Here is a 55,996-nt window from a genome sequence, read left to right as displayed (position 1 = left end):
CGGCAGCTCCTGCATGAGCTCGCCGAGCACCTCCAGGTCCTGGACGAGCTCCCACACCGTCTCGTCGAAGACGGCCAGGTCCATCCGTGCGATGCGGTACTGCGGCTCGTCGCCCGCGGTCTCCTTGTCGCCCAGACCGGTGGGGAGGAAGGGGTGGTAGTCGAGGATCACGGGATTCGACGCGGCCTCGATGTGCAGCAGCACCTTCTCCCCGCCGGCCACCGGCGCACCGATGCGCACCCACTGGTTGCGCGGGTTGAGGCCCTTCACCGGTGTGCCGTCGGCCCGGTAGACCAGGCCCTCGCACTGGAACCCCGGCATGTTCTCGTCGAACCCGAGGTCCAGCAGCGCCTCCACCGCCCGCCCCGCCCACTCGGCCGGCACCGTGCCCGACACCGTCAGCCAGCTGGTGCCCCACGGCGCTCCCCACGCCGTGCCCGGCGCGATGGGGGTACGGGGAGCGGCCAGGCCCTCGGCGACCGGCACGGGTTCGCCGGGCGCGTGCCAGATGCCGACGTCGAGCGGAACGGACCGCGGATACAGGGCGGGGCGGATCCGCTCGTCGAGGACGCGCTTGAGACGGGACTCGACCAGGCTGCGGTCGTCGTGCATATCAGCTGCTCCAGGGGTACTGGGAGGTGGGGGTTCCGGGTTCCGGGTGCACAGTTCCGTGGGCCTTCAGCGGACGTCTCCCGGTGCGACGACCTCGGTGATGCCACGGGCTGCGAGGTGCTTGCGGTCGTCGGCCCGTGCCGCGAGCACCGTCGTGGGCCGCGCGCCCGCCTCCGCCAGCCGCATGAACGCGTCGAAGACCTTGCCGCCGGGACCGCACACCGAGCGGTGCGGCGCGGTGTCCTCGTCCCCGGCGTCGACGATCAGCGCGGTGGTCCTGGGCGCCGCATGGTGCGCGTGCTGGTCGTCCCGCCATGCCCCGACAATACGGGCGATGCTGCGCCCTGCCGGTTTGACTCGGCGGTCGTTGGTGAGCAGCCCGAGGCTGTATTCGAGCTCCGGGAAGTCGGCGAGGGCGCGGTCCACGTCGTGCGAGCACCACCAGGTGACGCCCCACAGATCGGGGCAGTCGAGGGCGGCGGCGACGGTCGAGTCGGTGAACCGGGCGGCATCCGCCGTGGCGATGTGCGGATGCGGCGCGCCGACCTCCTGCAACCAGACCGGGCGGTGCGGATCGTCGGCCCAGGCCTTCGACAGTTCGATCATGTATGCGGCGTGGTGGACGGTTGCGGCGGAGCGCGGGCCGTACTGCTGCGCGGTGCCGTTGAACACCCATGAGTGGACCGCGGTGGCGGCGCCGAGGCAGGCCGCGTGCGCCGGCGTGAAGGGGTGGTCGTCCTGGTACCAGGCCGCGTCGTACTCCGCATGCAGATGGAAGCCGCCCGGCGCGCCGCGTTCACAGGCGTCGAGCACGCGCCGCAGCCAGGCCGCCGCCTGCCCCGGGGTGATGCGGTCGGGGTCGGGATGCGGGCCGGAAGAGAACTGGTTGATCTCGTTGCCGATCGTCATGCCGAGGAAGTTGGGGCGGTCGGCGAGCGCGGCGGCGAGGGTGCGCAGGTACTCCTCCTGCGCCGCGACGACGTCGGGGTCGGTGAAGATGTTGCGGCGGTGCCAGGTGACGGTCCACGACGGCTGGAAGTCGAAGCTGGACAGGTGGCCCTGGAGCCCGTCCACGTTCACGTCGAGGCCGCGTTCGCCCGCCGCGTCCACCAGCTGGACCAGCTGTTCGACGGCGCCTGGCCGGATGAGCGTGCGGTTCGGCTGGAAGAGCGGCCACAGCGGGAAGACCCGGATGTGGTCCAGGCCGAGCGCGGCGATGGAGTCGAGGTCGGCGCGGACGGCGTCGAGGTCGAAGTCGAGCCAGTGGTGGAACCAGCCCGTGGTGGGCGTGTAGTTGACGCCGAACCGGGGAGTGGGTGTGGCTCGGGAAGTGCTGTCGTGAGCGGTCATGCTCGGGGTGAGTCCTTGGTGAGGTGAGCTGGGCGGGCTGGGCGGCGCGGGAGTACGGGCAAGGGGCGGGGGCGGTCAGCCCTTGACGGCTCCCTCGCCAACGCCCTTGAAGAAGTAGCGCTGCAGGCAGGCGAACATCACCATCAGCGGGGCCACGGCGATGATCGTGCCCGCCGCGACCATCCGCTGGTCGTCGGAGAACGTGCCGTGCAGATAGTTCAGCCCGATGGTGAGCGTGTAGTTGCCGGGATTGCTGAGCACGATCAACGGCCACAGGAAGTCGTCCCACGACCCCATGAAGGCGAAGATCGCCACCACGGCGAGGGTGCCCTTCACCGAGGGCAGCGCGATCCGGAAGAAGCGCTCCCACACGTTGGCGCCGTCGACGACGGCCGCCTCCTCGATCTCGTACGGCAACTTCGCGAAGGCGTTGCGCATCAGCAGGACGTTCATCGCGTTGATGCAGCCCGGCAGCACCACCGCGATCAGTGTGTTGTTCAGGTTCAGCTGGCGCATCGTCAGGAACTGAGCGATCAGCGTGCTCTCCTGCGGCACCAGCATCGCCACGATGAACAGCACCGTCGCCGTCCGCCGGCCGCGGAACCGCAGCCGGGCGAGGGCGAAACCGGCCATCGAGGCGCCGACGAGGTTGGTCACCACATTGGCCGAGGCCACCTTCAGGGAGTTCAACGCGTAGTCCCAGACCGGAATGATCCTCCCGACGCCGGAGAAGTTCTGCAGCGTGGGGGAGGACGGCAACAGCTTCGGCGGGTAGCTGTAGATGTCCTCGTGCGGGCCCTTGAGCGCGGTGGACAGCTCCCACAGGAACGGTCCGACCGAGATCGCGAGCACCGCCAGCAGCAGTACATAACGCAGCACCAACTGCCGGGCGGGAAGCCGCCGTCCTGCGAGGGCGTTGCGGCGTCGCCTGCGTAGCCGCGTCGATGTCTCCTCGGCTGCAGCGCTCTGCGGAGCGGTGGTGAGTGCGGCGCTCATGACTCCTCCCTGCGGTCGGTGCGGAGCACCAGCAGCATCAGGCCGAGGGTGACCACGAACAGCACGACGGAGATGGCGGAGGCGTAGCCGACCTGACCGGTCAGGCCCTGGCCGACCTGGGTGATCAGCATGACGAGCGTGGTGTCCTCGCCCGCCGGCCCGCCATTGGGTCCGGCCATCAGATAGACCTCGGAGAAGACCTTGAAGGCGAAGACGGCGGAGAGCGCGGCGACCAGCACCATCGTCGGGCGCACGGCGGGCACGGTGACGGAGAAGAACCGCCGGACCGCGCCGGCGCCGTCGACCTCTGCAGCCTCGTGCAGCTCGATCGGGATGTTGGCCAGGGCCGCCATGTAGATGATCATGTAGTAGCCGAGGCCCTTCCAGACCGTGACTGTCATGGCGCTGAAGAGGATCAGCCACGGGTCGCTGAGGAAGTTCACCTTGCCCGCGCCGAGCGCCTGCAGGATGCCGTTGATCAGGCCTCGGTCGTCGAGCATCCACACCCAGATCAGGCCGACCACGACGACGGAGGCCACCACCGGCGTGTAGAAGGCGGCGCGGAAGAAGCCGATGCCGGGTATCTGCCGTTGCACGAGCATCGCCAGCAGCAGCGGCAGGACGACGGTGAACGGCACGACGCACACCACGTACAGACTGCTGTTGCGCAGACCCGTCCAGAACTGCGGGTCGTGAAGGAGCTGGTCGTAGTTGGCCAGCCCCACGAACTGCCCGGTGACCAGCGTGTGGTCGTTGGTGAAGGACTGCGCCAGCGTGTTGACGAACGGGTAGAGGCTGAAGGCGGTGATCACCAGCAGCCCGGGCGCCAAGAACAGCCAGGGGCTGGTCGGCAGTTGTCTGCGCAGGCCGCGCACGGATGGCATCGTTGTCACCTCAGTCACCTCTGTCACGTCGGCCCTGCTCCATCAGCCGGTCGCACGGGGGACTCCTTCGCTCGGACGGGCGGTGGCGGACACGCCAGCACAACCTGCATTGCTGCTCGCGGGATTGTCAACACATTCATCGACAGGAATTCGACGGCAGTGTTAAACCCACAGGTCAGATGCGGTGGAAGGGGTGAGTTGCGGCCTATGGCTAATGCGCTTTATAGTCACCGCACTCAAGCGCATTAGTCCATGACGGCCCGTCAGGTTGGACGTCGCAGACGCGGAACGGGGAGAGGGGTACGTATGACATCACATCCCCAACAACCGGCCGAGGAGCCGTCCTCCGCCCCGGCGCGTCCGGCCCGCCGGACTCCCGCACGCCGCCCGACGATGAAGGACATCGCCCGGCGCGCCGGCGTCTCCGAGAGCGCAGTCTCCTTCGCCCTCAACGACCGGCCCGGCGTCTCCGAAGTGACCCGGGACCGGGTGCGGCGTGTCGCCGAACAGCTCGGCTGGCGGCCGAGTTCCGCGGCCCGGGCGCTGTCCGGTGAGGGCGCGGGCACCGTCGGCCTCGTCCTGGCGCGTCCCGCCCGCACCCTCGGCGTCGAGTCGTTCTTTCTGCAGCTGATCTCCGGGATCCAGCAGGTGCTCGCCCAGCGTCAACTCGGTCTGCTCTTCCAGGTGGTGGAGGACATCGACGCCGAGTGCGCGACATACCGGCGCTGGTGGGCCGAGCGGAGGGTCGACGGCGTCCTGGTGGTGGACCCGCGCTCGTTCGACCCGCGCCCCGGTCTGCTGGACTCGCTGGGACTGCCGACCGTCGTCATCGGCGGGATGGGCTCGGGGGAGCACGGCGGCCCGTCCGGGGAGCAGTACGCGTCGTTGTCCACCCTGTGGGCCGACGACGCGGGCGCCATGGCGCTCATCGCCGATCACCTGCACTCGCTCGGCCATCGCAGGATCGTGCACATCGCGGGTCTGCCCGGCCTCGCCCACACCGAGCGGCGCATCCGCTCGCTGCGTGACGAGGCCGGCCGCCTCGGGCTCACCGGCGTCCGGTCGGTGACCACCGACTACTCCGACACCGAGGGCGCCGCCGCCACCCGCCGGGTGCTCGACGACGAGACCCCGCCCACCGCGATCATCTACGACAACGACGTGATGGCGGCGGCCGGAGCCTCCGTCGCCGCCGCCCGCGGCCTGTCCATCCCGCGCGACCTGTCCGTCGTGGCCTGGGAGGACTCCGTGCTGTGCCGGATGACGCACCCCTGGCTCACCGCGCTCGCCCGGGACACGATCGCCTTCGGACAGGCCGCGGCCCAGCAGCTGACCGATCTGCTGGACGGCGTCCCCGCCCGCACGGTCCAGGTCCCGCTGCCCGAGCTCGTCGTGCGCGAGAGCACGGGCGCACCCCGTGGACGCAGTCCACGTAGTACGTGACGCCGGTGGAGGCCGCGGCGCTCGCGGAGTTGGAGGAACGCTTGAGAGCAGCCGAAGACGCCCGCGCAGCTCGTCGCGCTCTATGAGCAGCCCGTCGGCCGCAACGCCGTGCTCCTCGTCAACGTGCCCCCGGCCGTGAACGGCCGCATCGACGACACCGACGTGGCCTCGCTCACCGCCTTCCGTGCCGCCTTCCGTGCCGCGGTCGACGCCACGTACGGGCACGACAGGCTGATGCACGCTCCCGTCACCACCATCTGGTCACCGCCGGACGCGGCAACCACCGGCACCTTTGCCGCCGAGCTGCCCGGGACCGTCACCTTCGGCCGCATCCGGCTCGGCGAGGACGGCCACCACGGCCAGCGCGTCGAGCAGTTCGCCGTCGACATCCCGGACGGTTCCGGATGGCAGCAGGTGGCGGCCGCCACCGTCGTCGGACTGAGCCGCATCCTCACCCTGCCCGCGGCGGTGAGCGCCGGCCGGATACGGATACGGATACGGATACGCACATCGTCTCAGCGGTCAGGAGGAGAACGGGAGGCGCAGCCTGCGCAGGCGGGCCAGCATGCCGCGGTGCCTGACCGGTCTGTCGGCGTACTGCCCCTCCAGCCATCGTGCACGCTTCTCGACGTCGAGCTCGTCCAGCAGCCGGTCGATGTTGGCGAGCAGGGCACCGTGCAGCTCCCAGCTCTGCCACTGTTCCGTCTCGTAGCGCAGCAGGGCCGCGATCCGCTCCCGGTCCTCGCGGGCGGCCTCAAGCGCGCGTGCCAGCTCCGACTCCGCGCGCTCGGCGCCCTCGGTGACCTGGGCGGTGATCAGACGGCCGAAGCTCTGCACCGCGACGGCGAGGTGCGTGAACAGATCGTCCAGGCCTGCGGCGATCTCGGCCCCGTACACCGATTCGTGGTGGGTGCGGGCGAGGTCCGTCAGCACCCTGCACAGCGTGCGCAGCAGCACGGCGCACACTTCGAGGGTGTCGAGGCCGCTGCGCAGGATCAACCGTGCCATGGCGCCCTGCCGCACGCGAGGGTTGAGCTTGGTGCTCTCCTCCGCTCGGCGCAGCGACTCGTCGAACCTCGCGATCTCGTTGTCGAGCCTGCGCGCCTCGTGGAGCCAGGCGGCTGCCTGGTCGGCCGATGCGCCGTGCCGCAGTTCTTCGCCGATGCGCAGCAGCAGCCGTCCCATCGTGCCGGAGAGTTCCTGGACGGCCTCGCCCGCGGGCTGCACGAAGACCGGAGGTGCGATCACGGCGTTGACGAGTACCCCGACCACGGCCCCGATCACCGTTTCGATCACCCGGTCGAGTGCCTGGCTCGAGGGGGTGGAGACGCCGAGGATGAGCATGCTGCTGATCGCCACCTCCGCCACGAACTCATCGACGCGGATCATGTGGCCGACGAGCAGCGAGGCGAGAATGATCAGCCCGAGACTCCACCATCTCAGGCCCACGAGTTCACTGAACGCCACGGCGATCAGCACGCCCGCGACCACGCTCAGCACCCTGCGCACCCCCGTCGTGAGTGTGGTGTAGAGGGTGACCTGGACGACGAGCAGCGCCGTCAGCGGAGCGGTGAGCGGGATGGGGTTGGGGGAGAGCCGCAGCGCGGCTACGTACGAGAGGACCGCAGCCAGGGTCGAGCGCGCCATCTGCACCACGACGGGCTCGTTGCGCCGTTTGATGAGGCCGACCAGCGGGGCGGGGATGGCACGCACGGTGCCACTCTCCCCCGGTGGTGCGGCTGGGACGCGGCAGGGCGCCCCCGCCACCGGGGTGAAATCGGCATGCGCAGGGCTGCGACCTCCGCGGACATCGGATGACTTGACGTCATTGGCGCCCTTGCCTTCCAAGGTGCGGGATCGTAGAGTCCAGAGTCATCGGCAGACATCCGATGTCTGGCGCCCGTGAGTGAAAGGCGTCCCCTTGTCCGCGACCTCCTCCCGGATCACCGGAGTCCACACCTACGACATCCGCTTCCCCACCTCGCGGGAGCACGACGGTTCCGATGCGATGAACCCCGATCCCGATTACTCGGCGGCGTATCTGGTGCTGCGGACGGACGCGGGTGACGGCGTCGAAGGGCATGGGTTCACCTTCACCATCGGTCGCGGGAACGACGTGCAGGTCGCGGCGATCGACGCCCTGCGCCGGCATGTCGTGGGCCGCCGCGTCGAGGAGGTGTGCGGCGACCCCGGATCGCTCCACCGGGACCTCGTGGGCGACAGTCAGCTGCGGTGGCTGGGCCCCGAGAAGGGCGTGATGCACATGGCGATCGGCGCCGTGGTCAACGCCGTGTGGGACCTGGCCGCCAAGCGGGCGGGGAAGCCGTTGTGGAAGTTGCTCGCGGATGCCTCCCCCGAGTGGTTGGTCTCGCAGGTGGACTTCCGCTACATCGACGATGCGATCAGCCCGGACGACGCACTGGCGTTGCTGCGGGCGCGGGCGGACGGGCGTGTGGAGGGGGAGCGGGTGCTGCTGGAGCGGGGCTACCCGGCGTACACGACCTCGCCGGGGTGGCTGGGCTATGCAGACGACAAGCTCGTGCGGTTGGCGCGGGAGGCGGTGGGGCAGGGGTTCGGGCAGATCAAGTTGAAGGTGGGGGCGGATCTGGCCGACGACGTGCGGCGGTGCCGGCTGGCGCGGGAGGCGGTGGGGCCCGGAGTGCGGATCGCGATCGATGCCAATCAGCGCTGGGGAGTACGCGAAGCCGTCGAATGGGTGGGGGCGTTGGCGGAGTCGGACCCGTACTGGATCGAGGAGCCGACGAGCCCGGACGACATCCTGGGCCATGCGGCGATCCGCAGGGCGGTGGCTCCGGTGAAGGTGGCGACTGGTGAGCACGCGCACAACCGCATCGTGTTCAAGCAGCTGTTGCAGGCGGAGGCGATCGATGTGCTGCAGATCGACGCGGCCCGGGTCGGCGGGGTCAACGAGAACCTGGCAATTCTGCTGCTGGCGGCGAAGTTCGGGGTGCCGGTGTGCCCGCACGCGGGTGGAGTGGGGCTGTGCGAGCTGGTGCAGCATTTGTCGATGTTCGATTTCGTGGCCGTGTCGGGGACGACGCGGGACCGGGTGATCGAGTACGTGGATCATCTGCATGGGCATTTCGTGGATCCAGTGCGCATCCGGGACGGCCACTACACCGCACCGACCGCCCCCGGATTCTCCGCGGCCATGCGGCCGGAGGCCATCGCCACGTACACCTATCCCGGCGGCGCGTTCTGGGCCGCCGACCTTGCCACCCGGCAGGAGCAGCAGGGGATGACGGCATGACCGGCGGTGTCGAGCTGACAGGTGTCTCCTTCGGGGGCGCGGCGATCGGCAACCTGTTCACCCCCGTCGGCGACGAGGAGGCGGCCGGAGCCGTCGACGCCGCCTGGCGCGCCGGAGTCCGCTACTTCGACACCGCACCGCACTACGGCCTCGGCCTGTCCGAACGACGGCTCGGCGCCGCCCTGCGCAGCCGCCCCCGCGACGAGTACATCGTCTCCACGAAGGTCGGACGACTGCTCGAACCCGCCGACACGGCGGGCGGGGACGACATGGCGCACGGTTTCGCGGTGCCAGCCACCCACCGCAGGGTCTGGGACTTCACCGCCGACGGTATACGGCGCAGCGTCGAGGCGAGTCTGACCCGGCTCGGCCTCGACCGCGTCGACCTGCTGTACCTGCACGATCCCGACGACCACGTACGCCAGGCACTCGACGAGGCCTACCCCGCGCTCGAACGGATGCGGGACGAAGGCGTCGTCGGTGCCATCGGCATCGGCATGAACCAGGCCGCGGTGCCCGCGCGATTCCTGCGCGAGACCGACATCGACGTCGTCCTGCTCGCCGGCCGCTACACCCTGCTGGACCAGAGCGCACTCGCCGAGCTCCTCCCCGAGGCCGAACACCGCGGCAAGAAGGTCGTCATCGGCGGCGTCTTCAACTCCGGCCTGCTCGCCGACCCCAGGCCCGGCGCCACCTACGACTACACCGCCGCCCCCAACGCCCTGCTGGAGCGGGCCCTGCGCATCCGGGACATCGCACAACGCCATGGCGTGCCGCTGCGCGCCGCGGCCCTGCGCTTCCCGTTCGGCCATCCGGCGGTCGCCAGCGTCCTGGTCGGGATGCGCACGGCCGCCGAGGCGGACGACGCGGCATCGATGCTGAGCCGGCCGGTCCCCTCCGCGCTGTGGCGCGCACTGCGCGCCGCGGGCCTGCTGCCGGACGACGTGCCCACCCCGGAGGAGACATAGCCATGCGAATCGCCCTGCACACGAAGGTCCGTGCCGACCGGATCGAGGAGTACGAGGCTGCGCACCGCGAGGTGCCCGCGGAGCTCGTCGCGGCCATCCGCGCCGCGGGCGCCCGCTCGTGGACGATCTGGCGCAGCGGCACCGACCTCTTCCACCTCCTGGAGGTCGACGACTACGCCGGGTTGATAGCGCGGCTGCGGGAGCTGCCGGTGAATGTGGCCTGGCAGGCGCGCATGGGCGAACTGCTCGACGTCGCCCACGACTACTCGTCGGACGGCGCGCACGCGCCGCTTCCCGTGGTGTGGGAGTTGTGAGGGAGATGCCGCTCGTCGACGCGCACCATCACGTGTGGGACCTGTCCGTCCGTGACCAGGACTGGATCACCGGCGACGCCCTCGCCCCGCTGCGCCGCGACTTCTCACTCCGTGACCTCGAACCCGAGGCCCGTGCCGCGGGCGTCACCGCGACCGTCCTCGTGCAGACCGTCACCGTGGCCGAGGAGACCCCGGAGTTCCTGCGGATCGCGGACGAGAGCGAGCTCGTCGCCGGCGTCGTCGGCTGGACCGATCTGACCGCACCCGAGGTCGCCGGCGCCCTCGCCCGGCTGCGCCAACTGCCCGGCGGCGACCACCTGGTGGGGATCCGCCACCAGGTGCAGAGCGAACCCGACCCGCAGTGGCTGCTCCGCCCCGACGTGCGGCGCGGTCTGGCCGCGGTCGCCGACGCGGGACTCGTCTACGACCTCGTCGTCCAGCCGCACCAGCTCGCCGCCGCGTTCAGCGCCGCCGCCGGACTACCGGAACTCACCTTCGTACTCGACCATTTGGGCAAGCCGCCGATCGCCTCGGGGGAGCTGCACCCGTGGGCCCACCTCGTGCGGGCGCTTGCGGCGCTGCCCAACACGGTCTGCAAGCTGTCGGGAATGGTGACCGAGGCGGCCTGGGACAGCTGGACGGTGCAGGACCTGAGCCCGTACGCCGACATCGTGCTCGACGCCTTCGGTCCCCGGCGGCTGATGTTCGGCTCTGACTGGCCGGTCTGCCGGCTCGCCGCGTCCTACGCCGAGGTGCTCGCCGCCGCCCGGATGCTGACCGCCGGCCTGACCGCCTCCGAGCAGGCCGCGGTGTACGGGGAGACCGCCTGCCGCGTCTACGGGCTGCCTTCTGTCCTGATCAACCGCCATTGACCCGTATATGACGGATCTCTGCCCAGCCTGTGCGTCCGCTCTCAGGTTCGACGGATAACCTGTGCGCGCCTGGGGGGCTCGCCGGTGCGCAGCCGGCGCTTCGACGTGCGCGCATACCGGTCGGACGGCCCCGGGGCACAGACGAGCGCTATCGAGTCATGAGGAACAATGGCAGACGAACGGCCGTCCACCACCGGGCGGGTTGTCAGGATCGGTCGGGCTCCGGACAACGACCTGGTCGTAACCACCCTGTGGGTGTCGCGGTACCACGCGGAGCTGCGACCGGCTTCCGGCGGCGGATACGAGATAGTCGACCTCAACAGCTTCGGCGGCACATACGTCGATGGTCTGGCGGTCACCCGCCGCACGCTCGGCCCCGAGAACACGGTGGAGATCGGCCACTGCAAGTTCCGTCTCGTCGGCGACCGGCTGGAGGAATTCACCGACAGCCGTGAAATATCCTTCTCCGCCCGGGCGCTGACGACCAGGGTCAAGCACAAGGGCAGCATGAAGACGTTGCTCGACGACATCAGCCTGAGCCTGGAGTCGAACTCTCTGGTCGCCGTTGTCGGCCCCTCCGGGTCGGGCAAGTCGACACTCCTGCGTGCTCTGACGGGCTATCAGCCGGCCGACGAGGGCGAGGTCCTCTACGACGGCCGCAATCTGTACGAACACTTCGCCGAACTGCGCCAGCGCATCGGCCTGGTGCCGCAGGACGACATCCTGCACACCCAGCTGACGGTGCGCACCGCGCTGCGTTACGCGGCGAAGCTGCGCTTCCCCCGCGACACCTCACAGGCCGAGCGGGACCGGCGCGTCGACGAGGTGCTGGACGAGCTGGGGCTTGCACACCGCGCGGACAACCGCATCACCGCGCTGTCGGGCGGCCAGCGCAAGCGGGTCTCGGTCGCTCTGGAACTCCTCACCAAACCGTCGCTGCTGTTTCTCGACGAACCGACCTCCGGTCTCGACCCGGGGCTCGACCGGCAGGTGATGCAGATGCTGCGTGATCTGGCCGACGACGGGCGCACGGTGGTGGTCTCCACACACAGCGTCGCCAATCTGGAGCTGTGCGACCGGCTGCTGGTACTGGCACCGGGCGGGCAGGCGGCCTACTTCGGACCGCCCAAGGAGGCTCTGGAATTCTTCGGGTACCAGGACTGGGCCGACGTCTTCCAGGACTTCGACCAGCACCCCGACCGCGCGTGGTCGCGTGAGTACCGCGAATCGGCCGTGTACGAGCGGTACTCGGCCGACGCGCAGCGGCCGGCTCCCCCCGAGGACCGGAAGGAGGCAGGGAAGGCCGGGCGCAACGCCGGCGCCGGCGCCAAGAAGCCGCGCGACCCGCAACGCTGGTCCTCCCAGCTGGTGACGCTGGTTCGGCGCAACTGCTCGGTGATCGCCTCCGACCGCGGGCACGTCTTCCTCCTCGTCGTCCTGCCGCTGATCATGGGGGTGCTCAGCTACGCGACGCCCGCCGCCTACGGGCTCATGGCGGCGAGCCAGGCAGGCGTCGACCTGAGGGCCTGTGCGCCCAACTTCAACGTCGACGCACAGGTCGTGCTGCTGGTCCTGGCGATCGGCGCCTGCCTGACGGGCACCGCCAACTCGGTGCGCGAACTCGTCCAGGAACGCGTGATCTACCAACGTGAACGCGCCACCGGCCTGTCCAGATCCGCCTACGCGGTCTCGAAGGTCATCGTCCTCGGCGTGATCACCGGTGTGCAGGGCTTTGCGGTGGCCGGAATCGGGCTGTGGGGACGGCGGTTGCCGACGTCGGGACTGTTGCTCTCCCCGTCAGCCGTCGAACTCGTCCTCGTCGTGGTGCTGCTCGCCGTCACCTCGATGATGCTCGGCCTCATCATCTCCGCCCTGGTGCGCACCGCCGAGAAGACCATGCCGCTGCTGGTGCTGGCAACGCTCATCCAGGTGATGTCCACCGGCGCCGTCTTCCCGCTGTTCAACCAGACCGGCCTGGCACAGCTCTCCTGGCTCGCCCCCTCCCGGTGGGCTGTCGCCGCCCAGGCCGCCACCATCAGCCTCAACCGCATCGGCCCCCCGGCGGACACCAGGCATCCCGACCTCTCCGATCCGCTGTGGGCGCACACCACCACCCAATGGGGCCTGGACGTCGGCGTTCTCGTCGCGCTCGGTCTCGCCGGAGTGGTCCTCGTCACCAGCATGCTCAGGCGCCACGAACCCGCCGTCATGCGGCGACGCTGACTTGCCAGGTTTGCTGAGCGTTCAACTTCCGGCCGTCGTCCGTACAAACCCGGCGACTACTCATGTCGCGAGCCGAGCATCGCCGCTTGCGCCATGAGATATCGGGAGACATTTGTGACCCGCCGTTCGATACGACTGGCCGCCATCCTCGGAGTCGCTGCGACTCTCGCCGGGGGTTCCCTGGCTGCGGCTTCACAGCTCACCGGCCCCGCCGCCGGGCCGCAGAAGGCCGCAGCCGCCAAGCACGTCCTGCTGCTCTCCGTCGATGGCCTGCACCAGTCGGACCTGGCCTGGTACGTCGCCAAGCATCCCGGCTCGGCGCTGGCCAAGCTGGTGAACGGCGGCGTGCAGTACACCAACGCGCACACCACCACGCCCTCCGACTCCTTCCCCGGCATGGTCGCCCAGGTCACCGGCGGCGGCCCGGGCACCACCGGCGTGTACTACGACGACACGTACAACCACGTCCTGCTCCCCGCGGGCACCACCAACTGCAAGGGCGTCAAGCCCGGCGCCGAGGTGGACCTCACCGAGGACATCGACAAGAACAAGGCCAGCATCGACGCCGGCCAGGGCCTGTCGGGCCTGCCGAACAGCATCCTGCAGATGACCGGCACCCCGGCGGACCTCATCGACCCGAGCAAGCTGCCGGTCGACCCCACCACCTGCAAGCCGGTCTACCCGCACTCCTACCTGCAGGTGAACACCGTCTTCAACGTGGCCCGCAGCGCCGGTCTGCGCACCGCTTGGTCGGACAAGCACATCGCGTACGACATCCTCAACGGACTGTCCGGCAACGGCATCCAGGACCAGTTCTCCCCGGAGATCAACAGCAACGCCCCCGGCTACCCCGCCGGCGGTGACTGGACGACCGACAACAAGGCCACCGAGCAGTACGACAGCTACAAGGTCAAGGCCGTCCTCAACGAGATCGACGGCTACGACCACAGCGGCAGCCACAAGGTCGGTACCCCGGGCATCTTCGGCATGAACTTCCAGTCGGTGTCCACCGCGCAGAAACTGCCCACATCCGAAGGCCTCAAGGGCGGCTACGTCTCCAAGGGCGTCCCCGGCCCGCTGCTGCAGAAGAACCTCGACTACATCAACACCGAGGTCGGCGCGATGGTGAAGGAGATCCAGGCCAAGGGCCTCGCCTCCAGCACCGACATCATCCTCTCCGCCAAGCACGGCCAGTCGCCGACCGACCCCAACGCGCTGACCCGCATCGACGACGGCCCCCTCCTCGACGGCCTCAACGCCGCCTGGAAGAAGGCGCACCCGGGCACCGGGGACCTCGTCGCCCACTCGGTGGACGACGACGGCATGCTGCTGTGGCTCAACGACCGCACCGCCGCGGCCACCGCGTTCGCCAAGCAGTACCTGCTGGCGCAGAGCGGCCAGGGCAACGACATCAACGGCAACCCCAAGGCCTTCACCAACAGCGGCCTCAGCAAGGTCTACGCGGGCGCTGACGCCGCCCACTACTTCGGCGTCAAGCCCGGTGACCCCCGTGTCCCCGACCTCTTCGGCATCGCCAAGTACGGCGTCGTCTACACCGGCGGCAAGTCGAAGATCGCCGAGCACGGCGGTGCCCACTCGGACGACCTGAATGTCCCGCTCGTGGTCTGCGGAGCCGGTGTCGCCTCCGGCAAGACCAAGTCCGGCGACGTCCAGACCGCCCAGATCGCCCCGACCATCCTGTCGCTGCTCGGCCTGGACCCGCAGCAGTTGCAGGCCGTCCAGCGCGAGCACACCCAGGTGCTTCCGCTGCGCTGACCTGCACACGGCTCGGGCCGCGCGTCATCCGGCGCGCGGCCCGAACCGTGCCGGCGCACCGGCCCTCGCCAGGTCGTCGAGCGACTCCGTGACGAGCTCAGCGCCCCGTACCAGCACGTCGTACGCATTCCCCTCGCCCCCTCGCGCCTCCACCGCGGTCATGGCCTCCGCCACGCCCGTCCACCGCGGTACCCGGCCCTCCCGTGCCGCCCGCGCGCCCGATGCGATCGCCTCCCGCAGGGCGGTCGCAAGGCCGCCCGCCTCCGGGACGGCGGTCGCCTCACTCCCCGGCAGGTGTGCCTCCATCACCATCGTGCCGTGCGCCGTCGCGGCCGCCGCCTGCTCCCACGCCGCCGCGCCGACCGCGCGTCGAGCAGCGCCTGCCGGACATGGCGGTGGCCCCGCGCCGTGAGCCCCGGTGCCGCCGCAAGCGCCGGCACCGGACGCGGCCGCTGACATCAGCCGACCCCGTCGGCGGGTGCGTATGGCAACCGGGGCGGCGCCGCACCCGCCGCATCTGATTCAATGGGGTCATGGCCAGCCTCACTGACACCGCGACAGGTCGCACCGACCTTGAGCCGTTCTGGCCGTCCCGGCAGGCGCACCACTTCGACCGGCTGTGTTGTCGCGCGGTCTTCGCGCGGCCCCGGACCCACGGCTGAACCGGCACCGGCACCTCCCTGGCACAGCCGCAGGCGCCCGGCCCCGCGCACGACGTCCACCGACGCCCCTACGCGCGAGAGAGCCGAAAGCCCATGTCGAACACCCAGTCCCTGCATGCCCCGCTCCCTGCCCGCCAGCGCCTGCGCGCGGTACGGCCCGACGACGGCATCGAATCCGTCCCCGTCCCGGACTTCCTGCCACCGGGCGCCACCTGGATGCCTGCTCCCGGGCACACCGTGCCCGCCGGTGCCGGACAGCCGCCGATGGTCGGCTATCTGGTGCTCGTCCCCGCCGAACGGCAGGCCGAGGCGGCGGACGGCCGCACCGCACCACCGGCGGCGACTGCCGTCCGGGAGGCGCCGCACGGTGCGATCCGCATCGATCCCGAGCGGCGGACGGCCACCGTCGACGGCCGCACGCTCGACCTGACGTACCTCGAATTCGAGCTGCTGGCCCATCTGGTGGCCCATCCCCACCGGGTGCACACCCGCGACCAGCTGGTGAACACCGTGTGGGGGTACGGCCACGTCGGTGACGGGCGCACCGTCGACGTCCACATCGCCCGGCTGCGCCGCAAGCTCGGTCCCCGGCACCGCGACGGGATCATCACCGTCCGCCGTGTCGGCTACAAGTACGCGCCCGCCGACGGCGATTGACGCGGGCCGGCGTGGCCCCTGACCGACAGGGGCCACGCCGCCTGCCCACCCGGGCGCCGATGCCCGTAGCCTGATCACCGCGTTCACCCGCGACGTGGAAGGCGAGGCATCACCCATGCCACACACCAGCCCGCTGGATGCGGCCGCCGACGGCCCGTTCGGCCCGCACAACCTCCCCTACGGAGTCTTCACCACCGCCGGCGATCCGGGCCGCGCAAGGATCGGCGTCCGCATCGGCGACCACGTGCTCGACGCCGGAGCCGCAGCCCGTGCGCTGGCCTCGGCCGACGCCGACCTGCTCTGCGCGCCGCACCTCGGGCCGCTGATGGCGGCCGGACGGCCGGTGTGGCGGCGCGTGCGCCGGACACTGACGGCGTGGCTCACCGATCCGGCGTACCGCCTCGACATCGAGCCGCATCTGCACCCGCTCCCCGAGGTCACGCTGCGGCTGCCGTTCGAGGTCGCCGACTACGTTGACTTCTACGCGAGCGAGCACCACGCCGGCAACGTCGGACGCATCTTCCGTCCGGACGGTGCCGCACTGACGCCCAACTGGAAGCACCTGCCGATCGGTTACCACGGCCGGGCGGGCACGGTCGTCGTCTCCGGCACCGAGATCGTCCGGCCCGCCGGTCAGCGCAAGGGCCCCGACGACCCGTCCCCGGTCTTCGGGCCCTCGGTGCGCCTGGACTTCGAGGCAGAGGTGGGCTTCGTGGTGGGCACCCCTACCCGTCCGGGCGAGCGCGTGCCGCTGGACGCCCTGCCCGACCACGTCTTCGGCGTCTGCCTCGTCAACGACTGGTCGGCGCGCGACATCCAGGCATGGGAGTACGTGCCGCTCGGCCCCTTCCTCGGCAAGTCGTTCGCCACGTCCGTGTCGCCGTGGATCGTCCCGCTCGACGCGCTGGAGCACGCCCGTGTCGCGCCGCCCCCGCGCGACACCCCGCTCCTTCCGTACCTCGACGACGCCGGCCATCAGCCGTGGGGGCTGGACCTGCGGCTGGACGTCGCGGTGAACGGCGAGGTGATCTCCCGGCCGCCGTTTGCCGCGATGTACTGGACCGCCGCCCAGCAGCTCGCCCATATGACGGTGAACGGCGCCACCCTGCGCACCGGCGACCTGTTCGCCTCCGGCACGGTCAGCGGCCCCGAACCCGGCCAGCGCGGCTGCCTGCTGGAGCTGACCTGGGGCGGCCGGGAGCCGCTGAAGCTCCCCGACGGATCGGCGCTCGAGTACCTGCACGACGGCGACGAGGTGTCGATCACGGCATGGGCGCCGGGGCCCGGCGGCACGCGCGTCGGCTTCGGCGAGGTGTCGGGCCGTGTGGCCCCCGCGCTGCCGTAGCCCGCAGGGCTCGCCGGCACCCGATTGGGCGAAGGCGGCGCAGGTGAGCACAATGGGCGCATGCGTAACGCGGAGGGGAACGGCAAGGAACCGGTCGGCGCGGCGGAGGAGCTCCGGCAGGTGACCGGACAACTGCACGCCCGGCTCGACCGTATGGAGAAGCTGCTGGAAGGCGGCGTGCAGGGGTTCGAGGGGCGCTCCGGGCACGCCGCATCGGCAGGGGCGTTGCCGGCGTGGCGGCGCGCGACCCGCGGCGAGCAGCGCTGGGCGGTGGGGATCGCGGTCCTCGTCGCCCTGGCCGTGCAGTGGGCGCTGCCCGCCGGACTGTCGTTCCGCCCGCACTGGCTGCTGCCGCTGCTCGAGGTCGTTCTGCTCATCGGGCTGGTCGTGGCCAATCCCGTCCGTATCGAGCGCCACTCCAGGGCCCTGCGCTCCGCGAGTCTGCTGCTCGCGGCGCTGGTCAGCCTGGCCAACGGCTGGTCGGCGGTGGCGCTGGTGCGCGGCCTGGTGGCGGGCACCGAGGGCCAGGACGCCGGGCCGCTGCTCATGACGGGCGCCGGGATCTGGATCACCAACGTCATCGCCTTCGCGCTCTGGTACTGGGAGTGGGACCGTGGCGGGCCCGCCGCCCGTGCCGCCGGCCACAACGAGTTCCCGGACTTCCTCTTCCCGCAGATGCAGGACTCCCATCTGGCTCCCCGCGACTGGGAGCCGGGGTTCCTGGACTACCTGTACATGGCGTTCACCAACGCGACCGCGTTCAGCCCGACCGATGTGATGCCGCTCTCCCGGTGGGCGAAGATACTGATGCTCGCGCAATCGGCGGTCTCGCTGCTCACGATGGTGCTGGTGATCTCCCGGGCGGTCGGCATCCTGAAGTGACCGTGCGGCGGCCCGTCCTCACGACGGGCCGCCGCACGCTGTACCGGCGGGTGCGGGTACTCAGTAGCGGATGACCCTCGGCCTGGTGCCGTGCTGGACGTGAGTGCGTGCCACGGCGCCGCCCGGCATCATGGAGAACGAACCGCTGGACAACGGACCCGGTACATAACCACCGCTGTCGAGAGCCTGCGGATTCGCGGCGTCGAACGCCTGCCCGTCCACGGTGACACCGCTGAAGTCCAGCCGGCTGAACGACGGGTAGCTCGAGGTCGGGGACTCTATGACCGCCTCGGCACTGGCGTTCTGGGCGCTGAGGTTCTGGGTGGTGTGCTCGCTCCATCCCTTGGTGTTGTCGGTGAGGGTCAGGGTGTAGTTGCCACCGCCGTTGGAGACCACCGATGCGCTGAGGCTGTCTCCTTCGGAGACCGGATCGCTCCAGTAGACGGGGGAGGCCGGGTACATCTCGTACCAGGCGGAGAGCACCGGCTGCCCGCTGGAGCAGTCGGTCTGCACCCCGGTCTGCTCGACGGTCTGCGAGCCGTAACCGTCGAGGCCCACCCAGGGGGCGAACAGGTCGTTGGAGGAGTTGCACGTGACCTGGGGCTCGGTCCACGAGCCGCTGATCGAGCTGAAGCTGCCCGTGGCCACGTAGCCGCCCCAGTTGCTGTCCTGGAAGGGAGCCGCGAGGGGGCCGAAGCCCGCAGCCGATGCCGCCGCCTGTCCGGCGCTCGCCGGGGCGAGCGTCACCGCCGCGAGCAGCATCGCGGCCGCGGTCATCCGGCTCCTGCGGGGGCCGAAGGTGATGTTCTGTCTGGTGCCTGATTGCGTGCCCATCTACCGGTCTCCTGTGGGGGGTGGAGGAAAGGTCGGGCCGATTCGGACCGGGCTCATGGTGACCGCGGCCTGTCACGGCGCTCAAGAGCCCGACGGCGTCCGGAACACGTCATGGCCAGAACATGACATGATGCCTGGCGCAGGACCTGTCTTCCCCTTGCGGGGGAGGACGATCCGGTAACCGAAGGGCGCAAACGGTGACCCCCCACGCATTCCGTACAGCCCCCGGCGGCCTGCTCGACGGCCTCGGCCTGCCCGAGGCGGAGCAGAGCGCATATCTGCGCGTGCTCGCCGCCCCCCACTGCACACCGGCGCAGCTCGCGGACCAACTGTCTGTCACCGAGCGCCGCGCCGAACGGATTCTCGTCGCACTCGCCTCGTACGGCCTGGTCCACCGGGCGGGACGTGATCCCGTCCGCTGGTCGGCCGCGGCTCCCGACGTCGCCGTCGAAGCGCTGCTGCTGCGGCGCGAGGAGGAGCTGTGCCGCACCCGGGGCCGGGTCGGCGAGCTGATGCGCGCCTACCGCCGTGTGCAACAGCCGCAGGCGGACGACCTGGTGGAGGTGGTGACTGGCCAGGCCGCGATAGCCGACCGCTGGAGGCAGTTGCAGGACGGGGCGCGGCGTCAGCTGCTGCTTTTCGACAAACCACCGCATATCGCCCGTGCGGACGTGGACCTGGAGCGGTCGTTGATCGCACGCGGAGTGCGCATCAGAGCGGTGTACGAGGCGGGATCGGTCGGGGCTCCCGGACGCCTCGCGGAGATCCGCGACGTCGTAGGGGCGGGGGAGGAGGCGCGGCTGCTGCCGGAACTTCCCTGCAAACTCGCCGTGGTGGACGACCGGTGGGCCATGCTGCCGGTCGCGGCCGGCTCCGAACTGCGCGCGGCACTCCTGGTCCGGGCCTCGTCGCTGCTCGACGCGCTGACCGGGATGTTCGAGGCGTACTGGCACCGGGCCGTACGGGTGCCCGGGGCGCCGCCGCCGGAGCGTGCGGCCGCTGACCGCCGGGCGGAGCTGCTCACCCTGCTCTCCGCCGGGTTCACCGACGACAGCATCGCCCGCCAACTCGGCGTCTCGACGCGCACGGTGCAGCGCTGGGTACGTGAGGTGATGGACGCCCTGGGCGCGCGCACCCGTTTCCAGGCGGGCATCCAGGCCGCCCGTGCCGGACTTCTGTGATCCCGGTCGGGCTCGTGCGGTGCGCAGGACGTCGTCACACATCGGCGGTCATCGCTGCCTGGCCCGCAGGGCCGAGTCGACGGCGCCTGCATACAGCGCCGCGCCGGACGGGCGGGGATGGGTGTGATCGGACCACAGCTGGTCGTCACGGCCGGCGACGGTACCGTTCCAGTCGACGACGAGCACCGTCGGGTGGGTCCGGGCGGCACGGGCGAGCGCGGCGTTCACCTCGTTCTGCCAGGGTCTGGGGAGATGGACGTTGACGAAGGCGACGGTGCGGGCAGGGCCGGCGATCCGCACGATGCGGTCGAGGACGGAGTCAGGGAACGGGCCGTTGGCGCCGAGGCCGATCACCACCGTGCGGCGCAGCCGCCCCTGGGCGAGCAGTTGTCCGAGGAGACCGGGCGCCGCCGCCATCTGCCGTCCCACCTCGGCGTCCACCTCGGCGCCCGGGAACTGCTTCTCCAGGGCGCCCGCCGAAGCCAGCATCACGGAGTCGCCGACTGCGGTGATGTCCTTGCCGTCGAACGTCGCTGACGCGTCGTCCTGATCCGGCCGGTCCTGCTCATCCGGATCGTCCGCGGCGCGGGGGTGCATGTCCGTCGTGACGGGTGCGGCTCCCCGGGGCGGCGCACCCTCACCGTGCGGAGCGCCGCCCGCAGCGGCAGCGGCGCGTGCGCCCGCCTCGATCTGCGCCTGGAGTCCGCTGTCGGACGGCGCGCGCGCCACGCCCACGAGAGCCACCCCCACGACGCCCACGCCCGTGAGCGCCACTGCGTGCGCTTGTCGCGGGCGCACGGCGGCGAGCGCACGGTGGCGAGCGCGGAGCACGCGCAGGTATCCGCGCATGCCGAGCCGGATCACCGGCTCTTCGAGCCACCGGTACGAAGCCGTGGCCAGGACGGCGGTCACCGCGAGCGCGGCGATCCGCACGGGAGCGGTCGTGGCGGCGTCCGGCAGGGTGTTGGCCAAGGTGGCGATCACCGGCCAGTGCCACAGATAGATCCCGTAGGAACGGCGTCCCACCCACACCAGCGGTCCCCACGACAGCGCCCGGCCGAGCAGCCCCGGTCCCGCAGCGGCCACGGTCAGCGCGACGGACGCCAGACACGCCACCACCAGACCGCCGCGGAACGCCACGGCTCCGGTGCCGTCGAAGAGCGCCGCGGCGCACGCGAGCACCACGAGCCCTGCCGCGCCGAGCAGATCCATCGTGCGCAGGCGGTCCGTTCCGCGCAGCGTCGCGGCGCGTCCCAGCGGCAGCAGCAGCGCGGCGGCTGCACCGAGCAGCAGCGCGCCGCCGTGCGTGTCGGTGCCGTAGTAGACACGGGAGGGATCGGCGTCCGGCGTGTACAACAGGCCCATCGCCGTGAACGAGACGGCCGCGAGGGCGGCGGCGCACACCGCCTGATGCCGTTGCCTGCGCACCGCTGCCATCACGACCCACAGCAGAAGCGGCCACAGCAGGTAGAACTGCTCCTCCACAGCGAGCGACCACAGGTGCTGGAGCACGGGCTTGGCGCCGAACTGCGCGAAGTATGTGTCATGCTGGGCGATCTGCCACCAGTTGCTGCTGTACGTCAGTGCGGCCACCGCGTTCCCGCGCAGCCCGGCCCAGGCGTCACCGCCGGTCAGCGTGGCCGCGCACGCGGCCGCCGTGAGCATCGCCCACAGGGCGGGCAGCAGCCGCCGGGCGCGTCGCACCCAGAAGGCCCGCATTCGGAACCGTCCCGACCTGCGGCACTCGGCGGTGAGCAGACTGGTGATCAGATATCCGCTGATCACGAAGAAGAGATCGACCCCGAGGAATCCGCCCGGCAGCCAGGGCGCACCCAGGTGGTACACGACCACCGAGGCGACGGCCGGCGCCCGCAGCCCGTCGAGACCGCGCACACGCGCGGCCTCGACGGGCTCCGGCGCCGGCTCCGGCGCCGGTTGCAGGGATTCGATGCTCATTCCGGAATCGTGGGCGGCAATCGAGGGCGGGCTCAGCGCGAGAACCGCCGGTTGCCGAAGAGCGTGAACGGACATCAGAGCGCGCGCAAGCGCAACGGCGCACGTCACGGGCGCTGCCCGCGCTCCCCGTGCCCGCGGCTCGCTCTACCCGATCGGGTGAGGAAGGCCTGATGCGGCGTAACTCTGGCGGAGCAAGAGGGCTTTTAGAGGGACATGAACATATATGTCCTGTTCTCGTCGGAGCGTGCCGCCGAAGCTGTGACAGGACTGTGGCATACGCCGCCCGGGCGGTGTCCGGTCCCTCAGTGGCAGTAACCGCCGTCATGACCCTTGATCCAAGCCCATTTTGCGGGAACGAGATGTTGTCGGAGGCCGTTCGGGTAAGGGCTTTCGATCTCGCTGGGATGCGAACATCCGTGTTTCCCGCGGAACTTTGCCCTTGTCGGGAGCTACGGGTTCCGCTAGCTTCCTGAGCACGCGAGACACCACTGGGCGGGGTGGCAGTCGGTTACTTGGTGTCATGCACATGGCTGCCGCCGTTCTCCCCGCTCACCCCCCACCCCCGCGGTGCCCTACCGCCGCGGGGCAGCACCAAACGCACGAGTACCCATATCCCGGGACCGTGCACGGAGCGGAGGCCTCACGAGGGCTCGGCCGTGCGCTGTCCCCATCCCCCCAGGGAGGGCCGTTCGTTGGCCATATCCGATACACCCGAGACTTCTGGTTCCAGGAGTTCCGCCAGGCGGCACCGCAAGCGCCGCAACATCCTACTCGCAAGCGCCTCGGCGGCCGTCCTCGCCGGCGGAGCCATGACCATCGCGGCGCCCGCAGGCGCGTCCACCACCCCCACCGCCCATCCGCAGAACGACGTCAAGCGTCTGTGCTCGGTGCCGAAGAGCGTCGGCGAGATGGCGTGCAACGCCCTGGAGCGCACCGACGTCGCCCAGAAACTCTCGCTGTCGCCCAACGCCACGCCCTCCGGGTTCGGCCCGAAGGACCTGCAGGGCGCATACAACCTGCCCTCTGACGGCGGATCGGGCCAGACCGTCGCGATCGTGGACGCGCAGGACGACCCCAACGCCGAGTCGGACCTGGCGACGTACCGTTCGCAGTACGGCCTGCCGGCCTGCTCGACCGCGAACGGCTGCTTCAAGAAGATCGACCAGAACGGCGGCACGACCTACCCGAGCGCCGACTCCGGCTGGGCCGGTGAGATCTCCCTCGACCTGGACATGGTCTCGGCGATCGCGCCCAACGCCCACATCGTCCTCGTCGAGGCCAACTCGGCCAATATGAGCGATCTCGGCGCTGCGGTGAACCAGGCTGTCAAGCAGGGCGCCGGCTTCGTCTCCAACAGCTACGGCGGCTCCGAGGACTCCTCGGACACCTCCGCCGACAGCAGCTACTTCAACCACCCGGGCGTCGTGATCACCGCATCCGCCGGTGACTCCGGCTACGGCGTGGAGTACCCGGCGGCCTCGCCGGGTGTCACTGCCGTCGGCGGTACCTCGCTCAAGAAGGACTCCAGCTCGCGCGGCTGGTCGGAGACGGTGTGGGGCTCCAGCTCAGGAGGGGAGGGCACCGGTTCCGGGTGCTCGCAGTACGAGTCCAAGCCCAGCTGGCAGACGGACAGCGGCTGCTCCAAGCGCACCGTCGCCGATGTCTCCGCGGTCGCCGACCCCAGCACCGGCGTCGCGGTCTACGACAGCTACCAGGCGAGCGGCTGGAATGTGTACGGCGGCACCAGCGCCTCGTCGCCGATCATCGCCAGCGTCTACGCCGATGCAGGCAAGCCGTCCTCGGGCAGCAACCCGGCTTCGTTCCCGTACAAGAACGCCTCGGCGCTGAACGACGTCACCTCCGGCTCCAACGGCAGCTGCTCGCCCAGCTACCTGTGCAACGCAGGACAGGGCTTTGATGGCCCGACCGGTCTCGGCACGCCGAACGGCACGACGGCGTTCAAGGGCTGACCGACCCGCACCACCTGGACCACCTGCACCACCCGGGCTTCCGGGAGCGACACCGGGCCCCGGCCGCATCGCGCCGCCGGGGCCCGGCCCTGTCTCAGCTCCGCGGACCCGTGGACTGCGGACCGGTGCCGGTACCCGCACCGGTGGCGGCCGGGCGCTGCGCATCCGGCATCAGATCGAAGGCCGTGTCCAGGATGATGCCGAGCAGCTCGGAGTCGTCGATGTCCAGACCCTGCCCGGCCACCGCCGCCACGCTGATGCTGAACAGGGCCACGCGCGCCCGCACCTGGTCGCGCACTGTCGCATCGGGACCGAGCAGTGCGGTGACGAGCTCACCGACGCGTCCGACCATGCCGCCGCGATCGGGCGCCAGATCGTGGAGCACCTGCTGGTTGGCGGCGGCGAAGCGGGACATCTGCAGGCCGCGCCGGCCGGAGAGCTTCGCCCAGCGGATGAGCACCTCGCCGCGCACGGCGGGCGTCGGCGGCTGTTCGCGGGCCCAGGCGGTGAGCTCGTCCAGCCCGGTGAAGAGCTCCTCGATCAGGGCACGGACGATCTCTTCCTTTCCGGCGAAGTGGTAGTACAGCGCCGCCTTGGTGATCCCCAGGTGCTCGGCGATCTCGCGCATCGAGGTGGCGTCGTATCCCCTCTCGGTGAACAGCGCGAGCGCCACGTCCTGGATCTCGGCCTTGGTGTCACTGCCCTTGCGCCGGTGTGCCGTGCTCATGCTCCGTTTTTCCCGTCCTTCTTCTCGTCCCCCGAGCTGCCTGATCCGATCCTCCCGCATCACGGCCGGCGCATGGCAGTCCGGCCAACTTGCTAACCGACCGGTAAGCAGTCTGCCCTCATGAGCGATGAACCTTGCCGACCGGTAAGTAAGGAATGATTCGCCATGGCCACTCGTCCCCCGGCCGCCGGGGCCGGCTCCGCGGTGGCGCAGCCGCCGCGCTTCAGCAGGCGCCAGATTCTGGTCGCGATGAGCGGCATGGCCGGCGGCGCCTACATCACCCGGACCGGACGCTACCGGGCCCTTGCCGATCGCGGGCGGCGCCCTGATGGCCGTGGGCCTCGGCCTGTTCGCCACCATGGGCACCGGCACCTCCAGCCTGACCACCTCGCTCTACATGGTCGTCCTCGGCGCGGGCGTGGGCGGGCTGATTGAGACCACCACGCTCATCGCCCAGAACAGCGTGCCGGTGCGCGACATGGGCGCCGCCACCGGAGCGTCCACCTTCCTGCGCAACATGGGCGGTTCGCTCGGTGTCTCCGTGCTCGGCGCGATCTACACCAGCCGGCTGACGGAATATCTGACCTCGCACGGTGCCGGACATGCAGGCGCCAGTGGCGGGTCGAGCGCCCGGATGACGCCACAGGTGCTCAAGTCGCTGCCCGAGGCCGCCCGGCATCTGTTCCAGGAGGCGGTGGCCAGCGGCATCGGTGCGATCTTCTTCTGGGCGGCGGTGGTCGCGGCGGCCGGGTTCGTCATCGCCTGGTTCATCCGTCACGTGCCGCTGCGCGGAGCGGTCGCGGCGTCTGAGGAGGAGGCGCCGGCCGAGGTGGTCCCGCTTCCCGCGGGCCACTGACATCCCGGCGTACCGCCGCACCGCGGAGTCCGGCATACGGATGAGACAACCGGGCGGACGGCGACGGGCGACACGTGACGAACGGCTGACTCCCGATCACTCCGAAGGGTTGTATGTCCGTCTTCGTCGACGAATGACACCCCTGACGGCCCATGGGCGTGCAAAGAAAATGACCCACAGGTAAAGCATTTGATAGTAGAAATTAAACACTCTTGTCCTGTCCATGATCCGCCCGGTGGGATCGCGGCATCCGTCCTGCGCGCCGTCCCTCCATACAAGGAGATTTCATGCGCATAGCCAGAACCCGGCCAAGAGCAGCGGTCGCAGCCACCGGGGCCACCGCCCTGGCCGCCGTTGCGGCGTTCGCAGCGCCCCTGGCCGGGCCCGCCTCTGCCGCGGCGGCCACTTCAGCGCCGGCGACCCAGGCGGTCCCCGCGATCGCCGGGAACATGCTCGCCCGCAACGTGAGCAGCCCGCTCACCATCGAGCAGTGCGAATCCAAGTGGAAGATAGCCTGCTACAACCCGCTGCAGTACCGGCAGGCCTACGACCTCGGCCCCCTGTACCGGGCCGGGATCACGGGCAAGGGACGCACCATCGTCATCGTCGACTCGTTCGGCTCGCCGACAGCCCAGCACGACCTCGACGTCTACAGCAAGCAGTTCGGCATCCCGACCACGAAGATCGACATCGTCAAGTGGGGGAACGTCCCGCCGTGGAACCCGAAGGACTCGACCATGGCCGGATGGGCGGGCGAGACGACCCTCGATGTCGAGATGGCTCACGCCGTCGCGCCCGGCGCGAGGATCGTCCTGGTGGAGACCGCGGTCGCCGAGACCGAGGGGGTCACCGGTCTGCCCCAGATGATGGCCGCCGAGAAGTCGATGATCGACCACGGTGTCGGTGACGTGATATCCCAGAGCTTCGGAGCGACGGAGAACACCTTCCCGGGCTTCGACAAGGGCGACTTCTCCAGCATCGACAACCTGCGCTTCGCCTTCAAGGACGCGGCCAGGCACCATGTGACCGTGCTCGCCTCGTCCGGCGACGGCGGAGCCACCGACAGCACGGCCGACGGCACCGGCTTCTACAAGTACCGCGTCAACTCCTGGCCCTCCTCCGACCCGCTCGTCACCTCCGTCGGAGGCACCCAGCTGCACCTGGACGACGAGGGACGGCGCACGCGCCCGGACAGCGTCTACAACGACAACGGCGCCGGAGGGGGAGGCCAGTCCCACGTCTTCAGCCGCCCGGCCTTCCAGGACGGCGTGCGGGACGTGGTCGGCAGCCGCCGTGGCACCCCCGATGTGTCGATGTCCGCGGCAGTCAACGGCGGGGCGTGGACCTACTCCAGCTTCGATCCGTCCGCCACTGGCTGGGGCATAGCGGGCGGCACCAGTGAGGCCAGCCCGCTCTTCTCGGGGATCATCGCCCTTGCCGACCAGTACGCCGGCCACCGCCTCGGCGACATCCACGACGCGCTCTACGCGCTCGACAAGGAGTCCGCGGACAACCCGATGACCGGCATCGTCGACGTCAACGACGGCACCAACAACAGCTACCAGGGCGTCACCGGCTACACCGCGGTCGACGGCTACGACATGGCGACCGGCGTCGGCACCGTGGACGCGGCCAGGTTCGTCCCCGCCCTCGCGCAGGCGAGCCGCGCGCACGACTGAGACAGCGGCAGCATTCGCACGCACCGCGGGCCCGGCTCCCTCAAGGGGGGCCGGGCCCGCGGCGCTCGCACCCGGCCGTATCGGCTGTTCGGCCGGTGCGGTTCATGCGAATTGCTGATTACCCCGCAGACACCGCCGCACCTCGGACCCCGGACCCCGGACGCTCGCGCATGCTCTTCGGCGGCGTCTACGGGACCGTCCTCACCAGTGCCCTGCTCGGCGCGCTGCAACGGCAGGGTTCGTGCTGCACACCGCTGTACGACGCCTGCTGGATCCTGTTCACCTTGGCCGCGGCCCCCTGGCGCACGCCTACGCGTACCACATATCCGCGCGCGAGCAGGCGAGCGGCGCCGACCGCTGGCGCAGGCTCGCCACGGCCGGGGCCCGCTAATGGCCGGTCCTCGTCGCCTGCCTGCCGACGGTGGCGCAACACCGTCGTGCTCTTCGTCTGGGGCGGGTTCGCGGCGCACCGTGCCGGGTACCGGCGCCAGACGGTGCTGCTCATCGGGGCGGGCGACGCCGCCGTGGGGCTGCTCATCGTGCTGGCCAACGCCGTGATCATGTAACTGGCCGCGGTGGCGCGGAACACACGCGCCCGTTGGACGCGGCGGCGGGTTCTGCACGAGGGGAGGAGAGGCGAGGATGGGCGCCACGCTGAGCTCACCGTCCCGCGAAGGGAGAACGACCGTGTCGCTGCCGCTCGACGGCATTCTCGTCGCCGACTTCAGCCGGGTGCTGGCCGGACCGCTCGCCGCCGCCACGCTCGGCGACCTCGGCGCTCACGTCGTCAAGGTCGAGCGGCCCGGCGGCGGGGACGACACGCGTGCGTGGGGCCCACCGTTCGCAGCCGACGGCACGGCCGCGTACTTCGACAGCGCCAACCGGGGCAAGCGCGGCATCGCCCTCGACCTCGCCGACCCCGACGACGCCGCGGCCGCACGCGAACTCGCCCGCCGGGCCGACGTGCTCATCGAGAACTTCCGGCCCGGCGCGCTCGCCAAGTACGGCCTCGACCACGACAGCTCGCTCGCCGCCAACCCCGGCCTGATCTACTGCTCCATCAGCGGCTTCGGCTCCGGGGGCGGCGCGCATCTGCCCGGCTACGACTTCGTCGTCCAGGCCGTCGGCGGGCTGATGAGTATCACGGGAGAACCTCACGGCGAACCGCTGAAAGCCGGCGTGGCCCTCGTCGACGTCCTCACCGCGAAGGACGCGACGACCGCCGTACTGGCCGCGCTGCGCCACCGCGACCGCTCCGGGCGCGGACAGCTCGTCGAGGTCAACCTGCTCTCCTCGCTCCTCGCCTCCCTCGTCAACCAGGCGTCCGGCTATCTCGCCACCGGGCGCAGCCCCGGCCGCATGGGCAACCGGCATCCGAGCATCGCCCCTTACGAGACGCTCGCCTGCCGGGACGGGCTGCTGGCCGTCGCCGTCGGCAACGACCGGCAATTCCGGGCCCTTGCCGAGGCGTTGGCGGCGCCGGAACTCGCCGACGACCCCCGCTTCGTGCGCAATCGCGACCGGGTGCGCCACCGGGACGAGCTGGCCGCCGCTCTCGAAGAGCGGCTCGCCGGTGACACCGCGCGTGGCTGGACCGAAAGGCTCACGGCGGCGTCGGTGCCCTGCGGGCCCGTCAACGATCTCGGTGACGCCGTGGAGTTGGCGCGGCAGCTCGGGCTCGACCCCGTCGTCGAGGTGGGGGAGGGCCGGGTGCCGCAGATGCGGAGCCCGCTGCGGCTGTCCGCGACCGGCGTCGCGGAGCCGTCCGCGCCGCCCCGGCTCGACGAGCACGGGGAAGCACTGCGCGCCTGGCTCGGCGGCCCGCCCGAGGCCCCCTTGCCGTGAGGGATCAGACCGGACGGACCGCGCACGCGTCGGCGAGCTCGGCCAGCGCGTCGTGGGCGCTCGCCGCGAGCCGGTCGAGGTCGGGAACGGCCCGGCCGTCGCCGAGCAGCCCGAAGTGGACACGCCTGCGGTACGTGGACATCGCGACCGACACCGACTGGCCGCGGGCCAGCGGCGCCAGCGGGTACAGCGACGTCAGCGGGCAGCCGCCCAGGGAGAGTTCGGAGCCGGGCAGCGGCACGTTGGTGACGAGGACGTCGTAGAGGAGCCGCGCCGCGAACCCGGCGAGGGGGGCGCCCAGCCGGTGGCCCAGCGGCGGCACGTAGTCGGCGAGCATCGCCACCGCGCCCGGTCCCCGCCCCGGGCCGGCCGCCTTGTTGCGGTCCATGACCGTCCGCACCGCGCGCAGTCGCTCGAGCGGATCGGCCTCGCCGACCGGGAGGCGGACGAGGAAGCCGGAGAGGGTGTTGCCGGCCCGCACGACGGTGCCGGGACGGCGGCGCGATACGGGGACCAGCGCCCGCGGATCACCGCCGCTCAGTTCCTCTCCGCGTTCCAGGGCCCAGCGGCGCAGCATCCCGGCGACCAGCGTCAGCAGGACGTCGTTGACCGTGCCACCGCCGGTCCTGCGGATCCTGTGCAGGTCGTCGAGGTCCAGCACGGCGGTGGCCACCCGCCGCGTCGCACTCGGCGCCGTCGCCAGCGCGGCGGAGCGGCGCGAGTCCAAGGTCGCCCGCATCACCGCCGTGCCGATGCCCACGACCTGCTCGGCGTCGTCCAGGCGGGAGCGGAGACTGGTGGCAAGTCGGCGCGGGTCCGGTATCACCAGCCGCGGACCGGCCGGCGCCTTCGTGGCTGCGGAGGAGGGGAGCTGCCGCATTCCCTGGTCGAGCAGGGCTGCCCCGATGGCGACCGCGCGCAAACCGTCGGCGAGTGCGTGGTGCAGCTTGACGAGCACGGAGAACGGCCCGCCGTCCGGGTGCGCGATGACGTAGATCTCCCAGGGCGGCCGTGCCCGGTCGAGCGGCCGCTCCATCAGTTCGCCGACGAGGCCGTGCAGTTCGGCCGGCCCCTGTTCACCGGTGAGCCACACCGGATGCACATGGCGGGAGACGTCGAAGCTCCGCTGCTTGGACCACATCGCGCCGCCCGGTGGCAGCAGGACGCCGCGCACCCGCATCCGCAGCCGCGGGATCGCGGATGCCCTCGCCACGAGCAACTCGGCGGCCCGCTCCGGGCCGGTGCCCGCGGTCGGCTCGAACGTCGCCAACGCGCCGAGGTGCATGGGGTGGTCGGGGGACTCCAGGTGCCAGAAAGCGAGATCCAGCGGTGCCAGCAGGTCATCGCCCACAGAGTGTGCTCTCCCGTCGGGTGCCGAGTCGGACGGCTTGGGTGAGGGGTAGCGGATTTGCAGTTAAACCACGGGCGCCGACTACCGTCAAGCATGTCCGCATCACGGACGGTTACCGGTCGGTACCGCGCCGGTGCGGTACCGGTGTCGTGTGGGTGCCGCGTCGGCACCGCTTCCGGCCGCTGATCGAGTTGCCGGGACCGCCCGCCTGGTGTGGTCTGAAGAGGACATGCCCGCAGCAAACGCGCGGCGAGGAGGGGCAGCGAGGAGGGTTGGGTATGACAGCTGCCACGCGACTGCTCCGGGCCCTGCCCGCCCAGCACCGGGAGCGCCTGATGGAGCTCGCCCGCGAGGTGTCCTTCCCCCAGGACGCCCGGATCTTCGAGGAGCGGGGCACCGCGGACCGGTTCTGGGTCATCCGCTCCGGCGCCGTCACCCTCGACCTGAAGGTCCCCGGCAAGCGGCCCGTGACGGTCGACACCCTCGGCCCCGGCGACCTGCTCGGCTGGTCCTGGATGTTCGCGCCGTACACCTGGGACTTCGGGGCCGAAGCGCTCAGCCCGGTGCGCGCCTATGAGTTCGACGGCGCCGAGGTGCGCGCGCTGTGCGACGAGGAGCCCGCCCTCGGTCTCGCCCTCGTCCGGGCCGTCGCCGAAGTGCTCGCACACCGCCTGGAGACCGCCCGTACCCGCCTGTTGGACATGCATTCCTACGGCGCGGTGCGCTGACTGCGCACTGCACCCCCGCGCGCCGCCCCGCCTCGTCGAAGGCGTCAGAGCGAGCCGAAGTCGCCGTGGCGGCCCGCGCCTTCGGCGAACCGGGCCGCTCCGGCGAGCGCTTCGCCCAGCACCGCCTGCCCGTGTGAGAACTCCCGCGCCATCGCCTCGGCCTCGGTCAGCCCGTGCTGCTCCAGCACGGACGCGCGGTCGCTGCGCAGGCACGCCTGGGGGAAGCGGGCGATGTCCGCCGCCAGCGCCTCGGCCGCTGCGCGCGCCTGCCCGGCCGGGACCAGCCGGTTGACCAGACCCATCGCATGGGCCTCCGGCGCCGGTACCGGCCGACCGGTCAGAACGAGGTCGAGCGCTCTGCTGGTGCCGATCAGCCGGGGCAGCCGCACCGTCCCGCCGTCGATCAGGGGGACACCCCAGCGGCGGCAGAAGACGCCGAAGACGGCGTCCTCCTCCGCGACCCGCAGGTCGCACCACAGGGCGAGTTCGAGACCGCCCGCGACGGCGTACCCGCTCACCGCGGCGATCACGGGCTTGGACAGCCTCAGCCGGGTGGGCCCCATCGGCCCGTCGCCGTCGGGCGCGACGCGGTTGCCGTGCTCGGTTCCCGCGGCCTTCAGGTCGGCCCCTGCGCAGAACGTCCCGCCCTCGCCCCACAGCACCGCCACCCGTGCACTCTCGTCGGCGTCGAAGGCGCGGAAGGCGTCTGCCAGCGCGGCCGCCGTCGCGCCGTCGACCGCGTTACGGCTCCCGGGACGGGAGAGCACGACGGTGGTGACGGGACCGCTCCGTTCGACGCGGACGCTCAACGTGATCCCCTGTCACCGTGGTTGCCACCGTCTGGCCCCGCATCCTGCCGGACCGGCAGGGCCCCGGCAAGACGCCGCCGTCAGGCCTCGCCCTGATGCCACGCGGGCCACTCCCACGGCCGGTCCGCCCAGTGCACCTGCTTCGCGTCGTGCAGGTCGATGTCCGGGTACGCGCGCCGCACCTCCACCTCGAACTCCTCGCGCTCCAGCGGCTCCCACGATGCCTCGCCGATGCGGACCAGGCGGTACCTGGTGTCCTTGGCGAACTCGGCGACCTCCACACGGGGCCGGGGCGGCTCGCCCTTGGCTGCGTGCTCGCTCATGCCTTCAGGATGCGGGCCCGCCGGACGCCCCGCACCCGGAGATCGCCGACCGGTCACGCAGTGCTTCCCTGCCCTTGTTCGCTTATCCGCCAGCCCGGCGCAGTGGTACGGCCGTCGTTGTCGTGTCGTTGTCGTCTGCGGCCCGGCGGCCGCGCAGGCGTCGCTCACCGCACGGTCACAGCGTCCACCACGTCGCGCAGATCGCCGCGCCTGCGGTACACCGCGCGCTGCCGTGCCGCACCGCCCCGCTGGGCGCGCACCCGCTGCCACAGCCCCCGCACCGTGTCCAAGTCGCCCGCCGCCTCCAGCCCCGGCGCGGCCCGGTCGATCAGCGCCTCGACCAGTTCCACGGCGGGCCGGGTCCGGCCGGTGGCGAGATCGACGCCGAGGCCCGCGAGCCCGTCGCGGGCGGCCCGCCAGTGCGCGGCCTGCAGCAGCCGGTCGGGGACAGCGGGGGCGGACTCCTCCATGCGCACCGCGGCCAGCAGTACGGCCACGAGCCCACGTACGAGAGCCGCGACGAGCACCACGATGTCGAGATCGCAGTTGACGTCCGCGACCCTGACCTCCAGCGTCGGGCAGTGCTCGGACGGCCGGGCGTACCAGTAGATCCCTCCCCGGTCGAGCATGAACCCCGAGGCGATGAGGGAATCGACCAGCGCGTCGTAGGCCGCGGCGTCCGGCAGCATCGGCGCCGGGCCCACGCCCGGCCACTGCGACCAGCTCATCGCCCGCCAGCTGGCGTACCCACTGTCCGAGCCGTTGCGGAACGGCGAGTTGGCGGCGAGCGCGCCGACTGTGGGAAGCCAGAGCCGTACGTGGTTGCCCAGCCGCACGGCCTCGTCGCGGCAGCTCACCGCGACGTGCACGTGGCAGCCGCACACCCCACTGCCCAGCTCATCGGTGACGGCGCCGAACTCGGCCGCCATCCGCAGATACCGCGAGGAGCCGGTGACCTCGAACGGACCGGACGCCGGCACCACCGCGGTGCCGGAGGCGACCACCAGGCACCCGGACTCCGCCGCGGCGGCGGCAACGGCCGAGCGTAGCCGCACCAGATCCTTCCGCAGTTCGTCGAGAGTGCGGACCGGACGGGTACACGTCTCCACCTGGGTGGGAAACAGCTCGGCCTGGACCTGGTCGCCGAGCACGTCCCCAGCGTTCTTGAGGACCATGGACGCGCACGGTGAGGGGACGCACGTTTCGCGGTCGACGAGAAGGAACTCCTCCTCAACGCCGAACGTGGGCACGTCCAGGGCCGCTGCGCGGAACTCGCTGCTCAGGGGGGCTCCGATCTCACGGGACAGCCGATCACTGCCCTCCTGCCAGATTCTTCCCGCGGCGCTGTGCCCACATGCGCGGCTGTCCGGGTGAGGGGGGTGTCGTGCCCCTGGCGCGGGGCGGCCGACTGGCAGGCGGGGCACAGCTCGTGACGGCCCTGCGCGGTGATCACGGTGCCCCCACCACGGCACTCGTCGCAGTCGAGGGCCGGCCCGGGGTCGGCGTGGGGCGTCGGTTCGGGAACGGGGTGGGGAGCGGGGTCGGCTCCGTGCACCATGCGCAGGAACTCCTCGGTCGAGGGCGGGGGGACGCCACAGTCCGGTGTCTCCTGCATCCGGCGCACCTTGTCATGGTTTTTCCAGCTATACGTGGTTTGTTTGCTTCAATTCAAGGTGTCTCTGGAAAAATGTGCATTTCCTGTGCCGGCCGCCCGGCCGCCCGGCCGCGGTCAACCGGCCGACCTGGCCGCGGCCACGGCCTGTCCGGCATACCCGCGTCCGAACAGCACGGCATGCACGAGCAGCGGAAACAGCTGGTGCACGCCGACGCGGCCGGCCCAGCCGCCGGCGAGCGGCGCCATCTCCTGGTAGCCGGCGAGCACGTGCTCAAGATGCGGGCAGCCGAACAGCTGCAGCATCGCCAGATCCGTCTCCCGGTGCCCGCCGTGCGCCGCCGGATCGATCAGCCACGCCTGTCCGTCGCCGCCCCACAGCACGTTCCCGCTCCACAGATCGCCGTGCAGGCGGGCGGGCGGCTCGGGAGGTCCCGCACGCTCGTCGAGCCGCTCGCACACCCGCTCGACGACCGCCGCCTCCTCGTGCGTCATGATCCCCGCGTCGACCGCCCTGCGCAGATACGGCAGCACGCGCCGCTCTGCATACCACTGCGGCCAGCTCTCACCGGGGACGTCGGCCATGGGCGCCAGGCCGATCCACGCGTCGGCCGGCCCACCGGGCGGAGGGGCGCCGAATGCCGGGGCGCCTTCGGCGTGCAGCACCGCCAGCTCGCGCCCCAGCCGCTCGGCCGCCGCCGCGGTCGGCCGCCCCGTCGCGACGCGGTCGATCACCAGCCACTGGTCGTCCACGCCTCGCACCGCGGGAAGGGGCACCGCGCCGGCCGCGGCCAGCCAGCGCAGCCCGGCCGCCTCCGCACGTGTCGCACCGGGCCCGTGCCCGCGCTTGACCACCACGACGTCCCCGCCGTCGAGCGTGACCTGCGCCATCGTCGGCGACAGCCGGCGCACCGACTGTGCGCTGCGTCCGGTCAGTCGCGCCGCCGCGCCCCCGGGCCCACCCGCGTCCGTGCCGTTCATGCCTCGTGGGCGTCGTGGGCGTCGTGGCCGTGTGCGGCGAGCCGGTCGCGCACCCAGGCGAGCAGCCCGGGCATCGCCGCCTCGATCATGGCGAGCACTTCGTCGAACCCGTCAGGACCGCCGTAGTACGGATCGGGCACGTCCAGATCCTCGCCCGCGCCGGGATCGAAGGAGCGCAGCAGCCTGACCCGGTCGGGATCGTCCAGGCGCCGGCGCAGAGCCTTGTCGTGACCGCAGTCCATTGCCAGCAGCAGGTCGGCGTCGAGATGCCCGGAGTCCACCTGGGCCGCGACGTGCCCGGTCGGATAGCCGCGCCGGGCCAGCACCGCCGCCGCCCGCTCGTCCATCGACTCCCCGACGTGCCACGGTCCCAGGCCCGCGCTGCTCACCTCGACGACGTCGTCGAGCCCGGCGCGGCGCAGCTGTTCGGCGAAGACGAGCGCGGCAGTGGGGGAGCGGCAGATGTTCCCGGTACAGACGAAACAGATGTGCACGGCGATCAGGGTACGGCGCGGTCGTAGAGTCGGGTGCATGGCTTCAGACGAGGGGACCGTGCGGGTCGACAGCTGGATCTGGTCGGTGCGGCTCACCAAGACCCGGTCGCTGGCCGCGTCCGCCTGCCGTGGCGGCCATGTGCGCGTCAACGGCGAGCGGGTCAAGCCGGCCCACCCGGTGCGCTCCGGCGACGAGGTGCGGCTCTACCACGTCGGGCGTGAGCGGATCGTCGTCGTCTCCCGCATCGTGCGCAAACGGGTCGGCGCGGCCGTCGCCGCGGAGTGCTACGTCGACAACAGTCCGCCGCCGCCACCGCGCGAGGAGGCCGTGACCGTCCCCCTTCGCGACCGCGGCACGGGCCGACCCACCAAGCGTGAACGCCGCGATCTGGAGCGGCTGCGCGGCAGGTGAGGCGCTGCGCGCGGCAGGAGCTCAGCTCGGCGGCGGAGCCGTCCCGGGCCCGGGGCCGATGTCGCCCGGGCGCGGGCCCGCGGCCGCGCCGCGGTCGGGGGCGGCATCGTGTCCCGGAGCGGGAGCGGTGTTCACCCGCGGCAGGGCGTACGGATGCTCGCAGCGCAGCCAGTCGATGAGCCGCTCGCGGATGGTGCACCGAAGCGTCCACAGGTCGGCGGAGTCCTTGGCGGTGGCGAGCGCGCGCACCTGGATCGTCGTCGGGGTGGTGTCGGTGACCACCAGGCTCCAGGCACGGCCGTCCCATGCCTCGCACTCCTTGAGCTCCTGGTGGAGGCGCTCGCGCATGAGGTCGACCGGCACGGCGTGGTCGAGGTGGAAGAAGACCGTCCCCGTCATCTGGGCGCTGCCGCGCGACCAGTTCTCGAACGGCCTGCTGGTGAAGTACGAGACGGGCATCGTGATACGGCGCTCGTCCCACGTGCTGACGACCAGATAGGTCAGGGTGATCTCCTCGACGGTGCCCCACTCGCCCTGGACGACGACCGTGTCGCCGATGCGCACCATGTCGCCGAAGGCGATCTGCAGACCGGCAAAGAGGTTGCCGAGCGTGGACTGGGCCGCGATGCCGGCGACGGCGGCGATGACCCCGGCCGACGCCAGCACCGACGTACCCACCGCCCGCATCGCCGGGAACTGCATCAGCATCACGGCGGCCGCGACGATCCCGACGGCCGCGGTGACAACGCGCTGGATGAGCGTCACCTGAGTGCGTACCCGGCGCAGCCGGGCCGGGTCGTGGGAGGCAGCGGCGTACCGCGCGTACCCGGTCTCGACGACGGCCCCGACTCCGTGCATCACCAGCCATGCCATGGCGGCGATCAGCACCAGGACGAGCACCTGCTCGATGGCTTCCTCATGGCCGCGCCCCACGTGGGCGGCGCGGTAGCCGCCGAGCAACAGGCCCGCGCAGAGCGCCACCTGCAGCGGAAGCCGGCAGCGGCGCAGCAGCTGCCACAGCGGGGTCTCCGGATGGCGGGCGTCGGCGCGTCGCAGCATGCGATCGGCCGTCCACCCGACGGCCAGGGTGACGGCAACGGCGCTGCCGGCCACGGTCAGCGGTCGCAGCACGGTTTCCATGGGTCCTCGGATCCCTCCACGGTGTGCGGATTACGGGTGCGAACCTATCCGAACGTACTTGCATTGGTTCCAGGCGTGTACCCCGCCCGGTGCCGCCGTCGACGCCACCGCTCAGCCCGGCATCGCGAACAGGCCGTAGAAGGCCCGCGGCAGCCCGCCCTCCCGCAGCGGCGGCGGTACGTAGGAGCGCAGGTGCCGCGCGCCGCCGAGCGCACGCTCCGCCGACTCCACGCTGATGCGCTCGTGCGTCTTCAGCACAAGGATGTAGGGCCTGCCGTGCCGGGCTCGGCCGATGTCCCGCACGATGACCTGGATCGGCGGCTCGGTGCGGCGCAGGTCGATGTCGCGGCCCGGTTCGGGCCCGCGCCACGGCGGCTCCACCAGGTACACGTCGCGCGGGCCGCGGGGAGCGAGGATCTGCGGCAGCTCGCGGCAGCCGATGTTGTGCAGGCTCACCCGCGCGCCGGCCTGTGCGAGCTGATGGCTGGTCACCTCGTGGACGACGGTGTCGGGTTCGGCGGCGAACACCGTCCCGCCCAGGCGCCGCCCGAGGTGGAACCCGACCGTGCCGGGCCCGCGGAACAGGTCGACGACCAGCGGCGGCGCAAGCTGTCTCGGCAGCTCCCCGAGCCCGTCGAGCAGGGCGGCGACGGCGGCGCGGTCGTCGTCCCAGACGCGCGCGACCATGCCGGTCCGGGCGGGCCGTGGCACGGACCCCAGGACGGCGGCGGCACGCTGCGTGTACGAGGCGGTGGTGTCGATCTCACGGCGCAGGTGCCGTCCCACGTCGAGGAGTTCGTCGTCGGTCAGCAGCCGTCCGTAGGCGGGGGCGAGCGGATCGTTCGGCTCGCGCAGCAGGCGGCCTCGGCCCGCCGTCCGCCGGCAGCTGTATGTCACGTGCCTTCCCCTCCGCTTCGCTCGCCGGACCCGGCATTGGCGGAAGCTACAACTGCCCTCCGCTAGATGGAAAGTATCATCCACGATACGAAAGAGGATCTCGGGGTTGATGGGCCGGCCCGCGTTCTGCGCCTTCCGGATGCACCGTAGAGGGAGGTGGGGGAGCGAGGACCGGATGATGGCGGTACGACGCCTCGGGCGCTGCTGCGGACCGTGGTGGCGGCCGTGCTCGTCGCGGTCGCCACCTGCTCCTCAGGCCGTGCCTCCCCGCCCTCCTCGGGCACACCGGCCACACCCCTCACAGTGGCCTCCGGCACACGCCACCCCGCACCGCTGCAGCCCGGCGACTGGCCCACGCGCCACCGCGACCCCGCCCGGACCGGTGCCGCACCCGGCCTGCCCGCCCAGGGCGTGCTCCGCCACTGATCGGCGCCGCTACGGGCCTGCCCGCTCCGGCATCGCCTGCTCGACCCCGTCGAGTTGCAGCACACATGAGGGGGTGCCGGACCCCATCCTCGGAAGCCGTATGCGGACCTGGAACGGGCGGACCGGCTCCTCCGGCAGCTCGGCGCAGAGCAGGCTCGTTCCCGAGCCGTGCAGCTGCTTGACGGCGACCTCCTTGCCGTCCACCAGCACCTCCGCCTCGGCCGTATGGCCGGAGCGCACGTTCACCGTGATGGAATGGCCGGCCTGGTCCATATGGAAGTGGCGACGGCGGCTCATGGCCCACCTCCGTGACGGTGCGCTTGTGACATCAGCGTAGATTCTGCATGACCGTTTTGACAGGTTTGCTCATGTGCTGCGGCGGCTGCCGGCCGCGCGCTGCGGTCACTGGACGGCAGGCTTGACCAGCCCCGTCTCATAGGCGATCACCACGAGCTGCGCACGGTCGTGAGCCTTCAGCTTGGTCATCGCGCGGTTCACATGCGTCTTGACGGTGTGCGGACTGAGCGCGAGCCGGCCGGCGATCTCCTCGTTGGACAGACCGCCCGCGACGTGGACGAGGATCTCCCGCTCACGGCCGGTCAGCACATCGAGCAGCCCCGGCGCCGGCTGGTCGACCGGGCCGCGGTCGGGCTGGGCGAGAAAGCGCCCGATCATGGCCTTCAGCGCCATCGGCGACAGCAGCGCATCACCCGCCGCCACCGTGCGGATCGCCTCGATCAGCTCCTTGGGGTCGGCGCCCTTGCCGAGGAAGCCGCTGGCCCCGGCGCGCAGCGCCTGGAAGACGTACGCGTCGATCTCGAACGTCGTCAGCACCAGAACCCGCACCCCGGCGAGGTCCTCGTCCTCGGTAATCATCCGCGTGGCCACCAGACCGTCCATGTCCGGCATCCGGATGTCCATCAGCACGATGTCGGCGCGCAGTTCACGGGCGAGCCGCACGGCCTCGCGCCCGGTGGAGGCCTCGCCCACCACCTCCATCCCCGGCGTGGAGTCGATCAGCACCTTGAAGCCCGCGCGCAGCAACGCCTGGTCGTCGGCGAGCAGCACACGGATCGTCACGAGACGACCTCCGGCTCCGGCGCGAGCGGAAGCATCGCACTGACCCGGAAGCCCCCGCCCGGCCGAGGGCCCGCGCTCAGGCTTCCGCCGACGATCGCGACCCGCTCGCGCATCCCGCGGATGCCGTGCCCGCAACCACCGGCGGGGACAGCACGAGCAGGCCGGGAGCCGTCCCCCTCGTTCTCCACCACGATGCGCAGGCCGGCGGGGCGGTAACTGAGGCGCAGGCAGGTCCTTGCACCGGCGGCGTGCTTGCAGACGTTGGTGAGCGACTCCTGCACGACCCGGAACGCCGTCAGGTCCGCCGCCGGGGCGAGCGCACGCACCGTGCCGTCCACCTCGTGCTCGATGCTCAGTCCCGACTTGCGGAACGACTCGACGAGCTCACCCAGGCCCGACAGCCCTACCGTCGGCTCGGTCGGCGCGGCGGCGTCGCCTGCCTCACGCAGCAGGCCGACGGTGTCCTTCAGCTCGTCGAGCGCGGCCCGGCTCGCCTGCCGGATGTGCGCGAGCGACTCCCTGACCTGCGCCGGCTGCTCGTCCAGGACGTAATCGGCCACCCCGGCCTGCACGTTGATCAAGGCCAGATGATGACCCACCTGATCGTGCAGGTCCCGCGCGATGCGCAGCCGCTCCTCGGTGACCCGGCGCCTGGCCTCGTTCTCGCGGTCGTGCTCGGCCCTGCGGGCCCGCTCCTCGGCCTCGGCGAGGATGGCGCGCCGGCTGCGGGCCGCGTCCCCGGCGGCCAGGGCCAGCAGGGTGAGGGCGCTCACGGCGAGCGTCTCGGCGCTGAGCCAGTCGGTGGGCCGGGTCAGCCCAAGGGTGCCGACCAGGACGGCGACCACGGGCAGGCCGCGCAGCAGCGCGGTACGGCGGTCGGTGGTCTCGGCCGTGTAGTGCAGCACGATCATGGGGGCAATCAGCAGCGCCGGGTGCGAGCCGACGGTGGCCAGGTAGCAGGCCGCCCCCGCGGTGGTCACCGCGAGCGTGGGCAGCGGCCGGCGGCGCCGGAACGGCAGCGCCGCACATGTGACCAACATCACCAGGACCAGCCAGACCGTGAGGTGCGCAGGGTGACCGGGGCCGGGTGCCCCGATGGTCACCTGCACGCCCTGTTCCGGCCGGCCGGCCTGGCTGCCGGCCAGCGCGCAGGCGAACACCGCGGCCGCGACGCAGATGTCCACGGCGAGCAGCCGGGCTGGTCGCGCCCGCACCCAGGGGACGATGCCGTACATGCCCACAACGCTAAACGGCCCCGCAAGCCGAGGTCATCGTCCCCCGACACCACAGCCCGTCACCGCGGTCGCAGTACCGCGGTCCGGATCTACTGCGAGCGCAGTACGGCGAGGAACCGTCCGCCGGAGGACGTGAGAGGGGGTCGGCCAGGGGGCCCGGGCGATGGTGAGAGCCTGCCACCTCCTCGGACGCTGGAACTGGTGGCCCTCCACACTCCGCCGCCGGCACACCGCACCGGCAGCCTCCGAGCTGCATGTCGTCGAGGCCTCCGCGGGGCTCGAAGAGGCGGGATCGACGCGCCGGGACGGATGACATCCGGTGCCGGGCGGCCCGCCCCATCCCACGGATGGGAGCGGCCCGCCCATCGCCCGTTCATGGGGCCGGTCGGCCCACGCCGATGCGGCCGCACGGTACCATCACCGGCCCACCAGGCCCTGTCGCCGGTGCGTACCGGACGAGCACTGTGTCATGGGCGGATGTTTACCCGGCAGCCCCGGCTGCCCCACTGAAGCGGCACGACGCGGGTATGTGCACTGCGGGAAGGGAGGAGAGCTATGTCGCTCCGTACACCGCACGGACGCCACCGCCGCCCCGGCCGGGCACTGGGCGTGCTGGGTACCGACCGGCACACCGCCCACAGCCCGCTCGAACGCACCTCGGACCGCATCCAGAGCTGGGCCGGCAAGATCCTCGTCGTACTGATCCTGCTGGCCCTTCCCGCGGCCGTCATCGGTACGGACGCGTACGTCTACCACCTGTCGATGCACACGGTGCGCGTCCAGGCCGCCACCCGCCGCCCCGCCACCGCCCAGGTGCTGCGGAACGCCCCCATGGTGCCCTCGCAGACCACGGTCGCGGCCGCAGCGCGGGTCACCGGAGCGGGCCGCGCGCCGTACGTCGCCACCGCCTCCGTCACCCCGGGAACCGTCGCCGGCACCATCCTCAGCGTGTGGGTGGACAAGCGGACCGGCGCCATCGTCTCCGCGCCGCTCACCGCCTCCCAGGCCTCGCACGACGCCGGCCTCGCCGCCGCCATGGTCGTGCCCGCGCTACCGCTCGCCGCCCTGGGCCTGTGGCTGGCGCTGCGGCGGGTGCTCGACCGGATGCGTGCCGCCCGGTGGGACAAGGAGTGGGAGTGGATCGAGCCCCAGTGGTCCGGACGCTACCGCGACCACTCCTGACGGCTCTTCTTACGTTTCGCTGACGGCGGCCTCGTGTCCGCCCCATGGGCGCCTTCCGGCCCGTAACGTCGCCCGCATGCTGGTACTCGTCACCGGTGGCGCGGGCTTCATCGGCTCGCACATCGTCACCGCGCTCGTCGACGCAGGACACGACGTCCGGATCCTCGACACGCACACCCCTGCCGGGCCGCCCGCCGGCGTCACGGTCGTCCATGCCGACGTACGCGACCGGGCGGCCGTGACGGACGCGTTGCGCGGCGTGGACGTCGTGTGCCACCAGGCCGCCATGGTCGGCCTCGGCAAGGAGTTCGCCGACGCGCCCGACTACGTGAGCCGCAACGACCTCGGCACCGCTGTACTGCTTGCGGCGATGGCCGAGACCCGCGTGAGCCGTCTGGTGGTCGCCGGGTCCATGGTGGTCTACGGCGAAGGACGCTACGACTGCGCGCGGCACGGCACCGTACGGCCCGGTCCGCGGCGCGTCGCCGACCTCGACCACGGCCGTTTCGAGCCACCGTGCCCGCACTGCGGGCAGCCGCTCGCTCCCGGCCTCGTCACCGAGGACGCGCCCCTCGACCCGCGCAACGTGTACGCGGTGACCAAAGTGACGCAGGAACACCTCGCCGCCTGCTGGGCCCGCGCCGTCCAGGGCCGGGCCGTAGCGCTGCGCTACCACAACGTCTACGGTCCGGGGATGCCCCGCGACACCCCCTATGCGGGGGTCGCCTCGATCTTCCGCTCCGCGCTCGCCCGCGGCGAGGCGCCGCGCGTCTTCGAAGACGGCGGCCAGCGCCGCGACTTCGTCCACGCACGGGACGTGGCGGCCGCCAACCTCGCGGCGCTCGCGGCGGAACCGGAACCCGGCACGCTGCGCGCCTACAACGTCGGAAGCGGAACGCCGCACACCGTCGGTGAGATGGCCGCCGCGCTCGCCGCGGCATACGGTGGTCCCGCGCCCGTCGTCACCGGCGAGTACCGGCTCGGCGACGTCCGCCACATCACCGCCTCCTCCCAGCGGCTGCGCGACGAGCTCGGCTGGCGTCCATGGACCGGCTTCGTGGACGGGATGGCCGAGTTCGCCAAGGCACCGCTGCGGCCGGCCTCGGAGACCGGTGCGGAATGACAGACAGCGGACGTCAGTTGGGCGCCGCCGGAAGGACGACCTCGAAGCGGCAGCCGCCCGGCACATTGCGCACCGCCGCGCGCCCGGAGTGCGCCTCGACGATGCCGCGGACGATGGCGAGCCCGAGCCCCGCCCCGGCCGGAGGGGTGCGCGCCCCCGTGCCACGCCAGCCGGTGTCGAAGACGCGTGGCAGGTCCTCGGCCGGGATCCCGCCGCACCCGTCGGTCACCGACAGCACCACCGTGTCCGCCTGGCGGTGCGCCGCCACCGCCACCGTGCCGTCGGCCGGCGTCCGGTGGATCGCGTTGACCAGCAGATTGGCCAGGACGCGCGTCATCTCCCGTCCGTCCACCTCGATCGGCACCGGCTCCACCACGTCACCGACGAGCCGCACACCGTGCTCGCGCGCGAGCGGATCCGCGCCCGCGAGCGCATCACCCACCAGGTCGTAGACCGACATCCGGGACAGGGCGAGCGGCAGCACGCCCGCCTGGATACGGGAGAGTTCGAACAGATCGCCGACCATGGCGCTCAGTCGCTCGACCTCAGCGCGTATTCGGGCGTGATAGGCGGCCGGGTCGTACACCATGCCGTCCTCGAGCGCCTCGGCCATCGCCCGCAGCCCCGCCAGCGGGGTGCGCAGATCGTGCGAGATCCACGCCACCAGCTCGCGCCGGGACGCCTCCAGGGCGCGCTCCCGCTCCCTGGACGCGGCGAGTTTGGCGCTGGTGACCGCCAACTCACGGCCGAGCTCGGCGAGTTCGGCCGTCGGAGGGCCGGCGGGCGGGGAGAATCCGCCGCCGTCGCCGAGCGCCCGGGTGGCCGCGGCGAGTGCCCGGCTCCCGGCCACCACCTGCCGGCCGAGCAGCAGGGTGACGGCGAGCGAGACGACACCGGCGATGGCGCACACCAGGATGACGACCCGCACATCGTGCGAGGACAGGAACATCGCCCACGCCACCGAGACCGTCCCGGCGAGCATGGCGGCGACCGCCACCGCCGCGATGACGGCGAGCGACAGCGAAAGCGAGCGGTGCCGCAGCGTCCGCAGTACCAGCGCGCCGAGCAGGCCGGCCGCGGCCGCCCCGGCGGCCGCGTAGGCGGCGATGACCAATAGATCATGCATGGGAGGGCTCCTCGCTTCCGGCCGCACCGGGACCCGGTCCGGGCCCGGGACCGGCACCGGTCCCGGGCGCATTGAAGCGGTAGCCGACGCCCCACACCGTGCTGATCAGCCGGGGGTGAGCCGGATCGTCCTCGATCTTCTCCCGCAGCCGCCGCACATGGACGGTCACCGTCGACAGGTCCCCGAACTCCCACTCCCACACCTGGTGCATGAGCTCCTCGCGGCTCCACGCCCGCTCCGGATTACGCAGGAAGAAGGCGAGCAGGTCGAACTCCCTGATGGTCAGGGCGAGTTCGGCGCCGTCCCGGGTGGCCCTGCGGGCGGCCGGGTCCACCGCGAGAGGCCCGGCGCGCAGCCACGGCCCGGGGTCATGCGCCCGCGTCCCCGCGCGGCGCAGCACGGACTCGACGCGCAGCACCAGCTCGCGCGGGCTGAACGGCTTGGTGACGTAGTCGTCGGCGCCGACTTCGAGCCCGAGAATCCGGTCGTCCTCGTCGCCGCGCGCGGTGAGCATGACGACCGGCAGCGGCCCTTGCCGGCGAAGCCGCCGGCAGACCTCGAGGCCGTCGATGCCCGGCAGCATCAGGTCGAGCACGACGAGGTCGGGCCGGACGGCCGTCGCCCGGGCCATCGCCTCCGGGCCGTCGGCGGCCCGGTCCACGGTGAATCCGGCGCGGTCGAGGTAGCCCGCGACGATCTCGGCGACGGTCGGGTCGTCGTCCACGACCAGGACGCGGCGTGGGGCGGCTGCGGGGTTACCGGCGACGGTGGCTCTGCTCACGTTTCCGAGTCTGGCACCCACCTCCGTCAACAGCGCCCCGCCGGGCAGGCCCCCACCCTCCGACGTCCGTGTTTCGTAAGAAACCAGAATCCTGAATGCCCCGCTTTGTCTTCGTAGGGTGGAGGTGTGACCGAGAATCCCCCGCCACCCAACGACGCCGGTGCGTGTCCCGGCGACGCACCCGCCCGCGTCGACGTCGTCCTGCCGTGCCTCGACGAAGCGGCCGCCCTGCCCTGGGTGCTGGAGCGCATACCGCCCGGCTGGCGAGCCGTCGTCGTCGACAACGGCTCGACCGACGGCTCCGCGGAACTCGCCGCTTCCCTGGGCGCGTACGTGGTCCGGGAACCCGTACGCGGCTTCGGCGCCGCCTGCCACGCCGGCCTGCAAGCCGCCACCGCCGACATCGTCTGCTTCTGCGACTGCGACGCCTCCCTCGATCCCACCTCGCTGCCCACCGTCGTGCGGCCCGTGCTCGACGGGCGGGCCGACCTCGTCCTCGGGCGCCGCAGGCCCGTCACACGCGGCGCCTGGCCCCTGCATGCCAGGCTCGCCAACCGCGAGCTGAGCCGGCTCATCCGCCGGCGCACCGGGCTGCGTCTCGGCGACCTCGGCCCGATGCGCGCCGCTCGCCGCGAACCCCTGCTGGCCCTGGGGCTCACCGACCGCCGCTCGGGGTACCCGCTGCAGATGGTGGTCCGAGCCGCCGACGCCGGCTGGCGGGTACGCGAGACCGATGTGCCCTACCGGCCGCGCACCGGGCGCTCCAAGGTCACCGGCACCTGGCGCGGCACCTGGCACGCCGTGCAGGACATGCGCGCCGTGCTGCACACCTCCGCAGGAGCGGTCCGATGACCGCCCCCATGACGCGCCCGGTCACGGCCGCCGGGCCCGGCGGGCCCACCACCGTGCTCGTCATCGCCAAGGAACCCCTGCCCGGACGGGTCAAGACCCGGCTCACGCCACCGTTCACCCCCGAACAGGCCGCCGCCCTCGCCGAGGCCGCCCTCGCAGACACCCTCGACGCGGTGCTGTGCGCGCCGGCCCGCCGCCGGGTCCTCGTCCTCGACGGCACGCCCGGCCGTTGGCTTCCGCCGGGCATCGACGTGGTAGAGCAGGCCCCCGGCGGCCTCGACGAACGACTCGCCGCCGCCTTCGCAGGCTGCGCCGACGGGCCGGCCCTGCTGGTGGGCATGGACACCCCGCAGCTCACCCCACGGCTCCTCGTCCCCGCGCTCGCGCCCGACGCCTGGAGCGGCTGCGACGCCTGGTTCGGCCCGGCCGAGGACGGCGGATTCTGGGCGCTCGGGCTCGCCGAACCCGACCCCGCGCTGCTGCGGGGCATCCCGATGTCCACCGCCCGCACCGGAGCGCTGCAGCGCGCACGCCTGTGCTCGGCGGGACTGCGCGTACGCGACCTGGCCCGGCTGCGGGACGTCGACACCGCACCGGACGCGGCAGCCGTCGCCGCCACAGCCCCCGCATCGCGCTTCGCCGCCCTCCTGTCCCGGTTCGCGTCATGAACACGGCGCAGGACACACCGCAGGCACCACAGCCGCCCGGGGCAGCCGAGCTGACGCCGCGCCAACCACAGCCGTGGACCGACGACCCGTACGCCCGCGCCCTGCGCACCGGACGCGGACCGCTCTTCCTGCGCCGCCCCGACGGCTGGCTGCTGCCGCTCGACGTCGAGCGCTGGTGCGCCGGACCGGACGCCGCCGACACCTCCCTGCTGAGCCGTTGCCGCGGCCCCGTGCTCGACATCGGCTGCGGACCCGGGCGCCTGGTGGCCGCGCTCACCGCCCACGGGCTGCCGGCCCTCGGCATTGACGTCAGCCCGGCCGCGGTGGCCCGCACCCGCGGCGCGGGCGCGGCCGTGCTGCACCGCTCGGTCTTCGACCGCCTGCCCGCCGAAGGCCGCTGGTCCACCGTGCTGCTGGTCGACGGCAACATCGGCATCGGCGGCGACCCGCGCGCCCTGCTGGGCAGGCTGCGACAACTGACAGCCCCCGGCGGCCGGTTGCTCGCCGAGGCCGCCGCCCACGACGTGGACGAGCGGCTGACCGTACGGGTCGAGGACGCTCGCGGACGTCACGGCCGCGACTTCCCCTGGGCCCGGCTCGGCCCGACAGCGCTGGGCGCCGCCGCGACGGCCGCCGGCTGGACCCCCGTCGATGCGTGGGAGTCGGGCGGCCGCCACTTCGCGGAATTCACCCGCTGAGGACGGCCTGCCGCTCACCGCCGCGCACGCCGCCCCCACCGGGACCGCAGCAAGGCCCAGCCGGCCGCGAGCGCCGTCACCACGGCCACCGCGCCCAGCGCGAACAACCAGTTGCGCACATAGTCCAGCGGCAGGAGGGAGACCGGCACAGGACCGGGACGCAGTACGGCGGGCAACGCCACCGCCGTCAGACACCCGCCGACGATCAGTCCGCCGCGCAACGGCCCCCGCGCCCGCAACGCCGCGCCGACGAGCAGCACAAGCGGCACCAGCACCGCGTCGTGCAGCAACAGCGCAGCCACCAGCCACACCGCGACATCCAGAGGATCGCGGACATGCGGATCGGTCAGCAGTACCGCAAGACCGGTCCCGATCCCGGCCAGCCCCAGGGCGCCCGCCACCACCCGCCCCGTCACTGCAGCACCTCCAGTCGCGTGACCCACTTGGTCTGCAGCACCCCGGGCCGGTCGGGGGCGATGATCCGGGCCGGCGCACCGTGGTCGGGCGCGAGCGGCTCGCCGCCCAGCGCCAGCGCGAGCAGCGTCAGCGGGTCCCTGGCATACGACGCACCCATCACGCTCACCCCGTAATTCCCGCCGCGTTCGAGCGACACCACGCGGATCCGCGCGCCGTGCGGGGCACCCGCCCGGTCCAGCAGATCCCGGACCCGCACGCCCGTCCAGTGCGCGTTCTTGCTCCATCCCTCGACGCATGCAATGGGCAGCACCACCGAGTGCTGCTTCATCGCCCGTAGTTGAGGAAGTGTCAGCTCGTAGGCGTTCGGCCCGGCGACCTGCAGCCTCCACCCCGACAGCCGCTCCCGGGTCACCCCCGCCTCCGCAGCTGTCTGGCGGACCGGCAGCCCCTGCGGCCCGTGGTCCGGGTGGCGCGGCGCCAGCAGGGCCACGTCCTCCAGCGGGCCGAACGACTGGCCGACCGTCGCCAGCGTCACCGCACCGACCGCCGCGCTCACGGCCGCGAGGAAGGACCGCCGGTCCGGGCCCTCCAGGGCGTCCATGGCCACCGTCCGCCACCAGTTCGCCGCGATGACCGGTGCCTTGACCGCGATGTGCAGCAGCAGAGAACCCGTCACCACCCAGGCCAGCGCCCAGTGCACCTGCCGGAACGGGAAGGGCCACGGATACCACTCCACCGTGTCGAGCAGCCCGGTGAACAGCTCGAGCAGCACCGCGCCCACCAGCACCGCGATCGACAGACGCTCCAGTGCGTGCAGCACCGACCGCACCACCGGCCGTACGAACAGCCGCGGATACACCGTCCACAGCTTGGCCAGCACCAAGGGAATTGCCGCCAGACCGCTCGCTACATGCAGCCCCTGCGTCAACCGGTACCCCCACACCGGCCTGCTCGGCAGCAGGTTCACCGCCCAGCCGGGCGGTTGCTGCAAGTAGTGGCTGATGACGCCGGTGACGAAGCACACCGCGACGGCGGCGCCCAGAGCCCGTCCGACCACGGTGGCGGTCCGCGCGTCGTGCAGCCGCCCCCTGAAGACGGGATCCGGAAGCCGGGGAAGAACGGGACGGAATCTCATGGCTCCATGAGATCTCGCCGAGGCCTGCCTCAGGCCGCTGAACTCCTTACGGATTGCGGACACCGAGCCCCGCAAGATCGCCTCCGGCGCCCGCAGCTGCCACCGTGGCACACGTGAGACTCCCTACCGTCCGCACCGCGGCCCTGCTCGCCGCCCTGACCGCCGTCGTCGCCGTGACCGTCCGCGCCGGCGGCGACCTCGGCCACCCGGCGGCCCTGCTGCCCTGGTACGCCGCCGCATGGGTGCTGTTCGCCGCCGCCGTGTGGTCCGTGCGGACGGTGCCAGTGCGCACCGCCGCCGCGTTCGTCCTCGCCGGGTCGGTGGCGTCGGCCGCCGCGGCGCTGTCGGCGCCGCCGCGCACCAGCGACGACATGTACCGCTACGCGTGGGACGGCCGGGTGCAGGCCGCGGGGATCTCCCCGTACGCCTATGCGCCGGACGCAGCGCGGCTGGCCCGACTGCGCGACGCCTGGCTCTTCCCGGACACCGGCAGCTGCCGGGCTTGGGACCTGCACACAGCGGCCGGGGTGTGCACCCACATCAACAGGCCGTCCGTGCACACGATCTACCCGCCCGTCGCCGAGGGCTGGTTCCTCCTCGTCCACGTGCTCTCCCCGGACGCCACGCGCCACAAGCCGCTGCAGCTGGCGGGTGCGGTGCTCGCCGTCGCTACCACGGCGGTGCTGCTGCTCGTCCTGCGGCGGCGGCAGGGCGGTGATCCGCGGCAGGCGGCGCTGTGGGCGTGGTGCCCCGCGGTGCCGTTCGCCGCGGTCAACGACGCCCATGTCGACACCCTCGGTGCGCTGCTCACGGTGGTCGCGCTCGGCGCTGCCACCGGTGCGCGCCGCGGTGCCCTGCTCGGCGGCGCGATCGCCGTCAAACTGCTGCCCGCGCTCGCCCTTCCTGGCGCGCTGTCGGGCGTTCTCGCGCCGGGACGCCGCCCGCGCGACGGGCTGCGCGACACCGTGCGCATCCTGCTGCCCGCGGCCCTTGTCATCGTCCTCGTCTATCTGCCGTACCTGATCGCCTCCGGCTCCTCGGTCATCGGCTACCTCCCCGGCTATCTGCAGGAGGAGGGGTACGACGACAGCGGCGTCGGGCGGTTCGCGCTGCTGCGGCTCGTCCTGCCGTCGGCGTGGGCGGGTCCCGTCGCCGCGGTGCTGATCGCGCTGACCGCGCTGTACGTGCTGCGGCGCGGCGACCCAGGGCAGCCGTGGCGCGGGGCGCTGCTGGTCACCGGGACCGCGCTGCTGCTGACCTCGCCCGCGTACTACTGGTACGCGTTGCTCGTCGTCGCGCTGGTCGCCCTCGACGGCCGCTGGGAATGGCTCACCGTCCCCGCCGCCGGCACAGTGCTGTACGTGGGCGACGCCCTGCACTGGAACTCCTTCACCGTCCAGGTCTCGGTCTTCGGCCCGGCGGCCGCCGCGGTGCTCGCCGGTGCGCTCATCCGCGCCCGCATGGCAGACACCGCCCCACCGCCGTCGGACAGCCAGCCCTGACTCCTTCACCTTCTGAAGCCATGAACTCACATCAGCTCGTAGCCGCTTGAAGTATTGACAGCCTCATCGGGCCAGGAGGAAGCTCTCGCCACCCACGTCGGTTCCCCCTCAACCGACCGCTACCAAGGGACGGGTGGCGATATGCCGAGTTCCGAAGAACGACCATGGCTGCAGAGAACTTCGCTCTTCACCGCGGCGATCACCATGGCCGCTGCCGTGCTCACCGCGGTCGGCGGACCCGCCGCCGCGGCCACGGCCCCGGGTGCGCCGGGCGCCGATGCCTACTGGAACGAGCCGACCGTACAAGGCTTCGCGGACGCCTTGTCGTCGTCCTCCAAAGTCTGGTACACCGTTGGCAACGGTGAGTTGCAGAACGTCTTTTACCCTCAGACCGACACCCCCGACACCTTCGGCCTGCAGTACTACGTCACCGACGGCTCGTCGTTCACCGACAACGAAGTGGCGAATACCAGCCACGCCATCTCCCTGACGGACCCCACGTCGCTGGAGTGGCGGCAGACCAACATCGCCACCAACGGCAAGTACAAAATCACCAAGACCTACATCGCCGACCCGGCCCGCTCCGTCGTGTTGGTGCAGACGACGTTCGACAACCTCTCCTCCACGCCACTGTCGCTGTACGCGCAGTACAACCCCGCACTCGGCAACGACGGCATGGGCAACACCGGCACCACCGACACCGTCAGCGGTGACCTGACGGCGACCAACGGCTCGGTCTCCAGCGCGCTCGCCGCGTCCACCGGATTCACCCGGACGTCAAGCGGCTACGCGGGCACCTCCAGTGACGGCGCATCGGAGCTCACCACCAGCCACACCCTCACCACCGATGGCCAGACCGCCGACACAGCCGGCCACATCTCCCAGACCGCCCAGATCCCCGTCGCGGCCGGCGGTTCGACCACGTTCACCTTGGCGCTTGCCTTCGACTCCAGTGCCGCCGCCGCGGTCTCGGACGCCTCCGCCTCGCTGAGCAGCGGCTTCTCCTCGGCCGAGAGCTCCTTCCAATCCGGCTGGCACTCCTGGATGTCCGGCCTGAACGCGGCCCCGTCCTCGGTGACGGGCGACTCCAAGCTCAAGGCGCAGTACAACGTCTCGCTGATGGAAGTGAAGGCCGACGAGGACAAGAACTACGCCGGCGGCTTCATCGCCGCGCCCACCGTTCCGTGGGGCGCGAGCGTCAGTGCCGACAGCGCCGGCCAGCACGGCTACCACCTGGTCTGGACGCGGGACGAGTACCAGATGGCGACCGCCCTGCTCGCCGCAGGCGACAAGGCCGACGCCAACGACGCGCTGAGCTACATCCTCAACTACGAGGAGACCTCCAGCGGTTACGTCAAGCAGAACAGCTGGCTCAACGGCAATCAGGTCTGGGGCGGCACCCAGATGGACGAGGTCGCCTTTCCGATCATCCTCGCCTACCAGCTCGGCAGAAAGGATTCGGCCACCTGGTCGAAGCTTCAGCTGCTCGCCAACTACCTCGTCAGCAACGGACCGAAGACCGGGGAGGAACGCTGGGAGGAGAACGGCGGCTACTCGCCCTCGACCATGGCCGCCGAGGTGGCCGGACTGGTCTGCGCGGCGAACATCGCCAACGCCAACGGTGACACCACCGACGCCAACACCTATCTGTCGACCGCCGACTCCTTCGAGGCAGCGATCGACACCGACACCTTCACCACCACCGGTTCCATAGCCGGCGGCTCGTACTACGTCCGCATCACCCCGAACGGCAACCCCAACAACGGCGACACCGTCAACATCTCCAACGGCGGCGGAACGTACGACGAACGCGCCATCGTCGACCAGGGCTTCCTCGAGCTGACCCGGCTCGGCATCAAGGCCCCGGCCTCCCCGCAGATCACCAAATCGCTCGCCGCGGTCGACTCCGCCATCAAGACGACCATCCCCGGATACGGCACCTACTGGGGCCGCTACAACCACGACGGCTACGGCGAGACCACCACGGGAGGCGACTACACCGGGGCCGGAATCGGCCGCCCCTGGCCGGTACTCTCCGGCGAACGCGGCGAGTACGACGTCCAGAACGGTGACGCCACCGACGCCCAGTCGATGCTCACCTCAATGGCCAACGCCGCCAACGCCGGCTACCAGATCTCCGAGCAGATCTGGCCTACCGCGAGCGCCGACGGCTTCACCCAGGGCCAGCCCGACAACTCCTCCACCCCGCTGATGTGGGCCATGGCGCAGTACGTCCGCCTCGCCATCGACATCTCCGCGGGCAAGACCGTCGACACACCCGACATCGTCGCGCAGCGCTACGCCGACGTGACCCAGGTCCAGACCACCTTCGACGTCAACGCCACCACCTACTACGGACAGAACGTGTACGTGGTGGGCTCGATCCCGGCCCTCGGCGACTGGAACACCAACCAGGCCGTACCGCTTTCCGCGGCCACCTACCCGATCTGGTCCGACACCGTCGCCATCCCCGCGAACACGTCCTTCCAGTACAAGTACATAAAGAAGAACCCGGACGGTTCGATCACCTGGGAATCCGACCCCAACAACTCCTACACCACCCCGGCATCGGGATCCGTCACCATCAACGACACCTGGCGCTGACCCGGCCCGCTGCCATGCCGGCCCTCGCCGCCCCCGTCCTCCGACGCAGCAGGACGGGGGCGGCGCACGCATTCCCTGCTTCCCCACGTACTCCGAGGGGCGTAGACCGGCCGTCTCCCGGCGCAGGACGACGCCGAGCCGGCTGGTTCGTCACGATGACACCATGCCGATGCCGCAGCCCGCCGATCCACTCCACGACGACCACGACGCAGCCGCGTCGACAGCCACGCCTACAGACACAACGAAGACCGTCGCCCTGATGGGAGCCGTCGCGGCCTCCCTCGTGGTGATGTCCGTCCTGCACCTGAGCGGCGTCATCCAGGGCGGCTCCAAGCCGTACCGGCCCGGCGGCGCGGGAATCGCCGAGGCGGTGATCGCCGTGGTTCTCGCGACCGGGGCCTTCGCGCTGCGGCGGGCTCCTGGCCGGGCCCGGCGCCTTGCGCTCGGGGCAACAGGCTTCGCGATCGCCGGGTTCCTCGTCGGGCTGAGCTTCACCCTCCGCGGTGGCTCGCCGGTGGACATCGCCTACCACCTCACCGGACTGCCCGTGCTCCTGATCACCCTGGCATTCCTGCTGCGCCGGCGAGCCCCGGCATGACTTCCGGCGGCCGCGAGCGGTGCGGCGAACGGGCGCAGCAGCGGGTAGACAGGCACCATGAGGAGACCCGGCGAAGACGGCACGACGGACCGGGCCGCACCCGGCCCCGCCGTCCAGCCCGTCCCCGAGCGGATCAAGCCCATGCTCGCCGTGCCCGGCCGACGGCGTTCCTTCGGGACGGAATGGGTGTTCGAGCGCAAACTCGACGGTGTGCGGGCCATCGCCTTCCGTGACGGTGACGACATCCGGCTCACCTCGCGCACCGGAAGGCCGCTGGAGCGCACCTATCCCGAAATCGTCCAAGCACTCGCACGCCAGCCCCTGGAACACTTCGTCGTCGACGGCGAGATCGTCGCCATGAACCGCGGCCGCACCGACTTCGCCCGCCTCCAGCGGCGCATGCACATCACCGACCCCGTGGCCGCCGGACTCAGCAGCATCCGAGTCACCTACTACCTTTTCGACCTCCTCCACCTGGGCGGCTACGACACCACCGTCCTGCCACTGCGCTCCCGCAAGAGCCTGCTGCGCCGAGCCGTGGAGTTCACCGGGCCGCTGCGCTACAACGCCCACCGCAACGCGGACCCCGGAGCACGGGATCTGCTCGACGACGCCTGCCGCCGCGGCTGGGAAGGCCTCGTCGCCAAACGAGCCGACAGCCGCTACCAGCAGCGCCGCTCACCGGACTGGGTCAAGCTCAAATGCACCGCGGCCCAGGAGCTGGTGATCGCGGGCTTCACCGAACCCTCCGGCAGCCGCCTCGGCTTCGGCGCCCTGTTGCTCGGCTACTACGAGGGCGGACGACTGCGTTACGCAGGCAAGGCCGGCACCGGATACGACGACGCCACCCTGGTGGGGCTGCGCCGGCGCCTGGATACCCTCGAACAGCCGCACCCCGCATTCGACGAACCCGTCGCGGAGCGGACGGCGCACTGGGTCAGGCCCGAACTCGTCGCCCGGATCGACTTCACCGAGTGGACGGCCGACGGCCGGCTGCGCCATCCGCGCTTCGTCGGCCTGCGCGACGACAAGAAAGCCGCGGAGGTGATCCGCGAATACCCCGCGTCGGCATGAGGCGGGGCCCTGACGCCCGCTCAGGGGATGCGGCCGTCGTGCACCGAACGAGCAGCGGCGCACTCCTCCGGGCTCACCGGCTCCGCCGGATCCAGCGGGGCGGCCTGCGCCCAGTGAACTCCGACCGGGCAGCGCTGGAGGCGCCACGGGCCGACCCGGACGGCCTTCAGCGAAACCAACGGCAACCGGATCGTCGTGAAGACGTGCCCGGACGAACAGCGCACCGGCCGGTCGAACCGCTCGGACACCTCCCCCTCCTCGTACCGCCCCGCTCCTCAACGCCCCCGCTTGCCTCCGTCACCGTCGCGAGGACCGCCGCCGACGGGCCACCCACGCCACACCCGACCCGCCGAGCAGCACGCCGGCGAAGGCTGCGGCCGCCGTGGAGTCCTGTGGCCCGTATGCCGCGGCGGCCAGCCGGCTGCCGGCCGCACCCGCGTTGACACTGCCGGCCGGCGCCTTCCCGTGGCACACGCCGCCGAGCACCATCTGCGTGTGCTGCACGACCACCGGCCGGGCCCCCTTGGCCAGCGCCTTGACCACCGGGCTGGTCCCGGAGGCGAGCTCCTTGTCGATCAGCGCCAGGGTCTGGACATGCGCCGTGTACTGCGCCCGCAGCCACTGCGTGTCGTACGAGCGCTTCCCGGCCACCGTGCGGAGAGCGGCGCGCTGCTGCGCCTGGCCCGGGCTCTGGAGAGCGGGCAGCGCCAGCCCCACCTGTTTCGCGGCCTCGGCGACCCCCGCGTCGAGCGTGCGGTGGTCGCGGACGAAGACCGCCGAGACCTCCTTGACACACGAGGTCGTCGCATCGGTCCGGGCATCCTGCCCGGTCGCGATCTCCCAGAGATTGCCCTGATGAGCCGCGGTGAGCAGCTGGGTGTCCACCGCGGACATCTGCGACGGGGACATACGCGACGAAGACACCTCCGGCCGGGAGGCCGCCGAGGCCGGGGCCTGCAGGGCTCCCGCGCCCGAAAGGCACAGCACGGCGCAGACGGCGCCGCATCGGGTCACGGACATGAGCCCTCCACTGCGATTCAGGCATGCACGGGCACCGGTACCGGTCCGAGGGGGCCGGTTGCGGCAAGTACCCGGACGGACACGATATGTAATCTTCGCTCCAGGGGCGCCACGCCGCAACGCGAACCGCGCGCGGCGCTGCGCACCCGCTCAGCCGGCGAGCAGCCGACGCGCGGCCTCGGCGATGTGCCCGCGTGAGATCCCCGCCGCGTCGAGCAGTTCGCCGGACGGTCCCGACCCGGGCATCTGCTCGACGGCCAGAGCCGCGAAGCGCGGCACGGTGCCGTGCCCGGCGAGAGCGTGGAGCACGGCCTCGCCGATGCCCCCCTCGGGCCGGTGGTCCTCGGCGACCACCACCGCCCCCGTCTCACGCGCGGCCCTGCACAGCGTGTCGCCGTCCACCGGCTTGACCGAGTACAGGTCGA

The 55,996-nt window shown here is 71.6% G+C and carries 56 protein-coding genes (2 of these 56 only partly in view); 28 read left to right on the top strand and 28 right to left on the bottom strand.

Going from position 1 to position 55,996, the window contains the following annotated elements; translation table 11 throughout:
• From NGB36_RS04460 to NGB36_RS04445, 4 genes are all read right to left on the bottom strand, one after another.
• Positions 1-612: the beginning of an alpha-mannosidase gene (locus NGB36_RS04460; protein WP_255918717.1), read on the bottom strand. Its footprint begins 2,433 nt before the window's first position; 612 of the gene's 3,045 nt are visible here — the first part of the coding sequence; it begins with the start codon at positions 610-612; its stop codon lies beyond the left edge, outside the window.
• 66 nt (positions 613-678) lie between these two features.
• A complete protein-coding gene (locus tag NGB36_RS04455) occupies positions 679-1,962 on the bottom strand; it encodes a glycoside hydrolase 5 family protein (protein WP_255918716.1) in 1,284 nt (427 codons plus the stop codon).
• A 75-nt stretch (positions 1,963-2,037) separates the two neighbouring features.
• Complete coding sequence (locus NGB36_RS04450; protein ID WP_255918715.1) at positions 2,038-2,958, bottom strand: carbohydrate ABC transporter permease; 921 nt, start codon at positions 2,956-2,958, stop codon at positions 2,038-2,040.
• Complete coding sequence (locus NGB36_RS04445; protein WP_255919016.1) at positions 2,955-3,842, bottom strand: carbohydrate ABC transporter permease; 888 nt, start codon at positions 3,840-3,842, stop codon at positions 2,955-2,957. The genes NGB36_RS04450 and NGB36_RS04445 overlap by 4 nt, the downstream gene beginning before the upstream one ends.
• Before the next feature lie 306 nt (positions 3,843-4,148).
• On the opposite strand from NGB36_RS04445, the gene NGB36_RS04440 reads away from it, so the two are divergent.
• A complete protein-coding gene (locus NGB36_RS04440; RefSeq protein WP_255918714.1) occupies positions 4,149-5,285 on the top strand; it encodes a LacI family DNA-binding transcriptional regulator in 1,137 nt (378 codons plus the stop codon).
• An 80-nt stretch (positions 5,286-5,365) separates the two neighbouring features.
• Here NGB36_RS04440 and NGB36_RS04435 read toward each other — a convergent pair whose 3' ends face one another.
• Positions 5,366-5,794 (bottom strand): hypothetical protein, encoded by a 429-nt coding sequence (locus tag NGB36_RS04435; RefSeq protein WP_255918713.1) that lies wholly within the window; start codon positions 5,792-5,794, stop codon positions 5,366-5,368.
• A 13-nt stretch (positions 5,795-5,807) separates the two neighbouring features.
• Positions 5,808-6,998 (bottom strand): FUSC family protein, encoded by a 1,191-nt coding sequence (locus tag NGB36_RS04430; protein WP_255918712.1) that lies wholly within the window; start codon positions 6,996-6,998, stop codon positions 5,808-5,810.
• Positions 6,999-7,206: 208 nt separating this feature from the next.
• Between NGB36_RS04430 and NGB36_RS04425 the strand changes: the two genes are divergently transcribed.
• The 6 genes from NGB36_RS04425 (at position 7,207) to NGB36_RS04400 (ending at position 14,709) form a co-directional block, all read left to right on the top strand.
• Positions 7,207-8,556: an L-fuconate dehydratase gene (locus tag NGB36_RS04425; RefSeq protein ID WP_255918711.1), complete on the top strand. Its 1,350-nt coding sequence runs from the start codon at positions 7,207-7,209 to the stop codon at positions 8,554-8,556.
• Positions 8,553-9,524: an aldo/keto reductase gene (locus NGB36_RS04420; protein WP_255918710.1), complete on the top strand. Its 972-nt coding sequence runs from the start codon at positions 8,553-8,555 to the stop codon at positions 9,522-9,524. The genes NGB36_RS04425 and NGB36_RS04420 overlap by 4 nt, the downstream gene beginning before the upstream one ends.
• Positions 9,525-9,526: 2 nt before the next feature.
• Positions 9,527-9,838: an L-rhamnose mutarotase gene (locus tag NGB36_RS04415; RefSeq protein WP_255918709.1), complete on the top strand. Its 312-nt coding sequence runs from the start codon at positions 9,527-9,529 to the stop codon at positions 9,836-9,838.
• 5 nt (positions 9,839-9,843) lie between these two features.
• On the top strand, positions 9,844-10,710 hold the full coding sequence (locus NGB36_RS04410; protein ID WP_255918708.1) for an amidohydrolase family protein: 867 nt from the start codon (positions 9,844-9,846) through the stop codon (positions 10,708-10,710).
• A gap of 168 nt (positions 10,711-10,878) precedes the next feature.
• A complete protein-coding gene (locus NGB36_RS04405; RefSeq protein WP_255918707.1) occupies positions 10,879-12,933 on the top strand; it encodes an ATP-binding cassette domain-containing protein in 2,055 nt (684 codons plus the stop codon).
• Positions 12,934-13,047: 114 nt separating this feature from the next.
• Positions 13,048-14,709: an alkaline phosphatase family protein gene (locus NGB36_RS04400; protein WP_255918706.1), complete on the top strand. Its 1,662-nt coding sequence runs from the start codon at positions 13,048-13,050 to the stop codon at positions 14,707-14,709.
• A 24-nt stretch (positions 14,710-14,733) separates the two neighbouring features.
• On the opposite strand, the gene NGB36_RS04395 is transcribed toward NGB36_RS04400, so the two are convergent.
• Positions 14,734-15,168, bottom strand: a complete 435-nt coding sequence (locus NGB36_RS04395) for a hypothetical protein (protein ID WP_255918705.1) — start codon at positions 15,166-15,168, stop codon at positions 14,734-14,736.
• Positions 15,169-15,464: 296 nt separating this feature from the next.
• On the opposite strand from NGB36_RS04395, the gene NGB36_RS04390 reads away from it, so the two are divergent.
• The 3 genes from NGB36_RS04390 to NGB36_RS04380 all read left to right on the top strand — a co-directional run bounded on the left by NGB36_RS04390 (position 15,465) and on the right by NGB36_RS04380 (position 18,255).
• A complete protein-coding gene (locus tag NGB36_RS04390; protein ID WP_255918704.1) occupies positions 15,465-16,028 on the top strand; it encodes a winged helix-turn-helix domain-containing protein in 564 nt (187 codons plus the stop codon).
• Positions 16,029-16,143: 115 nt separating this feature from the next.
• Entirely contained in the window at positions 16,144-17,373 is a 1,230-nt protein-coding gene (gene fahA / locus NGB36_RS04385) for a fumarylacetoacetase (protein ID WP_255918703.1), read from the top strand.
• 60 nt (positions 17,374-17,433) lie between these two features.
• The gene (locus tag NGB36_RS04380; RefSeq protein WP_255918702.1) at positions 17,434-18,255 is read left to right on the top strand and encodes a hypothetical protein; all 822 of its coding nucleotides are present in this window, start codon (positions 17,434-17,436) and stop codon (positions 18,253-18,255) included.
• Positions 18,256-18,315: 60 nt separating this feature from the next.
• On the opposite strand, the gene NGB36_RS04375 is transcribed toward NGB36_RS04380, so the two are convergent.
• The gene (locus NGB36_RS04375) at positions 18,316-19,089 is read right to left on the bottom strand and encodes a G1 family glutamic endopeptidase (RefSeq protein ID WP_255918701.1); all 774 of its coding nucleotides are present in this window, start codon (positions 19,087-19,089) and stop codon (positions 18,316-18,318) included.
• Positions 19,090-19,286: 197 nt separating this feature from the next.
• Between NGB36_RS04375 and NGB36_RS04370 the strand changes: the two genes are divergently transcribed.
• Positions 19,287-20,270 (top strand): helix-turn-helix domain-containing protein, encoded by a 984-nt coding sequence (locus NGB36_RS04370; protein ID WP_255918700.1) that lies wholly within the window; start codon positions 19,287-19,289, stop codon positions 20,268-20,270.
• A 48-nt stretch (positions 20,271-20,318) separates the two neighbouring features.
• Here NGB36_RS04370 and NGB36_RS04365 read toward each other — a convergent pair whose 3' ends face one another.
• Entirely contained in the window at positions 20,319-22,226 is a 1,908-nt protein-coding gene (locus NGB36_RS04365) for an acyltransferase family protein (protein WP_255918699.1), read from the bottom strand.
• An 809-nt stretch (positions 22,227-23,035) separates the two neighbouring features.
• On the opposite strand from NGB36_RS04365, the gene NGB36_RS04360 reads away from it, so the two are divergent.
• A complete protein-coding gene (locus tag NGB36_RS04360; protein ID WP_255918698.1) occupies positions 23,036-24,196 on the top strand; it encodes a S53 family peptidase in 1,161 nt (386 codons plus the stop codon).
• A 94-nt stretch (positions 24,197-24,290) separates the two neighbouring features.
• Here NGB36_RS04360 and NGB36_RS04355 read toward each other — a convergent pair whose 3' ends face one another.
• Positions 24,291-24,923 (bottom strand): TetR/AcrR family transcriptional regulator, encoded by a 633-nt coding sequence (locus NGB36_RS04355; RefSeq protein WP_255918697.1) that lies wholly within the window; start codon positions 24,921-24,923, stop codon positions 24,291-24,293.
• Between the two features lie 304 nt (positions 24,924-25,227).
• Here NGB36_RS04355 and NGB36_RS04350 point away from each other — a divergent pair, with 304 nt between their 5' ends.
• From NGB36_RS04350 to NGB36_RS04335, 4 genes are all read left to right on the top strand, one after another.
• Positions 25,228-25,779, top strand: a complete 552-nt coding sequence (locus tag NGB36_RS04350) for an MFS transporter (RefSeq protein ID WP_255918696.1) — start codon at positions 25,228-25,230, stop codon at positions 25,777-25,779.
• A 287-nt stretch (positions 25,780-26,066) separates the two neighbouring features.
• Positions 26,067-27,458 carry a S53 family peptidase gene (locus tag NGB36_RS04345; RefSeq protein ID WP_255918695.1) on the top strand — a complete coding sequence of 464 codons (1,392 nt, stop codon included), beginning with the start codon at positions 26,067-26,069 and terminating at the stop codon, positions 27,456-27,458.
• A 104-nt stretch (positions 27,459-27,562) separates the two neighbouring features.
• The gene (locus tag NGB36_RS04340) at positions 27,563-28,024 is read left to right on the top strand and encodes a hypothetical protein (protein ID WP_255918694.1); all 462 of its coding nucleotides are present in this window, start codon (positions 27,563-27,565) and stop codon (positions 28,022-28,024) included.
• Positions 28,025-28,100: 76 nt separating this feature from the next.
• The gene (locus tag NGB36_RS04335) at positions 28,101-29,303 is read left to right on the top strand and encodes a CaiB/BaiF CoA transferase family protein (RefSeq protein ID WP_255918693.1); all 1,203 of its coding nucleotides are present in this window, start codon (positions 28,101-28,103) and stop codon (positions 29,301-29,303) included.
• 4 nt (positions 29,304-29,307) lie between these two features.
• Here the strand turns inward: NGB36_RS04335 and NGB36_RS04330 are convergent, their stop codons facing one another.
• Positions 29,308-30,654, bottom strand: a complete 1,347-nt coding sequence (locus NGB36_RS04330; RefSeq protein WP_255918692.1) for a wax ester/triacylglycerol synthase family O-acyltransferase — start codon at positions 30,652-30,654, stop codon at positions 29,308-29,310.
• A gap of 278 nt (positions 30,655-30,932) precedes the next feature.
• Between NGB36_RS04330 and NGB36_RS04325 the strand changes: the two genes are divergently transcribed.
• On the top strand, positions 30,933-31,382 hold the full coding sequence (locus tag NGB36_RS04325) for a Crp/Fnr family transcriptional regulator (protein ID WP_255918691.1): 450 nt from the start codon (positions 30,933-30,935) through the stop codon (positions 31,380-31,382).
• Between the two features lie 44 nt (positions 31,383-31,426).
• Here NGB36_RS04325 and NGB36_RS04320 read toward each other — a convergent pair whose 3' ends face one another.
• From NGB36_RS04320 to NGB36_RS04300, 5 genes are all read right to left on the bottom strand, one after another.
• Positions 31,427-32,191, bottom strand: a complete 765-nt coding sequence (locus tag NGB36_RS04320) for a crotonase/enoyl-CoA hydratase family protein (protein ID WP_269469790.1) — start codon at positions 32,189-32,191, stop codon at positions 31,427-31,429.
• A gap of 80 nt (positions 32,192-32,271) precedes the next feature.
• Positions 32,272-32,514: a hypothetical protein gene (locus tag NGB36_RS04315; RefSeq protein ID WP_255918690.1), complete on the bottom strand. Its 243-nt coding sequence runs from the start codon at positions 32,512-32,514 to the stop codon at positions 32,272-32,274.
• A 164-nt stretch (positions 32,515-32,678) separates the two neighbouring features.
• Positions 32,679-33,764, bottom strand: a complete 1,086-nt coding sequence (locus NGB36_RS04310) for a carboxylate-amine ligase (RefSeq protein WP_255918689.1) — start codon at positions 33,762-33,764, stop codon at positions 32,679-32,681.
• 479 nt (positions 33,765-34,243) lie between these two features.
• Positions 34,244-35,107 (bottom strand): fructosamine kinase family protein, encoded by an 864-nt coding sequence (locus NGB36_RS04305; RefSeq protein ID WP_255918688.1) that lies wholly within the window; start codon positions 35,105-35,107, stop codon positions 34,244-34,246.
• Positions 35,104-35,601, bottom strand: coding sequence for a low molecular weight protein-tyrosine-phosphatase (locus NGB36_RS04300; protein WP_308288803.1), 498 nt, complete (start codon positions 35,599-35,601; stop codon positions 35,104-35,106). The genes NGB36_RS04305 and NGB36_RS04300 overlap by 4 nt, the downstream gene beginning before the upstream one ends.
• A 37-nt stretch (positions 35,602-35,638) precedes the next feature.
• Here NGB36_RS04300 and NGB36_RS04295 point away from each other — a divergent pair, with 37 nt between their 5' ends.
• Entirely contained in the window at positions 35,639-36,013 is a 375-nt protein-coding gene (locus NGB36_RS04295) for an RNA-binding S4 domain-containing protein (RefSeq protein WP_255918686.1), read from the top strand.
• Positions 36,014-36,034: 21 nt separating this feature from the next.
• Here NGB36_RS04295 and NGB36_RS04290 read toward each other — a convergent pair whose 3' ends face one another.
• Entirely contained in the window at positions 36,035-37,153 is a 1,119-nt protein-coding gene (locus tag NGB36_RS04290; RefSeq protein WP_255918685.1) for a mechanosensitive ion channel family protein, read from the bottom strand.
• A gap of 111 nt (positions 37,154-37,264) precedes the next feature.
• Positions 37,265-38,050 (bottom strand): hypothetical protein, encoded by a 786-nt coding sequence (locus NGB36_RS04285; RefSeq protein WP_255918684.1) that lies wholly within the window; start codon positions 38,048-38,050, stop codon positions 37,265-37,267.
• A 156-nt stretch (positions 38,051-38,206) separates the two neighbouring features.
• Between NGB36_RS04285 and NGB36_RS04280 the strand changes: the two genes are divergently transcribed.
• Positions 38,207-38,476, top strand: coding sequence for a hypothetical protein (locus NGB36_RS04280; protein ID WP_255918683.1), 270 nt, complete (start codon positions 38,207-38,209; stop codon positions 38,474-38,476).
• A gap of 9 nt (positions 38,477-38,485) precedes the next feature.
• Here NGB36_RS04280 and NGB36_RS04275 read toward each other — a convergent pair whose 3' ends face one another.
• The 3 genes from NGB36_RS04275 to NGB36_RS04265 all read right to left on the bottom strand — a co-directional run bounded on the left by NGB36_RS04275 (position 38,486) and on the right by NGB36_RS04265 (position 40,791).
• Positions 38,486-38,773, bottom strand: coding sequence for a hypothetical protein (locus NGB36_RS04275; RefSeq protein WP_255918682.1), 288 nt, complete (start codon positions 38,771-38,773; stop codon positions 38,486-38,488).
• 105 nt (positions 38,774-38,878) lie between these two features.
• Positions 38,879-39,556, bottom strand: coding sequence for a response regulator transcription factor (locus tag NGB36_RS04270; RefSeq protein WP_255918681.1), 678 nt, complete (start codon positions 39,554-39,556; stop codon positions 38,879-38,881).
• Positions 39,553-40,791: a sensor histidine kinase gene (locus tag NGB36_RS04265; protein ID WP_255918680.1), complete on the bottom strand. Its 1,239-nt coding sequence runs from the start codon at positions 40,789-40,791 to the stop codon at positions 39,553-39,555. The genes NGB36_RS04270 and NGB36_RS04265 overlap by 4 nt, the downstream gene beginning before the upstream one ends.
• Before the next feature lie 555 nt (positions 40,792-41,346).
• On the opposite strand from NGB36_RS04265, the gene NGB36_RS04260 reads away from it, so the two are divergent.
• Both NGB36_RS04260 and NGB36_RS04255 read left to right on the top strand, forming a co-directional pair.
• Positions 41,347-41,973, top strand: coding sequence for an Rv1733c family protein (locus NGB36_RS04260; protein WP_255918679.1), 627 nt, complete (start codon positions 41,347-41,349; stop codon positions 41,971-41,973).
• Positions 41,974-42,049: 76 nt separating this feature from the next.
• Positions 42,050-43,096, top strand: a complete 1,047-nt coding sequence (locus NGB36_RS04255; RefSeq protein WP_255918678.1) for an NAD-dependent epimerase/dehydratase family protein — start codon at positions 42,050-42,052, stop codon at positions 43,094-43,096.
• A gap of 13 nt (positions 43,097-43,109) precedes the next feature.
• On the opposite strand, the gene NGB36_RS04250 is transcribed toward NGB36_RS04255, so the two are convergent.
• Both NGB36_RS04250 and NGB36_RS04245 read right to left on the bottom strand, forming a co-directional pair.
• Positions 43,110-44,222 (bottom strand): sensor histidine kinase, encoded by a 1,113-nt coding sequence (locus NGB36_RS04250; RefSeq protein WP_255918677.1) that lies wholly within the window; start codon positions 44,220-44,222, stop codon positions 43,110-43,112.
• A complete protein-coding gene (locus NGB36_RS04245) occupies positions 44,215-45,003 on the bottom strand; it encodes a response regulator transcription factor (RefSeq protein WP_255918676.1) in 789 nt (262 codons plus the stop codon). The genes NGB36_RS04250 and NGB36_RS04245 overlap by 8 nt, the downstream gene beginning before the upstream one ends.
• A 126-nt stretch (positions 45,004-45,129) precedes the next feature.
• Between NGB36_RS04245 and NGB36_RS04240 the strand changes: the two genes are divergently transcribed.
• The 3 genes from NGB36_RS04240 to NGB36_RS04230 are packed head-to-tail and all read left to right on the top strand — an operon-like array spanning position 45,130 to position 47,221.
• Complete coding sequence (locus tag NGB36_RS04240) at positions 45,130-45,855, top strand: glycosyltransferase family 2 protein (protein WP_372509367.1); 726 nt, start codon at positions 45,130-45,132, stop codon at positions 45,853-45,855.
• Positions 45,852-46,523 carry a TIGR04282 family arsenosugar biosynthesis glycosyltransferase gene (locus tag NGB36_RS04235; protein WP_255918675.1) on the top strand — a complete coding sequence of 224 codons (672 nt, stop codon included), beginning with the start codon at positions 45,852-45,854 and terminating at the stop codon, positions 46,521-46,523. The genes NGB36_RS04240 and NGB36_RS04235 overlap by 4 nt, the downstream gene beginning before the upstream one ends.
• On the top strand, positions 46,520-47,221 hold the full coding sequence (locus NGB36_RS04230) for a methyltransferase domain-containing protein (protein ID WP_255918674.1): 702 nt from the start codon (positions 46,520-46,522) through the stop codon (positions 47,219-47,221). The genes NGB36_RS04235 and NGB36_RS04230 overlap by 4 nt, the downstream gene beginning before the upstream one ends.
• A gap of 14 nt (positions 47,222-47,235) precedes the next feature.
• Here NGB36_RS04230 and NGB36_RS04225 read toward each other — a convergent pair whose 3' ends face one another.
• Both NGB36_RS04225 and NGB36_RS04220 read right to left on the bottom strand, forming a co-directional pair.
• On the bottom strand, positions 47,236-47,637 hold the full coding sequence (locus tag NGB36_RS04225; protein WP_255918673.1) for a hypothetical protein: 402 nt from the start codon (positions 47,635-47,637) through the stop codon (positions 47,236-47,238).
• On the bottom strand, positions 47,634-48,773 hold the full coding sequence (locus NGB36_RS04220) for a molybdopterin-dependent oxidoreductase (protein WP_255918672.1): 1,140 nt from the start codon (positions 48,771-48,773) through the stop codon (positions 47,634-47,636). Before NGB36_RS04220 ends, NGB36_RS04225 begins: the two co-directional genes overlap by 4 nt.
• A 113-nt stretch (positions 48,774-48,886) precedes the next feature.
• Here NGB36_RS04220 and NGB36_RS04215 point away from each other — a divergent pair, with 113 nt between their 5' ends.
• From NGB36_RS04215 to ligD, 4 genes are all read left to right on the top strand, one after another.
• On the top strand, positions 48,887-50,275 hold the full coding sequence (locus NGB36_RS04215; RefSeq protein WP_255918671.1) for a glycosyltransferase family 87 protein: 1,389 nt from the start codon (positions 48,887-48,889) through the stop codon (positions 50,273-50,275).
• 141 nt (positions 50,276-50,416) lie between these two features.
• The gene (locus NGB36_RS04210) at positions 50,417-52,879 is read left to right on the top strand and encodes a glycoside hydrolase family 15 protein (protein ID WP_255918670.1); all 2,463 of its coding nucleotides are present in this window, start codon (positions 50,417-50,419) and stop codon (positions 52,877-52,879) included.
• A 163-nt stretch (positions 52,880-53,042) separates the two neighbouring features.
• The gene (locus NGB36_RS04205; protein WP_255918669.1) at positions 53,043-53,477 is read left to right on the top strand and encodes a hypothetical protein; all 435 of its coding nucleotides are present in this window, start codon (positions 53,043-53,045) and stop codon (positions 53,475-53,477) included.
• Positions 53,478-53,534: 57 nt separating this feature from the next.
• The gene (gene ligD, locus NGB36_RS04200) at positions 53,535-54,551 is read left to right on the top strand and encodes a non-homologous end-joining DNA ligase (protein ID WP_372509366.1); all 1,017 of its coding nucleotides are present in this window, start codon (positions 53,535-53,537) and stop codon (positions 54,549-54,551) included.
• Positions 54,552-54,571: 20 nt separating this feature from the next.
• Here ligD and NGB36_RS04195 read toward each other — a convergent pair whose 3' ends face one another.
• The 3 genes from NGB36_RS04195 to NGB36_RS04185 all read right to left on the bottom strand — a co-directional run.
• Entirely contained in the window at positions 54,572-54,799 is a 228-nt protein-coding gene (locus NGB36_RS04195) for a hypothetical protein (protein WP_255918668.1), read from the bottom strand.
• Positions 54,800-54,848: 49 nt separating this feature from the next.
• A complete protein-coding gene (locus NGB36_RS04190; protein WP_255918667.1) occupies positions 54,849-55,571 on the bottom strand; it encodes a DUF4142 domain-containing protein in 723 nt (240 codons plus the stop codon).
• 150 nt (positions 55,572-55,721) lie between these two features.
• Positions 55,722-55,996: the final stretch of a transketolase gene (locus NGB36_RS04185; RefSeq protein WP_255918666.1), read on the bottom strand. Its footprint extends 1,600 nt past the window's final position; only the last 275 of its 1,875 coding nucleotides appear in the window; its start codon lies beyond the right edge, outside the window; its stop codon occupies positions 55,722-55,724.

Source organism: Streptomyces humicola (assembly GCF_024436035.1).
Taxonomy (GTDB): Bacteria; Actinomycetota; Actinomycetes; order Streptomycetales; family Streptomycetaceae; genus Streptantibioticus_B; species Streptantibioticus_B humicola.
The sequence above is the reverse complement of the archived record's forward strand: the minus strand, read 5'-3'. Positions and strand labels throughout refer to the sequence as shown.

Excerpts from the sequence above, each read along its gene's own strand:
- NGB36_RS04380 (WP_255918702.1), top strand. The coding sequence starts at position 17,434 with ATGCGTAACGCGGAGGGGAACGGCAAGGAACCGGTCGGCGCGGCGGAG.
- NGB36_RS04255 (WP_255918678.1), top strand. The coding sequence starts at position 42,050 with ATGCTGGTACTCGTCACCGGTGGCGCGGGCTTCATCGGCTCGCACATC.
- NGB36_RS04375 (WP_255918701.1), bottom strand. The coding sequence starts at position 19,089 with ATGGGCACGCAATCAGGCACCAGACAGAACATCACCTTCGGCCCCCGC.
- NGB36_RS04420 (WP_255918710.1), top strand. The coding sequence starts at position 8,553 with ATGACCGGCGGTGTCGAGCTGACAGGTGTCTCCTTCGGGGGCGCGGCG.
- NGB36_RS04405 (WP_255918707.1), top strand. The coding sequence starts at position 10,879 with ATGGCAGACGAACGGCCGTCCACCACCGGGCGGGTTGTCAGGATCGGT.
- NGB36_RS04260 (WP_255918679.1), top strand. The coding sequence starts at position 41,347 with ATGTCGCTCCGTACACCGCACGGACGCCACCGCCGCCCCGGCCGGGCA.
- NGB36_RS04365 (WP_255918699.1), bottom strand. The coding sequence starts at position 22,226 with ATGAGCATCGAATCCCTGCAACCGGCGCCGGAGCCGGCGCCGGAGCCC.
- NGB36_RS04340 (WP_255918694.1), top strand. The coding sequence starts at position 27,563 with ATGCGAATTGCTGATTACCCCGCAGACACCGCCGCACCTCGGACCCCG.
- NGB36_RS04250 (WP_255918677.1), bottom strand. The coding sequence starts at position 44,222 with ATGCATGATCTATTGGTCATCGCCGCCTACGCGGCCGCCGGGGCGGCC.
- NGB36_RS04360 (WP_255918698.1), top strand. The coding sequence starts at position 23,036 with ATGACCATCGCGGCGCCCGCAGGCGCGTCCACCACCCCCACCGCCCAT.
- NGB36_RS04230 (WP_255918674.1), top strand. The coding sequence starts at position 46,520 with ATGAACACGGCGCAGGACACACCGCAGGCACCACAGCCGCCCGGGGCA.
- NGB36_RS04265 (WP_255918680.1), bottom strand. The coding sequence starts at position 40,791 with ATGTACGGCATCGTCCCCTGGGTGCGGGCGCGACCAGCCCGGCTGCTC.
- NGB36_RS04190 (WP_255918667.1), bottom strand. The coding sequence starts at position 55,571 with ATGTCCGTGACCCGATGCGGCGCCGTCTGCGCCGTGCTGTGCCTTTCG.
- NGB36_RS04445 (WP_255919016.1), bottom strand. The coding sequence starts at position 3,842 with ATGCCATCCGTGCGCGGCCTGCGCAGACAACTGCCGACCAGCCCCTGG.
- NGB36_RS04440 (WP_255918714.1), top strand. The coding sequence starts at position 4,149 with ATGACATCACATCCCCAACAACCGGCCGAGGAGCCGTCCTCCGCCCCG.
- NGB36_RS04415 (WP_255918709.1), top strand. The coding sequence starts at position 9,527 with ATGCGAATCGCCCTGCACACGAAGGTCCGTGCCGACCGGATCGAGGAG.
- NGB36_RS04395 (WP_255918705.1), bottom strand. The coding sequence starts at position 15,168 with ATGTCAGCGGCCGCGTCCGGTGCCGGCGCTTGCGGCGGCACCGGGGCT.
- NGB36_RS04315 (WP_255918690.1), bottom strand. The coding sequence starts at position 32,514 with ATGAGCGAGCACGCAGCCAAGGGCGAGCCGCCCCGGCCCCGTGTGGAG.
- NGB36_RS04305 (WP_255918688.1), bottom strand. The coding sequence starts at position 35,107 with ATGAACGGCACGGACGCGGGTGGGCCCGGGGGCGCGGCGGCGCGACTG.
- NGB36_RS04410 (WP_255918708.1), top strand. The coding sequence starts at position 9,844 with ATGCCGCTCGTCGACGCGCACCATCACGTGTGGGACCTGTCCGTCCGT.
- NGB36_RS04275 (WP_255918682.1), bottom strand. The coding sequence starts at position 38,773 with ATGAGCCGCCGTCGCCACTTCCATATGGACCAGGCCGGCCATTCCATC.
- NGB36_RS04455 (WP_255918716.1), bottom strand. The coding sequence starts at position 1,962 with ATGACCGCTCACGACAGCACTTCCCGAGCCACACCCACTCCCCGGTTC.
- NGB36_RS04335 (WP_255918693.1), top strand. The coding sequence starts at position 28,101 with ATGGGCGCCACGCTGAGCTCACCGTCCCGCGAAGGGAGAACGACCGTG.
- NGB36_RS04205 (WP_255918669.1), top strand. The coding sequence starts at position 53,043 with ATGCCGATGCCGCAGCCCGCCGATCCACTCCACGACGACCACGACGCA.
- NGB36_RS04295 (WP_255918686.1), top strand. The coding sequence starts at position 35,639 with ATGGCTTCAGACGAGGGGACCGTGCGGGTCGACAGCTGGATCTGGTCG.
- NGB36_RS04235 (WP_255918675.1), top strand. The coding sequence starts at position 45,852 with ATGACCGCCCCCATGACGCGCCCGGTCACGGCCGCCGGGCCCGGCGGG.
- fahA (WP_255918703.1), top strand. The coding sequence starts at position 16,144 with ATGCCACACACCAGCCCGCTGGATGCGGCCGCCGACGGCCCGTTCGGC.
- NGB36_RS04450 (WP_255918715.1), bottom strand. The coding sequence starts at position 2,958 with ATGAGCGCCGCACTCACCACCGCTCCGCAGAGCGCTGCAGCCGAGGAG.
- NGB36_RS04345 (WP_255918695.1), top strand. The coding sequence starts at position 26,067 with ATGCGCATAGCCAGAACCCGGCCAAGAGCAGCGGTCGCAGCCACCGGG.
- ligD (WP_372509366.1), top strand. The coding sequence starts at position 53,535 with ATGAGGAGACCCGGCGAAGACGGCACGACGGACCGGGCCGCACCCGGC.
- NGB36_RS04220 (WP_255918672.1), bottom strand. The coding sequence starts at position 48,773 with ATGAGATTCCGTCCCGTTCTTCCCCGGCTTCCGGATCCCGTCTTCAGG.
- NGB36_RS04290 (WP_255918685.1), bottom strand. The coding sequence starts at position 37,153 with ATGGAAACCGTGCTGCGACCGCTGACCGTGGCCGGCAGCGCCGTTGCC.
- NGB36_RS04325 (WP_255918691.1), top strand. The coding sequence starts at position 30,933 with ATGACAGCTGCCACGCGACTGCTCCGGGCCCTGCCCGCCCAGCACCGG.
- NGB36_RS04355 (WP_255918697.1), bottom strand. The coding sequence starts at position 24,923 with ATGAGCACGGCACACCGGCGCAAGGGCAGTGACACCAAGGCCGAGATC.
- NGB36_RS04390 (WP_255918704.1), top strand. The coding sequence starts at position 15,465 with ATGTCGAACACCCAGTCCCTGCATGCCCCGCTCCCTGCCCGCCAGCGC.
- NGB36_RS04210 (WP_255918670.1), top strand. The coding sequence starts at position 50,417 with ATGCCGAGTTCCGAAGAACGACCATGGCTGCAGAGAACTTCGCTCTTC.